The sequence below is a fragment of the Bradyrhizobium sp. JYMT SZCCT0428 genome (assembly GCF_018131075.1).
Lineage (GTDB): Bacteria > Pseudomonadota > Alphaproteobacteria > Rhizobiales > Xanthobacteraceae > Bradyrhizobium.
Genome location: NZ_JAFCLS010000056.1, coordinates 1 through 48,646, shown reverse-complemented (window position 1 = coordinate 48,646; position 48,646 = coordinate 1). Strand labels below are relative to the sequence as shown.

50 protein-coding genes and 2 pseudogenes are annotated in these 48,646 nt (G+C 62.8%); 26 read left to right on the top strand and 26 right to left on the bottom strand.

The window, feature by feature from the left end; genetic code table 11:
- The first annotated feature begins 394 nt into the window (after positions 1–394).
- Together JQ575_RS37040 and JQ575_RS37035 are read left to right on the top strand one after the other, a co-directional pair.
- The gene (locus JQ575_RS37040) at positions 395–2,476 is read left to right on the top strand and encodes a methyl-accepting chemotaxis protein (protein WP_212038137.1); all 2,082 of its coding nucleotides are present in this window, start codon (positions 395–397) and stop codon (positions 2,474–2,476) included.
- A 119-nt stretch (positions 2,477–2,595) separates the two neighbouring features.
- A complete protein-coding gene (locus JQ575_RS37035) occupies positions 2,596–3,240 on the top strand; it encodes a DapH/DapD/GlmU-related protein (RefSeq protein ID WP_212038136.1) in 645 nt (214 codons plus the stop codon).
- Here the strand turns inward: JQ575_RS37035 and JQ575_RS37030 are convergent.
- Positions 3,237–3,620 carry a cupin gene (locus tag JQ575_RS37030; protein ID WP_212038135.1) on the bottom strand — a complete coding sequence of 128 codons (384 nt, stop codon included), beginning with the start codon at positions 3,618–3,620 and terminating at the stop codon, positions 3,237–3,239. The two genes, JQ575_RS37035 and JQ575_RS37030, sit on opposite strands and share 4 nt — an antisense overlap.
- A 156-nt stretch (positions 3,621–3,776) precedes the next feature.
- On the opposite strand from JQ575_RS37030, the gene JQ575_RS37025 reads away from it, so the two are divergent.
- On the top strand, positions 3,777–4,922 hold the full coding sequence (locus JQ575_RS37025; RefSeq protein WP_312016086.1) for an FAD-dependent oxidoreductase: 1,146 nt from the start codon (positions 3,777–3,779) through the stop codon (positions 4,920–4,922).
- A 46-nt stretch (positions 4,923–4,968) separates the two neighbouring features.
- On the opposite strand, the gene JQ575_RS37020 is transcribed toward JQ575_RS37025, so the two are convergent.
- Complete coding sequence (locus JQ575_RS37020) at positions 4,969–5,844, bottom strand: MBL fold metallo-hydrolase (RefSeq protein WP_212038133.1); 876 nt, start codon at positions 5,842–5,844, stop codon at positions 4,969–4,971.
- 161 nt (positions 5,845–6,005) lie between these two features.
- On the opposite strand from JQ575_RS37020, the gene JQ575_RS37015 reads away from it, so the two are divergent.
- Entirely contained in the window at positions 6,006–6,983 is a 978-nt protein-coding gene (locus tag JQ575_RS37015; RefSeq protein ID WP_212038132.1) for a glycerophosphodiester phosphodiesterase family protein, read from the top strand.
- Between the two features lie 4 nt (positions 6,984–6,987).
- Here JQ575_RS37015 and JQ575_RS37010 read toward each other — a convergent pair whose 3' ends face one another.
- Positions 6,988–8,610, bottom strand: coding sequence for an ABC-F family ATP-binding cassette domain-containing protein (locus JQ575_RS37010; RefSeq protein WP_192733335.1), 1,623 nt, complete (start codon positions 8,608–8,610; stop codon positions 6,988–6,990).
- A gap of 82 nt (positions 8,611–8,692) precedes the next feature.
- Positions 8,693–9,397: a hypothetical protein gene (locus tag JQ575_RS37005; protein WP_212038131.1), complete on the bottom strand. Its 705-nt coding sequence runs from the start codon at positions 9,395–9,397 to the stop codon at positions 8,693–8,695.
- A 177-nt stretch (positions 9,398–9,574) separates the two neighbouring features.
- Here JQ575_RS37005 and JQ575_RS37000 point away from each other — a divergent pair, with 177 nt between their 5' ends.
- The gene (locus JQ575_RS37000; RefSeq protein WP_212038130.1) at positions 9,575–10,024 is read left to right on the top strand and encodes a hypothetical protein; all 450 of its coding nucleotides are present in this window, start codon (positions 9,575–9,577) and stop codon (positions 10,022–10,024) included.
- Positions 10,025–10,051: 27 nt separating this feature from the next.
- On the opposite strand, the gene JQ575_RS36995 is transcribed toward JQ575_RS37000, so the two are convergent.
- The 4 genes and pseudogenes from JQ575_RS36995 to JQ575_RS36980 all read right to left on the bottom strand — a co-directional run bounded on the left by JQ575_RS36995 (position 10,052) and on the right by JQ575_RS36980 (position 13,557).
- A complete protein-coding gene (locus tag JQ575_RS36995; protein ID WP_212038129.1) occupies positions 10,052–10,879 on the bottom strand; it encodes a tetratricopeptide repeat protein in 828 nt (275 codons plus the stop codon).
- Positions 10,880–10,927: 48 nt separating this feature from the next.
- Positions 10,928–11,613 (bottom strand): annotated as a pseudogene (locus JQ575_RS36990) (substrate-binding domain-containing protein).
- A gap of 4 nt (positions 11,614–11,617) precedes the next feature.
- On the bottom strand, positions 11,618–12,325 hold the full coding sequence (locus JQ575_RS36985; RefSeq protein WP_212038128.1) for a GrlR family regulatory protein: 708 nt from the start codon (positions 12,323–12,325) through the stop codon (positions 11,618–11,620).
- A 194-nt stretch (positions 12,326–12,519) separates the two neighbouring features.
- Positions 12,520–13,557 (bottom strand): glutamine synthetase beta-grasp domain-containing protein, encoded by a 1,038-nt coding sequence (locus tag JQ575_RS36980; protein WP_212038127.1) that lies wholly within the window; start codon positions 13,555–13,557, stop codon positions 12,520–12,522.
- A 558-nt stretch (positions 13,558–14,115) separates the two neighbouring features.
- Between JQ575_RS36980 and JQ575_RS36975 the strand changes: the two genes are divergently transcribed.
- Positions 14,116–14,313 (top strand): DUF2735 domain-containing protein, encoded by a 198-nt coding sequence (locus JQ575_RS36975; protein ID WP_212038126.1) that lies wholly within the window; start codon positions 14,116–14,118, stop codon positions 14,311–14,313.
- Between the two features lie 110 nt (positions 14,314–14,423).
- On the opposite strand, the gene JQ575_RS36970 is transcribed toward JQ575_RS36975, so the two are convergent.
- Positions 14,424–14,750: an MliC family protein gene (locus tag JQ575_RS36970; protein WP_212038125.1), complete on the bottom strand. Its 327-nt coding sequence runs from the start codon at positions 14,748–14,750 to the stop codon at positions 14,424–14,426.
- 120 nt (positions 14,751–14,870) lie between these two features.
- Here JQ575_RS36970 and JQ575_RS36965 point away from each other — a divergent pair, with 120 nt between their 5' ends.
- The gene (locus tag JQ575_RS36965) at positions 14,871–15,617 is read left to right on the top strand and encodes a tyrosine-protein phosphatase (RefSeq protein ID WP_212038124.1); all 747 of its coding nucleotides are present in this window, start codon (positions 14,871–14,873) and stop codon (positions 15,615–15,617) included.
- Positions 15,618–15,792: 175 nt separating this feature from the next.
- Here the strand turns inward: JQ575_RS36965 and JQ575_RS36960 are convergent, their stop codons facing one another.
- Positions 15,793–15,936, bottom strand: a complete 144-nt coding sequence (locus tag JQ575_RS36960; protein WP_249167150.1) for a hypothetical protein — start codon at positions 15,934–15,936, stop codon at positions 15,793–15,795.
- A gap of 163 nt (positions 15,937–16,099) precedes the next feature.
- Entirely contained in the window at positions 16,100–16,846 is a 747-nt protein-coding gene (locus tag JQ575_RS36955; RefSeq protein WP_212038123.1) for an SGNH/GDSL hydrolase family protein, read from the bottom strand.
- Between the two features lie 62 nt (positions 16,847–16,908).
- On the opposite strand from JQ575_RS36955, the gene fabG reads away from it, so the two are divergent.
- The 4 genes from fabG (at position 16,909) to JQ575_RS36935 (ending at position 19,130) form a co-directional block, all read left to right on the top strand.
- Positions 16,909–17,589: a 3-oxoacyl-ACP reductase FabG gene (gene fabG / locus JQ575_RS36950; RefSeq protein ID WP_212038122.1), complete on the top strand. Its 681-nt coding sequence runs from the start codon at positions 16,909–16,911 to the stop codon at positions 17,587–17,589.
- Positions 17,590–17,734: 145 nt separating this feature from the next.
- The gene (locus JQ575_RS36945; protein WP_212038121.1) at positions 17,735–18,409 is read left to right on the top strand and encodes a DUF2161 domain-containing phosphodiesterase; all 675 of its coding nucleotides are present in this window, start codon (positions 17,735–17,737) and stop codon (positions 18,407–18,409) included.
- A gap of 32 nt (positions 18,410–18,441) precedes the next feature.
- Positions 18,442–18,741, top strand: a complete 300-nt coding sequence (locus tag JQ575_RS36940; RefSeq protein ID WP_212038120.1) for a putative quinol monooxygenase — start codon at positions 18,442–18,444, stop codon at positions 18,739–18,741.
- 86 nt (positions 18,742–18,827) lie between these two features.
- A complete protein-coding gene (locus tag JQ575_RS36935) occupies positions 18,828–19,130 on the top strand; it encodes a hypothetical protein (protein WP_212038119.1) in 303 nt (100 codons plus the stop codon).
- Positions 19,131–19,296: 166 nt separating this feature from the next.
- On the opposite strand, the gene JQ575_RS36930 is transcribed toward JQ575_RS36935, so the two are convergent.
- The gene (locus JQ575_RS36930; protein ID WP_212038118.1) at positions 19,297–19,917 is read right to left on the bottom strand and encodes a GNAT family N-acetyltransferase; all 621 of its coding nucleotides are present in this window, start codon (positions 19,915–19,917) and stop codon (positions 19,297–19,299) included.
- A gap of 232 nt (positions 19,918–20,149) precedes the next feature.
- Here JQ575_RS36930 and JQ575_RS36925 point away from each other — a divergent pair, with 232 nt between their 5' ends.
- The 3 genes from JQ575_RS36925 (at position 20,150) to JQ575_RS36915 (ending at position 23,401) form a co-directional block, all read left to right on the top strand.
- Positions 20,150–21,103, top strand: a complete 954-nt coding sequence (locus JQ575_RS36925) for a helix-turn-helix domain-containing protein (RefSeq protein WP_312016085.1) — start codon at positions 20,150–20,152, stop codon at positions 21,101–21,103.
- Positions 21,104–21,303: 200 nt separating this feature from the next.
- Positions 21,304–22,317 carry a carbon-nitrogen hydrolase family protein gene (locus JQ575_RS36920; protein ID WP_212038117.1) on the top strand — a complete coding sequence of 338 codons (1,014 nt, stop codon included), beginning with the start codon at positions 21,304–21,306 and terminating at the stop codon, positions 22,315–22,317.
- A gap of 40 nt (positions 22,318–22,357) precedes the next feature.
- Positions 22,358–23,401 (top strand): phenylacetaldoxime dehydratase family protein, encoded by a 1,044-nt coding sequence (locus JQ575_RS36915; protein ID WP_212038116.1) that lies wholly within the window; start codon positions 22,358–22,360, stop codon positions 23,399–23,401.
- Positions 23,402–23,423: 22 nt separating this feature from the next.
- On the opposite strand, the gene JQ575_RS36910 is transcribed toward JQ575_RS36915, so the two are convergent.
- A complete protein-coding gene (locus tag JQ575_RS36910; protein ID WP_192733353.1) occupies positions 23,424–23,822 on the bottom strand; it encodes a PaaI family thioesterase in 399 nt (132 codons plus the stop codon).
- Positions 23,823–23,953: 131 nt separating this feature from the next.
- Here JQ575_RS36910 and JQ575_RS36905 point away from each other — a divergent pair.
- Both JQ575_RS36905 and JQ575_RS36900 read left to right on the top strand, forming a co-directional pair.
- A pseudogene (locus JQ575_RS36905) lies at positions 23,954–24,738 on the top strand (cobalamin-binding protein).
- 121 nt (positions 24,739–24,859) lie between these two features.
- Entirely contained in the window at positions 24,860–25,783 is a 924-nt protein-coding gene (locus tag JQ575_RS36900; protein WP_212038115.1) for a hypothetical protein, read from the top strand.
- Here JQ575_RS36900 and JQ575_RS36895 read toward each other — a convergent pair whose 3' ends face one another.
- Both JQ575_RS36895 and JQ575_RS36890 read right to left on the bottom strand, forming a co-directional pair.
- Positions 25,784–27,061: an ArgE/DapE family deacylase gene (locus JQ575_RS36895; RefSeq protein ID WP_212038114.1), complete on the bottom strand. Its 1,278-nt coding sequence runs from the start codon at positions 27,059–27,061 to the stop codon at positions 25,784–25,786.
- 51 nt (positions 27,062–27,112) lie between these two features.
- Positions 27,113–27,838 carry a pyridoxamine 5'-phosphate oxidase family protein gene (locus JQ575_RS36890; RefSeq protein ID WP_212038113.1) on the bottom strand — a complete coding sequence of 242 codons (726 nt, stop codon included), beginning with the start codon at positions 27,836–27,838 and terminating at the stop codon, positions 27,113–27,115.
- A gap of 75 nt (positions 27,839–27,913) precedes the next feature.
- On the opposite strand from JQ575_RS36890, the gene JQ575_RS36885 reads away from it, so the two are divergent.
- The 3 genes from JQ575_RS36885 to JQ575_RS36875 all read left to right on the top strand — a co-directional run bounded on the left by JQ575_RS36885 (position 27,914) and on the right by JQ575_RS36875 (position 29,939).
- Positions 27,914–29,434, top strand: a complete 1,521-nt coding sequence (locus JQ575_RS36885; protein ID WP_212038139.1) for a PLP-dependent aminotransferase family protein — start codon at positions 27,914–27,916, stop codon at positions 29,432–29,434.
- A 71-nt stretch (positions 29,435–29,505) separates the two neighbouring features.
- Positions 29,506–29,658: a hypothetical protein gene (locus tag JQ575_RS36880; RefSeq protein WP_212038112.1), complete on the top strand. Its 153-nt coding sequence runs from the start codon at positions 29,506–29,508 to the stop codon at positions 29,656–29,658.
- Between the two features lie 11 nt (positions 29,659–29,669).
- On the top strand, positions 29,670–29,939 hold the full coding sequence (locus JQ575_RS36875; protein ID WP_212038111.1) for a DUF6719 family protein: 270 nt from the start codon (positions 29,670–29,672) through the stop codon (positions 29,937–29,939).
- A 137-nt stretch (positions 29,940–30,076) separates the two neighbouring features.
- Here JQ575_RS36875 and JQ575_RS36870 read toward each other — a convergent pair whose 3' ends face one another.
- From JQ575_RS36870 to JQ575_RS36840, 7 genes are all read right to left on the bottom strand, one after another.
- Positions 30,077–31,042 (bottom strand): tetratricopeptide repeat protein, encoded by a 966-nt coding sequence (locus JQ575_RS36870; RefSeq protein WP_212038110.1) that lies wholly within the window; start codon positions 31,040–31,042, stop codon positions 30,077–30,079.
- Between the two features lie 216 nt (positions 31,043–31,258).
- Positions 31,259–31,504 carry a hypothetical protein gene (locus JQ575_RS36865; protein ID WP_212038109.1) on the bottom strand — a complete coding sequence of 82 codons (246 nt, stop codon included), beginning with the start codon at positions 31,502–31,504 and terminating at the stop codon, positions 31,259–31,261.
- The gene (locus JQ575_RS36860) at positions 31,505–31,687 is read right to left on the bottom strand and encodes a hypothetical protein (protein WP_212038108.1); all 183 of its coding nucleotides are present in this window, start codon (positions 31,685–31,687) and stop codon (positions 31,505–31,507) included.
- 110 nt (positions 31,688–31,797) lie between these two features.
- Complete coding sequence (locus JQ575_RS36855; protein WP_212038107.1) at positions 31,798–33,033, bottom strand: serine hydrolase; 1,236 nt, start codon at positions 33,031–33,033, stop codon at positions 31,798–31,800.
- Positions 33,034–33,179: 146 nt separating this feature from the next.
- On the bottom strand, positions 33,180–33,584 hold the full coding sequence (locus JQ575_RS36850; RefSeq protein WP_212038106.1) for a hypothetical protein: 405 nt from the start codon (positions 33,582–33,584) through the stop codon (positions 33,180–33,182).
- Between the two features lie 45 nt (positions 33,585–33,629).
- Positions 33,630–33,794 carry a hypothetical protein gene (locus tag JQ575_RS36845; protein ID WP_212038105.1) on the bottom strand — a complete coding sequence of 55 codons (165 nt, stop codon included), beginning with the start codon at positions 33,792–33,794 and terminating at the stop codon, positions 33,630–33,632.
- A 257-nt stretch (positions 33,795–34,051) separates the two neighbouring features.
- Positions 34,052–34,213 carry a hypothetical protein gene (locus tag JQ575_RS36840; RefSeq protein ID WP_212038104.1) on the bottom strand — a complete coding sequence of 54 codons (162 nt, stop codon included), beginning with the start codon at positions 34,211–34,213 and terminating at the stop codon, positions 34,052–34,054.
- Positions 34,214–34,447: 234 nt separating this feature from the next.
- On the opposite strand from JQ575_RS36840, the gene JQ575_RS36835 reads away from it, so the two are divergent.
- Positions 34,448–34,660: a hypothetical protein gene (locus tag JQ575_RS36835; protein WP_312016084.1), complete on the top strand. Its 213-nt coding sequence runs from the start codon at positions 34,448–34,450 to the stop codon at positions 34,658–34,660.
- Between the two features lie 29 nt (positions 34,661–34,689).
- Here JQ575_RS36835 and JQ575_RS36830 read toward each other — a convergent pair whose 3' ends face one another.
- The gene (locus JQ575_RS36830) at positions 34,690–35,193 is read right to left on the bottom strand and encodes a CreA family protein (RefSeq protein WP_249167151.1); all 504 of its coding nucleotides are present in this window, start codon (positions 35,191–35,193) and stop codon (positions 34,690–34,692) included.
- Positions 35,194–35,506: 313 nt separating this feature from the next.
- On the opposite strand from JQ575_RS36830, the gene JQ575_RS36825 reads away from it, so the two are divergent.
- From JQ575_RS36825 to JQ575_RS36810, 4 genes are all read left to right on the top strand, one after another.
- Positions 35,507–37,255, top strand: coding sequence for a L,D-transpeptidase family protein (locus JQ575_RS36825; protein WP_212038102.1), 1,749 nt, complete (start codon positions 35,507–35,509; stop codon positions 37,253–37,255).
- Between the two features lie 84 nt (positions 37,256–37,339).
- Positions 37,340–37,918 carry a glutathione peroxidase gene (locus JQ575_RS36820; protein WP_212038101.1) on the top strand — a complete coding sequence of 193 codons (579 nt, stop codon included), beginning with the start codon at positions 37,340–37,342 and terminating at the stop codon, positions 37,916–37,918.
- 210 nt (positions 37,919–38,128) lie between these two features.
- Complete coding sequence (locus tag JQ575_RS36815) at positions 38,129–39,100, top strand: polysaccharide deacetylase family protein (RefSeq protein WP_212038100.1); 972 nt, start codon at positions 38,129–38,131, stop codon at positions 39,098–39,100.
- A 25-nt stretch (positions 39,101–39,125) separates the two neighbouring features.
- Positions 39,126–39,680 carry a dihydrofolate reductase gene (locus JQ575_RS36810; RefSeq protein WP_212038099.1) on the top strand — a complete coding sequence of 185 codons (555 nt, stop codon included), beginning with the start codon at positions 39,126–39,128 and terminating at the stop codon, positions 39,678–39,680.
- A 12-nt stretch (positions 39,681–39,692) separates the two neighbouring features.
- Here JQ575_RS36810 and JQ575_RS36805 read toward each other — a convergent pair whose 3' ends face one another.
- Both JQ575_RS36805 and JQ575_RS36800 read right to left on the bottom strand, forming a co-directional pair.
- Positions 39,693–40,142, bottom strand: coding sequence for a DoxX family protein (locus JQ575_RS36805; RefSeq protein ID WP_192733371.1), 450 nt, complete (start codon positions 40,140–40,142; stop codon positions 39,693–39,695).
- A 125-nt stretch (positions 40,143–40,267) separates the two neighbouring features.
- Positions 40,268–42,577, bottom strand: a complete 2,310-nt coding sequence (locus JQ575_RS36800; protein WP_212038098.1) for an NADP-dependent malic enzyme — start codon at positions 42,575–42,577, stop codon at positions 40,268–40,270.
- Positions 42,578–42,839: 262 nt separating this feature from the next.
- Between JQ575_RS36800 and JQ575_RS36795 the strand changes: the two genes are divergently transcribed.
- Positions 42,840–44,819 (top strand): hypothetical protein, encoded by a 1,980-nt coding sequence (locus tag JQ575_RS36795; RefSeq protein ID WP_212038097.1) that lies wholly within the window; start codon positions 42,840–42,842, stop codon positions 44,817–44,819.
- Between the two features lie 7 nt (positions 44,820–44,826).
- On the opposite strand, the gene aspS is transcribed toward JQ575_RS36795, so the two are convergent.
- Positions 44,827–46,602, bottom strand: a complete 1,776-nt coding sequence (aspS, locus tag JQ575_RS36790; RefSeq protein ID WP_212038096.1) for an aspartate--tRNA ligase — start codon at positions 46,600–46,602, stop codon at positions 44,827–44,829.
- 219 nt (positions 46,603–46,821) lie between these two features.
- Between aspS and JQ575_RS36785 the strand changes: the two genes are divergently transcribed.
- Positions 46,822–48,297, top strand: a complete 1,476-nt coding sequence (locus JQ575_RS36785; protein WP_212038138.1) for a YdiU family protein — start codon at positions 46,822–46,824, stop codon at positions 48,295–48,297.
- The last annotated feature ends 349 nt before the right edge of the window (positions 48,298–48,646 follow it).

Here is a 48,646-nt window from a genome sequence, read left to right as displayed (position 1 = left end):
ATAAGCCGTAAAGCCATTGCGCAGGGAATGTCGGATGCTCTCCGCTGCCCTGTATGCTCGTGTGCACCATCTTGTTGCACAATCGCACACGAGACCGCGGGTGCAGCGCGCATCCGGCATTCCCTGCGCCCTCTGATTTTTCTGGGGGCGGCGAGATTTGAACAACTCGGGCGAAATGAGCCGCGGGAATGCGCAAGTGTGTTTTCCCGCCGCGCGATGCCGGAACCGCTGCTCTTAAACGCGCTGGTTGCAGGCGTCGGGTAGTTCGCGCTGCGGATCGGCCACGACGGCTGGTGGATCGGCGGCCAACTGCCCGCACCGTAACCCAAGATTAATGCGCACCACTTAGGATGGAGATCCGGACTCCCATACCATCGTGAATGGCCCAAATCCCATGAAAATCGGTACCCTCCTGACCGCCGCCATCGTCTCGCTTTCCGCCGTGGGCGGTGGCCTCGCCGTCTATGTGGCGCTCACGAAATACCAGACCATGGAGAAGGTGTCCGTCGCCCAGAGCCGGCTTGAAGTGGTGCGCGCCGTCGGCGACATCCCGCGTTACATGAACCCTGAACGCGGCTTCTCCACCAACATCCTGTATGGGCCGGCGGTGGTGGAGCCGAAGATGCTCTCCGACCTCGACAAATACCGCAAGGATACCAACGGCGCGCTGGCGAAGATGAATGCGATCCGCAAGGCGCTGCCCGGCTCGCTCGACGATGGCGCGTCCGTCGGCAGCGGCATCGATGCGCTGAACGCGAAGTTCAATGGCCTGCGCGAATCCATCGACAAGGCGATCGCCGGCCCCGCCGATGCCCGCAAGGACGCCGCCAGGAAGATCGTCGCCGACAACGCGATCTTCAACGCCGCCATCACCGCGTTGCTCGAAGAACAGGTCCGTCGCATGGCGCTGCTCGACGGCGACGCCTACCGCCAGGCGACCTACGCGAACATCACCTGGGCGCTGCGCGATGTCGGCGGCTACAACGCCAGCCTGCACAAGAACCTGGTCGGTGCCAACCGCGTCGCGACCGACGCCGAGAAAATGGAACTGAGCCGCGCGCAAGGCCGCGCCGACCAGATCCTGATGTCGCTGCAGGATTTGCGCGGCAATCCCGCAACGCCGGCCAACGTGGCAGTCGCCCTCGGCAAGATGAACGAGGCCTATGTCGATCGGTTCGGCAAGGAGCTGAAGCTCGTCAAGGACGGCGCGATCAGCGGCAAATACGAGCACGACGTCGATGTGTTCTTCGCGGAATCGCAAAAGGGCCTCGGCGCGGTCATCACGCTGCGCGACGCGTTCTATGACAATGCCGAGGAGGTTCTGGGCGCCGCCTACGCCTCGGCGCGCCTCAGCTTCATCATCGCGCTCGCAGGCCTGATCGCCGTTATCGGCGCTAGCGCCGGCCTGATCCTGATGGTCTATCGCCGCGTCTGCAAACCGATCGTCGAGCTTACCGCCACCATGACGCGCCTTGCCAGCGGCAACGTTTCCGACGAAATCTCGGGCGCCGAGCGCGGCGACGAGATCGGCGCGATGGCGGCCGCCGTGCGCGTCTTCAAGGACAACATGATCGAGGCCGAACGCCTGTCGGCGGAAAAGGCCGCCGAGAACGACGTCAAGATGCGGCGCGTCCAGGTGCTCGACGAACTCACCCGCGGGTTTGAAGCCAAGGTGACCGAACTCGTCGGCGGGCTGTCGGCGGCGTCATCTGTCATGGAAGACACCGCGCAGTCGATGTCCTCGACCGCGGAAGCCACCAACCGTCAGGCCGGTATTGTGGCCGCCGCCTCCGAACAGACCTCGACCAACGTCCAGACCGTTGCGAGCGCCACGGAAGAACTCACCTCCTCGATCTCCGAGATCGGCCGCCAGGTTGCGCAGTCCACCGAGATCGCGGCCCGTGCCGTCGACAACGCCCGCCGCACCGGCGACACCGCCCGTTCGCTGGCCGAAGGCGCGCAGAAGATCGGCGACGTCGTGACGCTGATCCAGAGCATCGCGGCCCAGACCAACCTGCTCGCCCTCAACGCCACCATCGAGGCCGCACGTGCCGGCGATGCCGGCCGCGGCTTTGCCGTCGTCGCTTCCGAGGTCAAATCGCTGGCCGGCCAGACCGCGAAAGCGACCACCGAAATCTCCGAACAGATTGCCGCCATCCAGGCCGCGAGCGACGAGACGGTGACGGCCATCCAGAACGTCGCCAACGTCATTGCCGAGATCGACCAGATCGGCATTGCGATTGCCTCGGCTATCGAGGAACAGGGTTCGGCGACGCAGGAGATATCCCGCAGCGTCCAGGAAGCCGCGCGCGGCACCCAGGAAGTCAACGCCAACATCTCCGGCGCGCAGCGGGCGGCCGACGATACCGGTTCAGCCGCCACCCAGGTGCTGGGTGCTGCCGAGCAATTGTCGTCGCAGTCCAAGGACCTTGCCGGCCAGGTCAACCGCTTCCTCAGCGAGGTTCGCGCCGCCTAGGTCAGGCGCCTGCAGCCAGTACATGCTTGCCAGTCCTAACCTTCACGCGCGGTCATCTGCCAGCTGTGGTAGATGACCCTCGCGGCGGCAGGCCGCGTGATTCAGGACGAGCACTCGACATGCACCAACCGGCACCGCCAAAACTTGCCGAAACCTTCGTTGAACCATCCGTCAAATTGCGCGAAGTAACCATCGGTGTTTGCTGCGAAATTCTCGGCGACACCGCCATCGAATACACCGACCTCGGCGATTACTCCTATCTCGGCCCGGGCTGCATGGTCGCGGATGCAGAGATCGGGAAATTTTGTGCAATCGCGGCACAAGTGCGCATCGGGGCGCCGAACCATCCTCTCGACCGCCCGTCACAGCACCGCTTCACCTATTGCCCCGAATATTACACGGCGGACGCGCAGCGCGACCACGGCTTCTTCCGGCAACGCCGCGCCGACCGCGTCGTGATCGGGAACGATGTCTGGATCGGTCACGCCGTCATCGTGATGCCGGGCGTCACAGTCGGCGACGGTGCCGTGCTGGCCGCCGGCGCCGTGGTTACCCGTGATGTGGCGCCCTACACCATTGTGGGCGGTGTTCCCGCCAAACAGATCCGGGAGCGTTTCAACCGCGATATCGCTGCGCAACTCTCACGTATTGCGTGGTGGAATTGGCCGGCGGAAACCATTTTTCAGCGCCTGCCGGAATTTCAATCCGGCGACGTCGAGGGATTCTGCGCGCGCTGGAGCAATCGCGCACCGGTAATACCCTAATAGAAAAACGATGTTTCAAGCAGCAAACAGCCTTCCGGACCTGCCTTGAAGGGGCCGTGTTTGGCATGCGGAGGGCGGCAGGCGAAAGCCGGAGCGTGGAACGCCTCGAAACGATGTGGCGGCTCCTGCGAGGCCACAAGGAGGGTTCCCCTGATAACCACGACCTCCTCGTAAAACTCGTGCTCGCGCACGGCATCGATCTCGGCATTCGGCGCCCAGCGAGCGAGGCGATTGAGATGCCCCTTGCCGGCAGCTTCATCGAGCGATCCAGCTAGCGTCTTCGCCTCGATACCCGGCGCGATCGTTTCCCAGCCTGAGGAAAGATCGATGTTGAAGAACTCCCGGTGCTCCTTACCGGTCCTTGGGTCGCGCTGATCCATGATGCTGTCCTGTGTTGGGTAACGTCGACTATACTGGCTGTTGTCATTATTAAAAATGATACTTGTCGATTGTGATGGATCGAGAAAGGTTGTGCATGATCGACTTGCGTACGGGCCAATTGCCCGTCTTAAGGTGGCAAAGCGCGGGAGTTAATCGTGAGCGCGAATAAAGCGATCAAACTTGCGGTGATCGGGCGTGGCATGATCGGGTCGGCGGCGGCGCGGCATCTGTCCAAAATGGGCCATGATGTTGCACTGATCGGGCCCGACGAGCCGGCGGATTTTTCACGCCATGACGGCGTCTTCGGCAGCCACTACGATGAGGGCCGTATCACGCGGAGTTACGATCCGCAGCCCTTTTGGCGGCAAATGAATCGCGCCGCGATTTCTCGCTACGGCGAGATTGCAGCGGAGAGCGGGGTCGAGTTCTACCGGGAAGTCGGTGCGCTTTACGTTGGCGATAGCGAAACTACAAACATCGCTTCGGTTGGCAAGATCTGCGCCGAAGACGGGATCCTGTGCGAGGCGTATCATGATGCGGGGCTCGCGGAGCGATTTCCGTTTCTGAGATCGACGGCGGGAATGCAGGGGTATTTCCAGCCGCGTAATGCCGGATATATCAGCCCGCGCCGCCTGGTCCGCGCACAGACGATCGCGGCGGAGCGCGCCGGGGCCCGGATCATCAATGAACCGGCGCTAGCGGTTTCGGAAAGCGGCTCTGGTGTGACGATCCGGACGAGATCGGGCAGTGTCGAGGCCGAGCGTGTTCTCGTGGCAGCAGGCGGGCATACCCAGTCACTGCTCGGTCGATCACTGGGTGTTACGGTCTATGGGCGTACCGTGGCGATGTTTCGGCTTGGTGCAGCGGAGGCTCAACGCCTGGCTGGAATGCCGTCGATGCTTTGTTTGGGTCCCAAGGGCGACAACCCCTATATTCTGCCGCCGATCCCCTATCCGGACGGCCAAACCTGGTTGAAGCTCGGCGGTGATCCCGTCGATCTTCCGCTCGAAAGCGAAGCGGATATCAAGGACTGGTTCCGATCAGGCGGATCGATTGAGGTTGCTGATCGGCTGCAAACGCAGATCCTTGAGCGTATTCGCGACCTCCATTTCGAAGAACGCCGCGTGGTGCCGTGCATGACCAGCTTTGGCGACACCGGCCTGCCCTGCCTCGGACCGCTTTCGGAGCGCGTAGTGGTTGCATTCGGCTGCTACGGCAAGAGCGCGAAATGTTCAGACGAATTGGGCCGGTTGGGTGGCATGGCGCTGCTCGGCGAGACCAAAGCCGAACTCGCACCCTGATGGCCACGAGTTTACCTTCGTCCCTGTTACGCCGCAGTCGATAGCGCTAATCCCGTTTAAAACGATAGTCGAAGCGATCGCCATCGGCCGTGATCAGGCCGACCGTCGGATTCGGGAAATGAACCGGCAGGATCAGCGTATCGGTGCCGGCGACGGAAGCAAAGAACGTGCGGCGCGACACCGCCGACTGCTTTGGGTCCCAGTCGACGCCCGGCGACCAGTCGGGCTCGCGGCACTGAATCGCATGGTGCATGAGGTCGCCCGCCACCACCGCGCGCTGGCCTTTCGAGACGATGTTGACGCAGCAATGGCAGGGCGAATGCCCCGGCGTCGGCGTCAGCGTGACAGTATCGTCCAATGCGTAGTCGTCATCGACCAATAGCGCCTGCCCGGCCTCGACAATGGGCAGGCAGTTGTCGCGGAACACTTTGCCGGGCGGCTCGGCGCCTTTGGCGTATTCGGCTTCCCACACCGCATATTCCTTTTTGTGGAATATGTACTTCGCATTCGGGAATGTCGGCACCCAGCGTCCGTCGCGCAGCGTGGTGTTCCAGCCGGTATGGTCGATGTGCAGATGGGTGCAGAATACGTAATCGACCTGCTCGAAGCTGACGCCGAGTGCGAACAACTCGTTGCGCCAGCGCTCCTTGCCGGGGAAATCGAACGGCGGCGGATGCCCCTTGTCCTCGCCGGTGCAGGTGTCGACCAGAATGGTATGGCGCGGCGTGCGGACCACAAACGTCTGGTAGGTGATGAACATCTTGCCGGACGCCGCGTCGAAGAATTCCGGCTCCATATCAGGCAGATGCTGCCTGAAGACCACCTCGTCATAGGCCGGGAAGAAATCCTGCGGCCGCCGCCACGGCCCCTCGCGCTCGATCACCGCATCGATGGTGATGTCGCCGATCCTGATCTGCCGCATCGTTGCCCCCGATTTTTGCAAGAAGCGTATCGGGCAGACACTGACGGTTCAACCCAGCGTGCACGCGTGCCTCCAATGCGTTTGGCTGGTCCTGTCGCTTTCCGCCGCCGCAAATCGAACAGAAATACTGCCTAGCAGCACATCTCAAAAGAGGTGTGATATTGGGCAGGAAGATAAAGTACGTCGCCGCAGCAATCGCTGCAATCGCCGCTTGCATCACCATCAACAACACCAATCTCCTGACCGCGCATCGCGAAGGCTCTCCCGTCCTTCTCGCCCATCGGGGCGTGGCGCAGCGCTTCGACGAACGCGATTTGAAGAACGACACCTGCACGGCGGCACGGATGTTGCCGCCGACGCATGACTATCTGGAAAATACCATTCGTTCGATGCGATCAGGGTTTGCGGCCGGCGCCGATATCGTCGAGATCGATGTCCATCCGACAACCGATGGCGAGTTTGCGGTATTTCACGATTGGACGCTCGACTGCCGCACGGATGGACGCGGGGTTACCCGCGAGCATGCGATGGCCGAGCTGAAATTGCGCGACATCGGTTACGGATATACCGCCGACAACGGCAAGACCTTTCCATTCCGCGGCAAGGGCATCGGCCAGATGCCAACGCTGGCCGAGACGCTCGCGACCTTCCCGGACAAGCGGTTGCTGATCAACGTCAAGAGCCGCGATCGGTCCGAAGGCGAGAAGCTGGCAGGCGTCCTGAGAGCCCTCCCCGCCGAGCGCCGCCGCCTCATCATGGTCTATGGCGGCGACGAGCCGATCGAAGCGGTCCGGCGGTTGGTGCCGGACATCAGGACGATTTCGCGCGCGGCCATCAAGAGCTGTCTTGTCAGCTATATCGGCTACGGCTGGACCGGCATGGTGCCGCAGGCGTGCGCACACGCGATAGTGCTGGTGCCGATCAACGTCGCGCCGTGGCTGTGGGGCTGGCCCGACCGGTTCCTGAACCGCATGGACGCGGCGAACAGCGCGGTCTTCGTGCTGGGCCCCTACAGCGGCGGCGAGTTTTCGTCCGGCGTCGACACGCCGGAACTCCTGCAACGGCTGCCCGAACAATACTCCGGCGGCATCTGGACCAACGAAATCGAAACAATCGCCCCGCTGGCGCGACGGAGATAGTGCATCAACTCCGCAAGCCCGGCGCCTCGTGGCCGGTGCGCGCGACGTATTCCGTATAGCCGCCGCCGAACTGGTGGATGCCTTCGGGCGTCAATTCCAGCACGCGGTTGGAGAGCGCCGCCAGGAAGTGGCGATCATGCGAGACGAACAGCATGGTCCCCTCGAATTCGGAGAGCGCGTTGATCAGCATTTCCTTGGTCGCGAGATCCAGATGGTTGGTCGGCTCGTCCAGCACCAGAAAATTCGGCGGGTCGAACAGCATCTGCGCCATCACCAGACGCGCCTTCTCGCCGCCCGACAGCACCCGGCATTTTTTCTCGACATCGTCGCCCGAGAACCCGAAGCAGCCGGCCAGCGCGCGCAATGAGCCCTGGCCTGCCTGCGGGAAGCAATCTTCCAGCCACTGGAACACGGTGCGTTCGCCGTCGAGCAAATCCATCGCGTGCTGTGCGAAATAGCCCATCTTGACACTGCCGCCGACCACGACGGTGCCGTCATCAGGCTCGGTCGAGCCCGCCACCAGCTTCAGCAACGTCGACTTGCCGGCGCCGTTGATGCCCATCACGCACCAGCGCTCGCGGCGGCGGATCATGAAGTCGAGGCCTTCATAGATGCTGCGGCTGCCATAACCCTTGTGGACGTTCTTCAGGCTGACGACGTCCTCGCCGGAACGCGGCGCCGGCAGGAAATCGAACGCCACCGTCTGGCGCCGCTTCGGCGGCTCGACGCGCTCGATCTTGTCGAGTTTCTTCACGCGGCTCTGCACCTGCGCCGCATGCGAGGCGCGCGCCTTGAAGCGCTCGATGAACTTGATTTCCTTGGCCAGCATCGCCTGCTGACGCTCGAACTGCGCCTGCTGCTGCTTCTCGTTCAGCGCACGCTGCTGTTCGTAGAATTCGTAATTGCCGGAAAAAGTCGTCAGCGTGCCGCCGTCGATCTCGACCACCTTGTTGATGATGCGGTTGATGAACTCGCGGTCATGCGAGGTCATCAGCAGCGCGCCTTCATAGCCGCGCAAAAACTGCTCCAGCCAGATCAGGCTTTCCAGATCGAGATGGTTGCTCGGTTCGTCCAGCAGCATCACATCCGGGCGCATCAGCAGGATGCGCGCCAGCGCCACGCGCATCTTCCAGCCGCCCGACAGCGCGCCGACGTCGCCATCCATCATTTCCTGGCTGAACCCGAGGCCCGAAAGCGCCTCGCGCGCCCGGCCGTCCAGCGCATAGCCGTCGAGTTCCTCAAAGCGGTGCTGCACCTCGCCATAGCGGGCGATGATGTCTTCCATCTCATCCGCCTGGTCCGGATCGGCCATCGCGGCTTCGAGCGCCCGAAGTTCAGCCGCCACGACGCTGACGGGGCCGGCGCCATCCATCACCTCGGCAACCGCGCTGCGGCCTGCCATCTCGCCGACATCCTGGCTGAAATAGCCGATGGTAATGCCGCGATCGAGCGACACCTGCCCCTCGTCCGGCAGTTCCTGACCTGAGATCATCCGGAAAAGTGTGGTCTTTCCAGCCCCGTTCGGGCCGACAAGGCCGATCTTCTCGCCCTTCTGCAGGGCTGCCGAAGCTTCGATGAAGAGGATCTGGTGGCCGACTTGCTTAGAGACGTTATCGAGACGGATCATTTGTGCCTGAACATGGAAATTGTTGGCCGCTCTTATTCCATGTAGGGCGCTGGGGAAAGCCTATTCCGGGGCAATAATACCGCTAGGCCGCCCGCATCAGCTTCAAGGTGGCGGCCAGGCGCAGGCTGCGCTTTCCAGCGAGCGCGGTGGCTTCCAGTTCCGCGCCCTCTCCGTCACAGGTGCCAGCAAAGCCGATTCCGACCTCATGGCCGCCAAATACCGGATTTTCACCCTTTGCCGGCGTGTGCTCCTGGTTGAGGATCTCGCCTTTCCAGCGACCATCGGCGGAGCTGTAGGAACCGAGATAATAGAAGAACGCATCGCCGCCGAGGATGCGGCCGTTCATCAGCAGCATGACGCCGGACAGGCCAGCATCGACGCCATCGAGCGCGCGGATGTGAACCGAATAGAGCCCGTTCACAATGCCGCCAGGTCCGACTTCCCCGACAGGCGGCAGCCCCTCATCGTCGAGTTTGGTTAGATTGGCCCAGAACAGCGCTCCCGGCCGGGGCGCGGCGCTGCCTTCGAAGCGGATCTTGTTGCCGTCCGTCGTGCCCCGCACACTGATCGCGGCGACGTCGGTGTCCATCAACGGCTTGTAATGCGGGTCTTCATTGTGACGCTGGGTGATGACCTCGCCGATAATCTCCGCGCCCTTTTCCTGGTAGGTCCCCAGATGCGCGAAGGCGGAATTGCCACCCAGCAGCTTGCCCTCATGCATGCACATGATGCTGCGACCGAACGCGTCGTTCACGCCGTACTCAGCCTTGTAAAGCCCGTCCAGCAAAGCAGATTTCCAGCTTTATTGAATCATCTCGCGGGGGCATAGCACCGGGGAGGAAGCGGCACCAGCGGTCGTTTTAGCGCAGCCTTCCGTGTCATACCTCACGCAGTCGGCACCGCCGCCGTGAACCGGCTGGCCGCTGCAGCCGACCAATGGGCGATTTCCATTGCGGTGATACCGATGACCGAAGATGAAGAGACCATTGCCCGAACCATCGCCGAGGCCAGTGAGCTGCCGTTGAAGGACGCGGCCTATCTGCTGTGGCGGGAGTGCTCCAAGCTCGACTTGCTCGCGTGGCGTGCGATGCCGCCAAACGTGCGCGACGTGTTCCGGTCGCGAGCGGCAGAGAATTCGATCGAGGTCAAATTCGAGCACGATCATCCCGAAGACGGCCTGACCTTCGACCGCTTGCAACTTACCCATCCCGATATGGATGAAGCGGAACTGAAGCAGGCCATCATCGCCGCGGTGAGATTCGACGATGCCTGTTTTGGTTACTTCGACAAGATCAAGGGCGAGTTCGGCGCACGCTACAAGCGCGCGGTCGAACTGGCGGCAAGAGATTATCCCGGATATCTGGAACTGACCTATCAGCGGGCGCGGTACTACATCAGCTATTACATGAAGTGATGGCGGCCTGAACGACGCGCCCTCATCTCAGAAGCACAGATTGGTCACCACGTTGCCGCGCTTGTCCTTGATTGTGTAAGGGCATCGCAGCCGCTCCAATGCCTTCTTGGCGTCTTCATCGCCGAGTGCGGCGGCACGCTCGTAGTAGGCTTTGGCGGCGCCTGAATCCTTGGCGCCGCCGCGGCCTTGCTGCGCGAACGCGCCCATGCGTTCCAGCGCACCGGGATGATTTTGCGCCGCCGCCTTTTCAAACAACACCCGCGCGGCAACATCGTCCTTGGCGCCGCCATCGCCTTCCGCCAGCATCATGCCGAGCTGATATTGCGCCTCCGCATTGGTCTCGGCGCCCTTCGACAGCAATTCGCGCGCCCGCGCCGGGTCGGCCGGTCCGCCCGCGACGCCGCCAAGGGCCGCGAGATTGCTGATGCCACGCGGATTGCCGGCCTGGGCAGCGCGCTCGAACAGCTTGCGCGCCTGCGCCTCGTCCCGCGCAACGCCGGCTCCGGTTCCGTAGAGCACACCGAGTTCGACCATGGCCGAGGTCGAGCCTTTATCGGCCGCCTTGCGCCAGGCCGCGACCGCCTCTTGTGTTTGCCGGTTGGCCGCGTAGGCGCGTCCGAGCTGGTACGTCGCCCGCCGCGATGAGCTCGCGGCGATCTTGCAGTATTTGATTGCGGTGGCGATATCGGAGGCAGCAATCTCCGGCGTGCCCTTCACGTCGGCCGGCTTGTCGGGATCGGACGGATCGGCAGCGACGCGGTCGCAGAGCACGAGATCGGCCGATTGCGCGCGCGCCAGAACGGGCAACACCAACACACCTATCGCAACCGCGACCCCGTGAAACAGCGTCCTCATGGGGCGACAGGTTGCGTCGACCGGCAGGCAAATTCAAGGCTCGCTAATTCAAGGCTCAAGCCCGCTCTCGCGCAGCACCGGCGCAACCTCGCGCGAGGCGAGAAACCGCAACAGCCGGTCCGCTTGAGCAGCCTTGCCGGAGGCCGCCACGCGGCCGGCGGAAAACACCGCGGGCGTTTGCAACTCGCGAGGAATCGGGCCAATAACCTCGATACCCCGACCTGCTTCAACTCGCTGATCTGTTGCACGGCCAGATCGGCCTCTCCGGTGACCAGCCGTTCGGCGGTGAAGCCTGACGGGATGATGCACGCTCTCGCATTGATCTCGGATGCGATACCCAAGCGCTCGATCAACTGCGCGAACAAAATGCCGCTGGCGCCGATCCGCGAATAGGCCACCGAACGGGCGGCAAGCAGCGCCGCGCGCAGCGTGGGCTCGGTTGCGATGTCGGGATGGGCAAAGCCCGCTTTCACCGCCAGGCCGACATAGGACCGTGCGAGATCCACGCAGCTATCCGCCACCACGCGCCCCTCGCGAGCCATGTCGTCGAGACCCTCTCGGGTCAGGATGACGACGTCGGCACCCTCGCCGCCGCGCAGGCGATCCAGCAGCGCCAATGTCGGCGCGAAGTCGGCATCGATGCGCACACCGCCGGCTGCCTCATACTGCCCGGCCAGATTGTGAACCGCGCCCTTCAGGGCCAGTGTCGAGAGCACGCGCACGGCATTGTCCATGGCGTTACGCCCGATGCATCAGCTTGAGCACGGCTGTCAGCCGCAGGCTGCGCTTGCCCGCCAGCGCGGTGGCCTCCAGCAGCGCCCCCTGCTCGTCGCAGGTGCCGGCAAAGCCGATGCCGACCTCATGGCCGCCGAACACCGGGTTCTCGCCCTTTGCCGGCGTGTGCTCCTGATTGAGGATCTGGCCCTTCCAGCGGCCATTCTCCGAGGTGTAGCTGCCGATGTAGTAGAATGACGCGTCGCCGCCGAGGATGCGGCCGTCATTGAGCAGCATCACGCCGCTCAGGCCGCCGTCGACGCCGTCGAGCATCCGGATGTGAATGGAATAGAGGCCATTGACGATACCATCCTGGCCGACGCCTCCGGCGATCGGGATCTCCTCCTCCCCGATCGGCGTCATGACCGAGCTGAATTTCGCACCCGGCAATTCCTTGAGGCCGCCTTCAAACCGGTAAAGCTTGCCATCCGGCTTGCCCCGCGCCAGCAGGGTGGCGTCGTCGGTGCCGGCCATCGCGCGGTAATTCGGGTCGGGATTATGGCGAACGGTCTTGATCTCGATGGCAAGCTCGCCATCGGCCTCTTCCTGATAAGTGCCTATATGTGCAAAGGCGGAATTGCCGCCGAGCATCTTGCCGGCGCGCACATACATCACGCTGCGGCCGACCGCGTCGTTGAGTTGAAACCTGATCTTGTAGAAACCCTCGAGCAATGGCCGTGTCCCCGGCAAGCGCATCCGCTATCTAGCGCGGTTCATAACGCAGGGGAACGGCTTGAATCGGGCAAACGGCTTGAATCGATGCATTTAAGGCAACGTCGTCACAACGCAATGATCCGCCAAAGCGGGCACGCTTTGGCGGATCAGGGCAGCAATCCGGACGCCCCCGTCCGGGTATGCGGTGTGGCTTAGGCCGCGGCCGACTTGGCGGCGGTCGGAACCTCGGCGATCGTCTTCAGGATCTGCGAAGCGATGGCGTAGGGGTCGCCTTGCGAGTTCGGGCGGCGGTCTTCGAGATAGCCCTTGTAGTCGTTCTTCATGAACGAGTGCGGCACGCGGATCGAGGCGCCGCGGTCAGCCACGCCGTAGCTGAACTTGTTCCAGGGAGCGGTCTCGTGCTTGCCGGTCAGACGCTTGTCGTTATCGGGCCCGTAGACGGCGATGTGCTCCATGAGATTCTTCTCAAAGGCCGCCATCAGCGCTTCGAAGTAGGCCTTGCCGCCGGTCTCGCGCATATAGGCGGTCGAGAAGTTGGCGTGCATGCCCGAGCCGTTCCAGTCGGTGTCGCCGAGCGGCTTGCAGTGATACTCGATGTCGATGCCGTAGGTTTCGGTCAGGCGCTGCAGCAGGTAGCGAGCCATCCACATTTCGTCGGCGGCCTTTTTGGAGCCCTTGCCGAAGATCTGGAATTCCCACTGGCCCTTCGCCACTTCGGCGTTGATGCCCTCGTGGTTGATGCCGGCAGCCAGGCAGAGCTCGAGATGCTTCTCGACGATTTCGCGCGCGACTGCGCCGACGTTGCTGTAGCCGACGCCGGTGTAGTACGGGCCCTGCGGCGCGGGATAACCCGAGGTCGGGAAACCGAGCGGCCGGCCGTCCTTGTACATGAAGTATTCCTGCTCGAAGCCGAACCACGCGCCTTCGTCGTCAAGAATGGTGGCGCGCCGGTTGGTCGCGTGCGGGGTGACGCCATCCGGCATCATGACTTCGCACATCACCAGGACGCCGTCCTTGCGCGCGCCGTCGGGATAAACCGCAACCGGCTTGAGCACGCAATCCGAGCTTCTGCCTTCGGCTTGCATGGTCGATGAACCATCGAAGCCCCACAGCGGGAGCTGCTCGAGCGTCGGGAACGAAGCGAATTCCTTGATCTGTGTTTTGCCGCGCAGATTCGGTGTCGGCGTATACCCGTCGAGCCAGATATACTCGAGCTTGTACTTGGTCATTGAGCCTCTCTTGAGTTTAATGCTGCTAGGTGCGGAAACCCCGGTCCTTGGAGGTTAGAAGCCCTGCAGTCCCCGCACACGTGTACCCGGCCACGTCAGGCCGCTACTTACCAAGCAATTAAAGTGCCAATCGCTGCAGCGCGGCATCGGACGGCGCTGGGGATGTCCACCCTCGCGCGTGCATTTTTTGATGCGACATAGAAGCGCGCCTGACATGCGCGGTGGACGGCCAAAAGGCGCTTTCGAGCCCGCCTGACGCCCGATTCTACGGCAGTTTCGGCCCGTAGCTCCGGGCCCGATTAAAGCTGCAGCAGCCTTTTGCGCCTTTCGGCTGATGGTTCGGTCGCGGCCGGCAACCTTCTCCCCGGCTCAAGCGTTAGTCACCTGCCCATTGCCTCACACGAAGCAAAACAGGAAATGCCTACAAAATGCACACCTGGTGACTTTTTTTGAGCAATTTGCATTCCGGGAGGGCGCGAACGATATCGCAGTCTCGGTAACTAACGGAGAACGAGTCGGGCGCACCATGGTGGTTCGCTCGATCCAGGAGAGACCAGGATGATCAATACAGGTGTGAATGAGGGATCTGCCAAGATCTATCAATTCCCAGCCGGGGGCCGGTCGGCCCTGGCGGGGCGTCGCTATGGCGAGACCAAGCCCGACTTTGCCGCGCCGGCGGTCGATGTCGCGGACTGCAGCGGCAGCTGGTACCACGCAGCAGCCATCGAGGAATCCAAGCCTGGGCGTGACCACTGATGCCAGCCCAATGTTCGGCAAATCCGCGTCAACGAGTTCAGGCGCGGTCGGTGAAGTAGAAAAGGGTCGGAACGAAATCGTTTCGGCCCTTTTTCATGCAAACCTTGTTTTTACGTCTGCTCGCACGCCGTTACCGGCCGTTTGGCGTGCTTGAGCGTGGTGAGCCCGGCCTTCGTGACTTTGAGGGTAATCCCGCGCCCCGTATAGCGCGCCCCCGACAGCGCCACTCCCTTTTTCAGCGTCACCGCCTTGCCATCAAGCTGCAGATGGGCGCGTGAATCGTACCGGAAAAACCCGGCAATGAATTGCGTGCCGTCGGCGCAACGATAGTTTTTGAAGGTCGCCTGTGCCAACGCGGCCGACGAGCCGACCGTTCCCAGAAACATCGTTCCCAGAAGCAACGCCGCCGCGAAACCAGCGATCTTGCGATTATTCATATTCTCCTCCTGACGGCCCGAGTATAGACCAGAGGGCAAGACGCGATACACCCCGGCTCGATCGCCGCACAAGAATTGCATCTCCAAGAATTCTATCAGGAATTCCGTAAGGCAGCCCCGATGTCAGATTCCCCTGCCCGTCATCTCAATCTTGCTGGCGCCAGCAATTTCCGCGATCTCGGCGGTTATCTCACCCGGGACGGCCGCACGGTACGCTGGCGGCAGATGTTCCGGTCCAACCATCTCGGCCATCTCACCAATGATGACGCTGCGGTCTTGCGCTCGCTCGGCGTCAGGAGCGCGTTCGATTTTCGAGGCACGACGGAGCGCGCCGAGGCAGTGTGCGGTCTGGCCGATATCACCGTGCATTCGCTGCCGGTCGAGCCAACGGTGGTCGCCGCACTTCGTGCCATCGCCGCCAGCGGCACGGCGCTGTCGACCGACCATGCCGTCGAGGTGATGCGCGATTCCTACCGCAGCTATGTGCAGCAAAATACGCCGCGCTTCCGCGCGCTGTTTGCGCATCTGCTGGAAGACCGCGCCCCACTGGTGATCCACTGCACCGCCGGCAAGGATCGCACCGGCTTCGCCTGCGCGCTGATCCTGCATACGCTCGGGGTTCCTGACGAGGTGATTGCGGAAGATTATCTGCTGACCAACCAATTCTACCGCAGGGATCCCACCACCAGCAGCGACCTGCCTGATCACGTCAAGCAGGTGCTGGGTTCGGTGCAGCCCGCGTTCCTCAGCGCTGCGTTCGAAGCCATTGACGCCGACTATGGCAGTCTCGAAGCTTATCTCCGCGACGGCATCGGTCTTGGCGAAAAGGAGCGCGCGGCGCTCGCGGCGCTCTATCTGCAATCCTGACGGTTTTTATTTTGACGCGTTTTCTACCGCAGATAAGTCTACGCAATCTGCGTAAACTTGATTGCTATGCGAACCGGGGCCCACTTCGCTCGAAAACGCTCTGCTCGTGTTTCACCCGTCGCATCGAAACGATCCGCGCGGGCCGACGTTCGGCGCGAGTGCGTCTCGCGATCGCTCAGGCCGCGGCTTCCATTTCCATTTCAGCATCGAGATCGGCGATGACGTCCTCGAACGCCTGGATCGCCTGCTGGATCGCCGCAATCTGCATCAGCTCCCAGTCCTTGATCGGACCGTTGCGGTTTTGCAGCGCGACCACCAAGTCCCGCCGCTGCTCCTTAAGCTGAACAAGCGGTAAACCGTGATCGGGTAGAGATCCCATGGTGATGCCCCTGCCTGGATTGGACTCCCCTTGTAGTGAATGGAACCTGCAATCGACTTGCGCAACTCCGGCAAATTTTAGCAATCGGCCTTGATCCGTATTCTTACGTAGTACCCGCCGCCTTCACGGCCTGCTCGATCGCATCGCTCAGGGCTTCTGCCAAGCAACCGGTCGCCCACTCACTGACGTGAAGATGATTGTCGGCACCGTCTTCCAGGGCACTGATCGGGATATTGTCATCGACCCAGCGTCGCATCAGGGCGAAGCGTTGAAAGACGTTGACCTTCGCGATCTCAGCGGCTGCGGCGATGAACGCCACCATTTCTTCCGATGCCTTGAGCTTGTCGGTCATCGCCCTGGTGTATTGCAGGTCCATCAGGATCACATCCGCCGACAAGTCGGCGAGTTGCCTTAATCCGCTGTCGATGGCTCTGGCGACCTCCCTGCGATCCATGTCATGAAAGATTGCGTTGGTACCCACCTGCCAGATTACCAGAGCTGGCGCCTCATCGAACACGTCGGATCGAAACCGCTCTAACTCTTTCGGCGCCTCCTCGCCGCTGATACCGCGGTTGAGCACATCGATCGTTCGCCGCGCAAGTTTCTGCCGCAACAGCATTTCCAGACGAGGCGGATAAGGTGCGACCGGCGCAACGCCCGCCGTCGAAGACGATCCGATCGCCACGATTTTGATCTTTTCCGGACGCTGGAGCGCCGCCGTCAGATGCGGCAATTTGTATTTGAAGTTGGCGATGTCCAGATCGCCGGTACGTGACACGTCGTTCATTTCATCACCCTCAGCGGGAATATCTTCTTGGACACCCGCATTTGGATGCGAAATTCGCCGCATTGCAAATGAAAAACTGCCGGCGCTAGTGTGTGCTCCCTTTTATCGGCCCGTGGAGGCCCATTATGGATGGAAAAGTCATTGTCGTGACCGGCGCCCTCGGCGCGCTCGGCAGCATCGTCGTTGACCAGGCGCTGGCGGCCGGCGCCAGGGTCGCAAGCGTAGACCACGCGCCGACGCAGGTACCGGCGACATCAAACCAGTTCGAACTCGGCGGTGTCGACCTGACCGATGCGGCGGCGGCGAAAAAGGCCATCGACGCCGCGGTGTCGCATTTCGGCAAGCTCGACGCGCTGATCAACATCGCCGGCGGTTTTGCGTTCGAGACGGTCATCGAGGGCGATCCGAAGACGTGGCAGCGCATGTACGCGCTCAACGTCACGACCGCGCTCAACGCCTCGCGCGCGGCGATCCCGTACCTGACCGCGTCCGGTGCCGGGCGGATCGTCAATGTCGGCGCGCTTGGCGCGCTGCAGGCGGGCGCCGGCATGGGCGCCTATGCCGCGTCCAAGGCCGGCGTACATCGCCTGACCGAAGCGCTTGCCGCAGAATACAAGGGCAGGATCACGGTGAACGCCGTGCTGCCGTCGATCATCGACACCGCGGCCAATCGCGCCAGCATGCCGAAAGCGGATTTCAGCAAATGGGTAAGGCCAACGGAGCTGGCCGACGTGATCCTGTTCCTCGCCAGCGATGCTGCCTCCGCCGTCACCGGCGCACTGCTGCCGGTGAGCGGGCGGGTTTAAATCCTCAGTCTGCGAGCCTGCGCAGCATTGGATCGCGCCCGTTTGTCTGTCCCGTCGGCACGATAGCCGCTGGCGCGCGATTTGGCCAAATCCGGGCTAAACTCGTGATACTGAGTCGCGGCCGCTTTGCCGCCGGAGCCTGTCGTTGGAAACCGCGCTTTACCTGCCCGTCAAACGCTTCCTTGAAAAGCTCGGCTTCACGGTCAAGGGCGAGATCGGTGGCTGCGACCTGGTGGCGCTCAGCGGCGACGATCCGCCGGTGGTGGTGATCGGGGAATTGAAGCTCACCTTCAATCTCGAACTGATCCTGCAGGCGGTCGATCGCGCCGGCGCCTGTGACGAGGTGTGGCTCGCGGCCAAATTGTCGGCACGCGGCAAGGGCCGCGAAAGTGACGCCCGCTATCGCAACCTCTGTCGCCGGCTAGGCTTTGGCATGCTCGCGGTCACCAACACCGGCGACGTCGAGGTGATCGTCAAACCCGCCACGACAGCCCCTCGCCGCAATCCGAAGAAGCGCTCGCGGCTGATCAGGGAGCATGAGCGGCGCAAGGGCGATCCGGCGATGGGCGGCTCGACGCGCGCGCCGATCATGACGGCCTATCGCCAGCAGGCGCTGGCCTGTGCTGCGGCACTTTCGGGTGGCCCGCGGCGCGTGAAGGATTTGCGGATCGAGATGCCGGACGCCGGCAAGATTTTGCTGCACAATGTCTATGGCTGGTTCGATCGCGCCGAGCGCGGCATTTACCTCCTGACCGATGCCGGACACGCCGCGCTGAAGCGCTGGCCGCAACAAGCGCTGGATCTGACCGCCGCCGAATAGTCCGACAAGGACGGTGAAACCGGGAGGACAACATGATCGTGGTTACCGGCAGTGTGACGGCGCGCCAGGACAGTTTCGACGAGGTCCGCCGCCTGAGCCTCGAGCACGTCCATCGTTCGCGCGGCGAGCCCGGATGCATCTCGCACGCCGTGCATGTCGACTGCGAAAACCCGCTGCGGTTGGTGTTTTTCGAGCAATGGGCCGACCGCGCGGCGCTGCTTAACCATTTCGCGGTCCCCGCCTCGCGCGATTTCGTCAAATCGCTGCAATCGCTGGCCGCGGCCGCCACGTCCATCGAACTGTACGACGCTACCAGACTAGAGAAATTGTAGGTGCATGGCTGTAATGCCACGCCAAATTCATATTGCAATGCAACATAAGGGCACTTAGGTATCTCCGCATCAGATGCGAGGCCCCGATGAGCGAAGACTGGAATACGAAATATGGCACCCGGCGCGTACGGCGCGATCCGCCGACGCTGGAGGAAGCGATCTTCGCGGCCGTCGGCATTACCGACGATCAGCAGCAGCAGGCGGAAATCGCCGCGGCGCTGATGGGGCTGCCGTACGAAGAAGTGCTGGCTGAGGTCAAGAAGACCGGCCGCGCCGTTGCGCGGACCGCCACCCGCGTCATCACGGGCGAGCAAGGCGCCCAGCGCTCGGTTGTGGTCGAACGCAAGATCGTCAGGCGCTTCGGTAACGACAAGCGCACCGGTACCTGAAAGGCCCCCGGGCAATTCGCGCGATCCAGGAGATCCGCGAATTACCGCTAAAGCATTTTTCAAGCGAAGTGACACCGGTTCGCGTCAAGAAAACGCGTCAAATCGAAAAATACAGAGCCCCGTTCCGATGCAAGCGGAACGGGGCTCTGGTCGATGGACCTTCCGGTCAGGCCGTCCGGCCCCAGCCGGACATTCTCAGCATCATGGCCCAATAAGCGCGATTGAAGTTCGTGATCGCCCGTGCGGCCTCGAGCGTCGTCGCCATTGCGGACGGCGCCCCTTCCGGCTGGTTCTGCTTGGCCAGATCGATGCTGCCGGTGGATTCGCCGTAGCGGAACGTCAGGTGTGCGCCAAACTTGTTGGCGAGCGCCCGCATCGCTTCATTCTGCGCGCCGGTGGTGATCCGCAGGCTTTTATATCCCTTGGCCCGCGCCTCCGCGATCAGCTTCCTGAACAGGATGCTGCCGACGCCCTTGCGCCGTACCGAGCTCTCCACGCTGAAGGCGATCTCCGGCAGTGCGTCAGGCGATTGCTCCGGCGGATGCAGTTCGGCGGCACCGCGCACCACGCCATCCTCGAAATAGCCGATGATGACAGTGCCATCGTTGGCGCATTTTTCGGCGTAACGTTCGATGAAGCTGTCGTCCATGAAGCCATGAAAGCGATCATGGCGGCTGGTGCGGTCGAGCCGCAAAAGGTGATCGCGCAGAAGCGGCAATTCCTCTTGCTGGCTTAGAATCCGAACGGTGCCCTTGGCGCGGCTCGGAGCGGTAGTCTGGTAGTTCATAGTCATAACTCCTCGTGGTAGCCCTCGAGGAGGCGTCGAATCCCTAGACCACCTATATTGTGCATCGCAATATAAAGTTCAACCCCTTCAAATGCCTAATAAAAAGCCATTCCCCGCTTAACAATTCGGTAACCAAATCGACGCCAGTCGCGGCGCCCGGCAAGCTATTTGCAGACACTGGATTTGAGCCGGGCTTTGGCTCACACTTACCCCGGTTCCCGGAGGTCCCATCGTGGCTGTCGTGCTCGACACGAGTTCTTCGGTTCCGGATCGACGCCTTGCGGTCTGGCAGGACATCGTCTGCGATACCTTTGTCGGCCTCGATTGCCACTCCGATATGCGGGAGGGGTTTTGGGGCGCGGTCTCGCAATCCGCGATCGGCCGCGCGACGTTTACCCGCGTCGATTCCTGCGCCCAGCGGGTGTTCCGCACGCCATCCCGGATCGCACGCGCCAGCGAGGATTACGTGCTGCTGGCGCTGGGCAACCACGGCGTCAACGGCGTGTATCAGGACGGCCGCGATGCCGTCGTGTCCGCGGGACGGTTCGTCATTTACGACACCACCCGCCCCTACGAGCTGCGCTTCGATGACAGTTTTTCACAGACGATCCTGCAGATGCCGCGAAAACTTCTGCAGCAACGCATCGGCGCGTTCGACGCGCTGACCGCGACCACCTTCTGCAGCAGTCGTCCCCTGGAGGGCCTGGCCTACGAGTTTCTGGTCAGCACCAGCAAGGTCGTCGACCACGTCGATCCCGCCACAGCATCCCGCCTGCTGGATCAGGGACTGGATCTCATTGCCATGGCCTTCGCCGACCGGATGCATGCGCGTTCTTCGGATCAGTCGTTTCACCGCTCTGCGCTGCTTTATCGGCTCAAGAATTACATCCTCACGCACCTGAGCGATCCCGACCTGGCGATCTCGCAGGTTGCCGCGGCCACCGGAATCTCGCCGCGCTATGCCAGCGATCTGATGGCCGACGAGCAGCACTCGTTCCGCAGCTACGTCCAGATGCAGCGCCTGGAGCGATGCAAGCGCGACCTGTCAGACCCGGCGCATGCGGCCCGGCACATCAGCGACATCGCATTCGCGTGGGGCTTCAACGACCTCGCCCATTTCAGCCGGATCTTCAAGCAGAGGTACGGCGCCTCGCCGCGCGAATGGCGCGACCACCCGACGCAATAAATTCTCCTCCGATTGGTCTGCCCTCCCGTGGCGGCACGACGCCCGCCTGCGGCGGTGTGTCTGGCTCGACGCCGTCGCGGCTGACAATTGCAAGTTAAGACAAGTTTTCGTTCTGCCACGGACAAGTGCCACGGCCGGGCGCGGCGGTAGGCTTTCGACCCAGCGATTGCCTTATCTCCCAGCGCAGAAGGATGATTTCGATGGGTCTCGTGCACCAGAAGTACAAGGTAGCGGTGGTTCAGGCGGCGCCGGTCTTCCTCGATCTCGATGCGACCGTGGACAAGACGATCACCCTGATCGAACAGGCCGCCAGCCAGGGTGCAAAGCTGATCGCGTTTCCCGAGACCTTCATTCCCGGATATCCGTGGCAGATCTGGCTCGGTGCGCCAGCCTGGGCGATCGGCCGCGGTTTCGTGCAGCGCTATTTCGACAACTCGCTGGCCTATGACAGCCCCCAGGCGGACAAGATACGTAGCGCCGTGAAGCGTGCGAAGCTCACCGCGGTCCTCGGCCTCTCCGAACGGGCCGGCGGCAGCCTCTACATCGCGCAATGGCTGATCGGACCGGACGGCGAGACCATCGCCAGGCGCCGCAAGCTGCGGCCGACCCATGCCGAACGCACCGTATTCGGCGAAGGCGACGGTAGCGACCTTGCCGTGCATGACCGCGCCGATGTGGGGCGGCTCGGGGCGTTGTGCTGCTGGGAACATCTGCAGCCGCTGTCGAAATACGCGATGTACGCCCAGAACGAGCAGGTTCACGTCGGCGCCTGGCCGAGCTTCTCGCTGTACGATCCGTTCGCGCACGCGCTCGGCCATGAGGTCAACAACGCCGCGAGCAAGATCTACGCGGTCGAGGGCTCATGTTTCGTCCTCGCTCCCTGCGCCGTGGTCTCGCAGGCCATGATCGACGAGCTCTGCGACTCCCCCGAGAAGCACGCGTTCCTGCATGCTGGCGGCGGTCACGCTGTCATCTACGGGCCGGACGGCAGTTCGCTGGCCGAAAAACTGCCGCCCGATCAGGAAGGCATTCTCTATGCCGATATCGATCTCGGCATGATCGGCGTGGCGAAGAACGCCGCCGATCCCGCCGGACATTATTCCCGGCCTGATGTCACCCGGCTGTTGCTCAACACGTCCCGCGCCAACCGCGTCGAGCATTTTACCTTACCGGTCGACGCCGAGGTTATGAGCGAAATCAGGCTTCAGGCCTGAGCGTTTCAGAAGGTTCTGACAGCTGACGAGGAGCGAGCCCATGGAATCCGCGATCCCGGAGCATCTGCGAACCGCGCGCACACGCCACCGTCGCGTCCCGGACGATTATGCGCCGCCCTACCCGTCGTTCGTCGCGCGCCACAAGCCCGCCGTGGTGCGGGTGGTGATGGCCTATTTCGGCGTCCAGACCCGCGGCGAGCCGTCGGACGCCGCCGAGCAGGCGCTGGCGTGGATCGTCGCCGCTTTCGGGCAGAATGGCGGCCCAACGCATTGGGACCGCGCCCGCTACATCGACGAAGCCGGTTTCACCAATATCGTCACGGTGGCGTACTGGGACGATCGCGCCAGGTTCGACGGCTGGTTCCCGGCGGCGCGCGAGGGCTGGACCGGCGAGCGTCGAAACGCCAGCGGTGTGGGCACCTTCATCGAGGTGCTGCATCCCGGCGTGGAAGGCTACGAGACCCTGTTCTCGTCCCTCGGAAGACCCGAAGGCGTCGCGGTTCTCGCCGACGGCATGAGCGGCGAGATTCAGGAGCACGCCTATTGGGGCGGCATGCGTGATCGCATTCCCAAATCGCAAACCAGCGAGATGGCGCCATCAGGAAACATCACCGCTGTCCGTGATGGCGCCCGCATCAGGGTCATCCCGTCAGACAATGTCTGCCTGATCCGGTCGGGCCAGGATTGGGGCGATACCGAAGCCTCCGAACGCAAGATGTACCTGGAGGATGTCGAGCCGGTGCTGCGGGAAGGCATGGACTTCCTGCGCGACGACGGCCGCGCGATCGGCTGTTACGCCAACCGCTATATGACGGTGATCGCGCCCGACGGCACACGCACCGAAAAATCCTACGGCATGAGCTGGTGGAAGAGTCTCGCCGCCCTTGAGCGATGGGCGGAATCGCATCCGACCCATGTCCGGATTTTTGGCGCCGCGATGAAATATCTGTCGACCTTGGGCCCTGCCGCGAAGCTGCGGCTCTATCACGAGGTCACGGTGGCGCGGGCCGACGAAGCCTTCTTTGAATATCTGGATTGTCACCCGCAAACCGGGATGCTGAACGCCGTGCCGAAGGCCGCGTAGATCGCGACCGGCACTGTCTGCGCTACAACACCATCTGGGTCTGGGTGACGATCGCGACCAGCTTGCCGTCCTCGGTCTCGAGCCGGGTCTGCCAGACCTGGGTGCGTCGGCCCCGGTGCACCGGGGTCGCGGTCGCGATCACCGTGCTGCCCTCCTTGGCGCCGCCAATGAAATTGGTCTTGCTCTCGATCGTGGTGGTGCCCTTGGCATCTTCAGGCAGATTGATCACCGTCGCGGCTGCCCCAACCGAGTCCGCAAATGCCATGACCGCGCCACCGTGAATGGTGTTGCGCAGCGTACAGAGCTCCGGCCGCACCAGCATCCGCGCCACTACGCGATCCTTGTCGGCTTCGACAAAGGTTACGCCCTTCAATTCCGCGAACGGCATCTTCATCGATTGGATTTTTTCCAGCAGCGTCATGATTCCTCCCGTTTTGTTCCGCTTGTCATACGCGGGCTTGACCCGCGTATCCATCATCTTCCAAACAGATATTTCTGAAATGATGGATTGCCGGGTCAAGCCCGCCAATGACGTCTGTGGTAATTGCAAGCATGCGCCAGTTCCCGCCCCGCCGGATCGTCTGCCTCACCGAAGAAACCGTGGAGACGCTGTACTTGCTCGGAGAGCAGGACCGCATCGTCGGCGTCTCCGGCTATGCGGTGCGGCCGCCGCAGGTGCGCCGCGAGAAGCCGCGGGTTTCGGCCTTCATCTCCGCGGACATTCCGAAGGTCCTGGCGCTGCAACCGGATCTGGTGCTCGCCTTCTCCGACCTGCAGGCCGACATCGTCGCCGATCTCGTGCGCGCCGGCGTCGCCATCCATGTTTTCAACCAGCGCGACGTCGCCGGCATTTTGGCGATGATCCGCACATTAGGCGCACTGGTCGGTGCCGCCGATCGCGCCGAGCAGCTTGCCACCGGCTTTGAGCAGCGCCTCGCAACGATCGCCGCGACACCCCGCCCCTCACCCAAAAAGTCTATTTCGAGGAGTGGGACGATCCCATCATCAGCGGCATCGGCTGGGTGTCCGAACTGATCGAGATTGCCGGCGGCGAAGACGTGCTGCCAAAACTGCGGTTTCAGCAGGCCGCCAAGGACCGCATCATTTCGGCGGATACGGTGCGCGACACCGCCCCCGACGTGATCCTGGCCTCCTGGTGCGGCAAGAAGGTCGTGCCTGACCGCATCCGGCAACGGCCGGGCTGGAGCGACATCCCGGCGGTGCGCAACAACCGCATCGTCGAGATCAAATCGCCGCTGATCCTGCAGCCGGGCCCCGCCGCGCTGACCGACGGGCTGGATGCGATCGTGCAGGCGCTCTGGCAGCAGCGAGACTGACAGCCGACATTGAACCGGCGCGGTCACTTCTGGAACAAACGATCTCCGGATCATCGAATGAAACGTGACATAGGGTTGTGCAAGCATGTGGCGACGATTGATAGCGATACGGCATCTTGCTGTGGGCCTGACTCTCGCCAGCGGCCTCTTCGCCGGTCTCGCGAACGCTGCCGATCCGATCACGCCACCGGGCAGTCGCATCAGTCTCGCACCGCCGAAGGGTTTTGTTGTCGCCACTACATTCACAGGCTTTCAGGATCAGGCGCACCATGCATCGATCTTGATGGCGGAATTCCCTCCCGTCGCGTTCACCCAGTTCCGCACCGGTCTCACAGCGGAAGCGATGGCCAAGCGCGGCATGCGCCTGCTGTCGACCGAGACGATCGAGGGGGTGCCCTACGAGCAGATCACCGTGCGTGCCGAGCAACGCGCCGGCAATCAGGTTTTTGACAAATGGCTGATGGTCATCAACGGCCCCGACATGACCGGAATGTTGACCGTCTCGATCGCCAAGCCTGCACCGCCGCAGCTATCGGACGCCGTGATCCGAGCCGCACTTGCCAGCGTCCGGATCCATGCGACGGCCTCGGGCGATCCGATCGCCGCCCTGCCTTTCTCGATCGAGCCGACAGCGCGTTTTGCGTATCGCAAGCCCCTGGCCGGCCGGGGCCTGTTGCTGAAGGAATCGCCGCCTCCGCCGGAGGGGAAGCCGGACGACATCGGCTTCATCGTCAGTCTCGCCACCGAAGCCACCATTGCGCCCTCTGATCAGCAGCGCTTCGGAGAGCAGCAATTTCTCAACTCGAAAACAATCAGCGACCAGAAAATCCTGAGCACCAGACCGCTCGCGACGTCGACCATGGCCGGCTTCGAATATCTTGGAGAAGGCAAAGGGGCCGGTGGCCGCCCGCTCCGCTACCTCGTCGTTGCGCTCTATCCGTCGGGACGCTCCTTTGTCCTGCTGGGCATGGCGCCGCCAGAGCGATTTGACGAGGCCTTGCCGGAATTTCGAGCGATGGTCGAAAGCTTCAAAGCGAAGCCGTAGTTACACCTTCTCCACCCCGCACCATTCCGCGATGAAGAGCGCGGTCGCCTTGGTCGATTTCCGCAGCGAATCCAGATCGACATATTCATTAAAGCCGTGAATCGCCGCGCCGCTGGCGCCGAAGCACAGGCTCGGGATGTTGTAGTTCAGGCCGTAGAACCGGGTATCGGTCAGCGCCGTGAAGACGAGGTCCTCGACCTGGCCGCCATAGACGGCGCCAAACGCCTCGCCGAAGGCGGCTTCCGGTGCGGCGGCATCCTTCAGTTCATAGCCTTCCGACAGGAAGCCCGACCATTGCACCTCGGGCGGATTGTTGGAAAGGAAGCGGTGGTCGCGCGAGGCGGCAGAGACGCAAGCCAGAATCTCCTTCTGGCAATCGGCGATCGACCAGCCCGGCAGCACGGCAATACGGCAATCGACGTCGCACCACGCCGGTACGCTGGAAGCCCAGTCGCCGCCCTTGATGATGCCGGGGTTGAAGTTGATCGGATGCGTCAGCGTCTTGAAATGCGGATCGGCCTTGGCGCGCTCGTTCCATTCGGCCTCGAGCTTGCCGATCGCGTGAACGAGATGATAGGCCGCCATGATCGCATTCGAGCCGGAGCCCGCATATGCCACGTGCACGGGAACGCCGCGCACCCTCAACCGAAACCAGATCACGCCGACCTGCGAGCGCACCATCTTGCCGCCCGTCGGCTCCGGAATGAAGCACGCGTCGGCGCGGTAGCCGCGCTGCAGAGTCGAGAGCGCGCCGACGCCGGTACTCTCCTCCTCGATCACGGACTGAAAGTGAATCCGCGCGGTCGGCCGCAGGCCGGCGGCCTTGATCGCATCCAGCGCGTAGAGCGCGCCGATGGTGCCCGACTTCATGTCGCAGGCGCCGCGGCCATACATCTTGCCGTCCTTGATCACGGGCGAGAACGGCGGCGTCTCCCACATGTCGAGCGGACCAGCCGGCACTACGTCGCAGTGCCCCTGCAGGATCAGCGATTTGCCGCCATTGCTCGGCGGCCGGTAGGTGCCGACCACGGTGCGCGCCTTGGAAAAATCATGCTCGATCGGCCCGAAGCCGCGCAGATCCTTCAAATCCTCGACGTCGATATGCCAGTCATCGACCTCGTAGCCACGGGCGCGCAGGAGATCGCCGATCATGTCCTGGCACGGCCCCTCGGCGCCGCGGGTCGATGGGATCGCGACAAAATCCGCGGTCGTCGCAAGCTGCGCATCAAAGCCGGCATCGACGGCGTCGAGGATTCTTTGTTGCATATCGGTGGTCATGCGGCCGGCTCCGGTTCACAGGTTCGAACGAGCGGGCACCCTAACCCGATCTCAGCCGACGGGGTAATGCAGAAGATGGGTCTCCCGCAAGGCGTCATCGAGCAGACGACCTTCCGAATAGGCGCGCAGCGATTGCGGCCGTTTGACACCGTCCAACAACCGCGGGCAAGGTTCCGGCGCACCGATCACGGTGCGCACCGGAATGCGCTCGGCGTAAATCGGCAGCGCATAATCCTCGTCATCGTCGGCGACGCCCTTGGTGCGGACCTTGGCCGACGCCTGCTCGATCTCCATCGCGATCACAGCGCTTGCCTTGATTTCCTGCTTCGTGCTCTGCCGCAAGGAAGCGGTACGATCGGGAAAGAACCGGTCGACCATCGCAACCAGCGCACGCGCTTTCTCTTCCGGGTCGGTGACGATGTAGGCGGTGCCGAAGGCCATCACGGCGCGGTAATCGGCCGAATGGTTGAAGCCGCACCGTGCCAGCACCAGGCTGTCGAGATGCGCGACCGTCAGACACACCTTCTGCCCGTCCGACTGGTTCTCCAGCATGCGGCTGGCACTGCTGCCGTGCCAGTACAGCCTGCTCCCTTCCCGCCAGAAGAACGTCGGCGTGCAATAGGGCTGGCCGTCGATCACGTAGGAGACGTGGCACAGCATCGAAGCGTCCAGCAGGCTGTGGACTGTCGCGTGGTCGTAGCGGCCGCGCTCATGGAGGCGCTTCACCCGGTTGCGTGGCGACACGGGATAGGAATTGGCGACTTCGCTTACGGTCACGACGACTCCTGTCAGGATCAGTGAATGATGACAGCAGTTGTACCGGCGAATTTGGTCTGCGATAGTGCCAATTCCATGCGAAAAATTCCGACCAATTCTCCTGTGCCGCCGCGCAAGACCGAGCTGCCGCTCGACCTTTCCGGGCCGCATGTGACGCCGCGGGCCTCTTCGCCGCACCGGCTCTATCAGGCGCTGTGCCACGCCATCGTCAGCGGCATCGTGAAGCCCGGCGAACCGCTGCCGCCTTCGCGCACCCTGGCAAGCCAGACCGGTTTTCGCCGCAACGCGGTGACGACGGCCTATGAGCGGCTGATCGCAGACGGCTTTGCGGTCGCCGTGGTCGGCTCGGGCACCTTCGTCGCCGCGCGCATCCCCGCGCAGGTGAGCGGCGCCGGCAAGGCCAGGATCGTCATCGAGACGCCGCCGCAAGGGACCCTGTCGCTCGGCTGCACGCATATCGACGACCGGGCCTTGCAACGCTTCCGGTCCTTTGTCGGGCGGCGGATGCGCGCCTTCGGCACCGACCACCTGCACTATGGCGATCCCAGAGGCAGCCGCGAACTTCGCACCGCCATCGCCGATCATCTGCTGTCGGCACGTGGGCTGCGCTGCGATCCCGACCAGATCATGCTGGCGTCTGGAACCCAGCACGCCCTGCGGATCGTGCTCAGCGCCATTCTCAAGCCGGCCGATCAGGTCTGGTGCGAGGACCCCGGCTATCCCGCCGCGCGGCGCGCCATCGAGCATTGCGGCTACCGCCCGGCCCCGGTTCCAGTCGACGCATCAGGCTTGATCGTCGCCAAGGGCCGCTCACTCGCGCCATCGGCGCGCGCAGCCTATGTGACGCCCTCGCACCAGTTTCCGCTTGGCGTGCAGATGTCGATGAACCGCCGGCTCGAACTGCTCGATTGGGCCCGGGACGCCGACGCCTTCGTGCTGGAAGACGATTACGACAGCGAGTTCCGGTATGACGGCGCGCCATTGCTGTCGCTCGCCGGCATCGATCATTTGCGGCGCGTGATCTACATGGGCACGTTTTCAAAGACGCTGTTTCCCGGCCTGCGTATCGGCTATTGCGCGCTGCCCGAGAAGCTGATCGGACCGGTGACGACGGCGCGCGCCGCGCTCGACCGCTTTCCCGGCACGCTGCTGGAAGGCGCGGTCGCTGATATGCTGAATTCCGGCGCGTTCGCTGCCAATCTGCGCAGGGTGCGCGGGCTCTACCGCGAGGCCCGCGACGTGCTGGCCTCTACACTGTCGTCGGCTTCGGAAGGCCGCCTCTCCGTTCCGGTGCCGTCGCAAGGCCTGCATCTGGTGGCGCGGTTCGATCCGTCGGTCGACGCGCAGGTTGCAGCCCACGCCAAATCCGCGGCCGGCGTCGAAGGCTGGCTGCTGGCGGACACCTATGCTCGCGCCCGGCCGCTGCCGGGATTTGTGCTGGGATTTGCCGGCCACCCGCTTCCGCAATTGAAGGCGTCGGCTGAAAAACTGGCCAAGGCATCGCTGGCGGCGATGCGGGCTAACCGGAAGCCGGACACCCGCGGAACCGGCAAATCGCGAAGGCCGGCGTCGGCGCCATCCCGATCGGCGCGCTAACTTAGCACGCTAGGAGAATCGCCACCCCATCCGCTAAATGCATTGCATAGTCATCGCGATGGAGACACCGGATGCCAGCCAATCGCAACGTCGTGTATCTGATCATCGGTGTGCTGGTCGTTGCCGTCGGCGTGCTCAGCTACAATCTCTATCAGGCCAAGAAACAGCCCGAGGGCGTGCAGATCAATCTCGGTCCCGACGGGCTGAAGATCCAGAGCAAGTGAGGGAGGTCAATTTGGCAATCACGAAGGCCGTGACGGCCCCGGCTCTTGCACTTGCCGCCGGCCTTGCCTTGTGCCTGCTCGCTTCACCTGCCGGCGCGCAGCAGGTCGTTCCCAACGAGCGGAATATCGTCGATCTGCGGCTCGGTCAGCGCATCCTCGTCGACGACGGAACGTGTGCTGCCGGACAAATCAAGGAAGTGCTGGGCTCGCAGATGACGACATCGGGCGTGCTGCGTACCCGCAAATGCATTCCGCGCCTGGGGACGAAGCAGAAGCGCTGAGAGCGTTTTCCAGCGAAGTGGACACCGGTTCGCGTGAAGAAAACGCGTCAAAACAAGAATCTAGAGCCCCGTTCCGATTCCATCGGAACGGAAAAGGCTCTAGGGCGTGCACGCGTTAAACCGCGATCGTCGCTATCTCAGGTAGGCGAGCCTGCCTTCGCGCGAATGGCCATCGACCGCTTGAAAAGCGCGTTGGCATCGGCGTAGCGGCTCTGGTCCTTGTAGAGACGGGCCAGGTTTTCCAGGACATCCGCGAGGTCCGGATGGTTCGGACCGAACGTCTTTTCGAAGGTGGCCACCGCCCGCTTGTAAAGCCGCTCGGCGTCGGCGTTACGGCCCTGCCGCCCATAAACAGCGGCCAGATTGTTCAGCGCGTGCGCAACATCAGGATGGTCGCGACCGAAAGCTTTCTCGGTCACGGCCATCGACCGCTTAAGCAGCCGCTCGGCATCGGCATAACGATGCCGGTAGGTGTAGACATAGGCCAGGTTATTCATCAAAACCGTGACGTTCGGATCGCTCGGACCGTGCGCCTTCGCGAGAACGGACAGCCCGCGCTTGAACAGCCGCTCGGCCTGGTCGTACCGCCCCTGATTGCTGTAGAGAGCGGCAAGGTTGCTCAGCGCCAGCACGATTTCCGGATCGTCAGGACCGACCGTTTTCTCACGAATGGCGATCGACCGCTTGAGGAGCGGCTCCGCCTCGGCAAAACGCTCTGTCGTGCGGTAGAGTTCGCCGAGATTATTCAGCACGCTTGCGACTTCGGCATGGTCCGGACCGAGTGTCTTCTCCCTGATTGCCAATGAGCGCTTGTACAGTGGCTCGGCAACGGCGTATTGACCCAGATTGTAGTGGATCGTGCCCAGGTCATTCAGCGGCATCGCGACCATTGCATCGTCGGCACCAAACGCCTTCTCGCGGATGGCCAGCAACTGCTGGGCCAGCGGAAGCGCTGCCGAGTACTTTCCGACCCGATAAAGCTCCTTGGATTCCTGGTTGAGACGGCTTGCCTCATCCTGCTCGGCGTAGGATGGCACGATGACTGACAGGCTCAGGGCCAGCGCGGTGACCGCAATGCGGATAGATGCTTTCATGGCCTTCATCACACTTGCCTCCGTCGCGATTCTTCCGCGACATACGCGCTCTTTGTGTCTTCAGAGATCAGAGAGGTTCATACTGACGGATCACCGCGCAGTTGTCGCCATACTGAAACCGGCGATGCAACAGGAGTATGGGCCTGCTTTCAGGCTGTTGCGCTTGCACGCCCTGGCCGTCCAGTGAAGCTTGAATCAGGAAGTTGTATGCAGCAAGCGGCTTGCTTACATGGCTGCGGCTCGGTTGAAAGACTTGAGAATGAAGAAGGCGCCCGCGCCGTAGACGACTGCATTCACAACCCACGCTACAGCGACGCCCCAGAGAGACTCCCCTACTATTCCCCAGAAAACGATCGCTGCGGCCAAGCCTGGAAGTTTTAAGCCTGACCAGCCGCTTGCGCTTGGTATAGCCAGAAGTACCAACGAGATAACCGCGCCGATCGCCATTGCGATGATAAGTTTTTTCTTCATTCAGACGCCCAGCAATCCGGAAACAATTGCAACGAAGAAAATTGATGCAAGCCCGAGTACCATGCCTATGGCGACCTTCACCGTAGGCCCGTCGATTTTCTTATCGAGCCAGGCGCCCACCTTCATGAACACGGAATGTGCCCCCGCCCACAGGAGGTCTTTTATGAATTCGGACAGCAACATGTCACTTGGTCGCGCCAACCCTGCCGGGGTTCAACTGCCGCCGTCTTAAGCATTCCTGTTGCAAGTGCCCAAACGCGGCGACATCGATTCGCGCCGTCTCGCCAGCCCGTTTACCAGCTGCCGTATTTGCTGACGATTCCGCGCCAAACGGCGCCGCGCTCGAAAGCGAACGACTCCTTTCCGACATTGGCGTTCTTGGCTGCGGCCGTGACCACCATGACAAGCTTGAGTTCGGGATCGACGAAGATCGACTGGCCGTAAACGCCGAGCAAGGCAAACCTTCGCTTCTCGCCGGGGTAGAGCCAGAACTGATAGCCGTATCCGAAATAAGGCGTGGCCTTCCCCGGCCCGAACGCCGCGGGCTGTCGGCGCCAGTCGGTCGCATCCAGCAAATAGTCTTTCGGCACAACCTGCTTGCCACCGACGGCGCCATCATTGGCCAGCAGCATTCCCAGACGTCCGTAATCGCGCAGCGTCGCATTGAAGTTTCCCAACGCTACTTCCGAGCCGTCCGCCGTCGTGGTCCAGGTCGCGTCGGCTTCGGCGCCCATCGGCTGCCAGAGCCGCGTGGTCAGATATTGGCTGAGCGTGGTGCCGGTGACCTCGCGGAGCAGCACGGCCAGCAGAACGGTCTCGCTGGAGGCATAGTGGAACCGCGTGCCCTGCTCGGCTTCGCGGGCCTCGAATTGGCGCAGCGCTGATATTGATCCGTCGCGGCCGCGGGCAATCACGAACCGCGTCAGATCGTCCTTGCCGTCGTAGATTTCACTGAACTGCACGCCGGACGACATGCGCAAGGCACTGCGTATCGTGGTCTCGCCATAGGCACTGCCGGCAAGCTTGGGCACGTATTTCGAAATCAAATCATCCAGCGAGGTGATGCGGCCCTCGGCGAGCGCCATCCCGACCGCCAGGCTGACGATGGACTTCGCCATCGAATGCGAGATGAAGCGGTCGGACGGCTTGCGATCGTACTGGTAGCGCTCCAACAGGACCGCGCCGTCCTTGATCACCAACAGCCCGGTAACGCGCTGGTGGCTGAGAAAATCGTCGATTGTCCATTTCTGGTTTTCGAACCGGTATTCCAGCTTTGTTTCGCCGCCGGCCGGCGCAAGCGGCAACGGAGATTCGGCTTTGCTCAGCCTGTTGTGTGGAAATATCTGGTCGATATGGCTGAACGATCCAACCCGCACGGTCTCGTCGAAAAACCAGTTGGCGCGGGTGCCGACCGGATAGCCCTTGTCCTTGCCGAGCAGCTCCTCGTCGGGTGCGGCAAAGGCCGGGACCGTCAGGGCACCAAGAAAGCATACAAGGAGATAAGTGGAAAAATTTCGTCGCTGCTGCATCGGCTGACTCCCGCGCTCGGGGCGAACGCCATCGCGTACTCCCCGGAGATCATCGAACAACATTGCACATCATGCGGTGACGGCTTGTCGAGCCCGTCATGGCATCGAAACCGCCGTTAGCCAGTGGATGTGGGATTTTGGGAGAACTAGTTCGACGGCTCGAACATGCATTGCAGCGTCGGCTTGGCGATCTTGGTGAAGGTCGGGCCGATTTCGGACTGCTTCGACGCTGGCACCCAGGCGGTCTCGATCGTGGGCACGCCGGTCTCGCTGATGCCGCGCAGCAAGGCTTCGCGCAAGTCGTTGTCCTCGACGGTCGCGGCGGCGTGATCGTGCAGGCAACTGCAAACGGTTTCGGGATGCGCCCAGCGTCCTACCATGTGGGGCGCGCACAGCCGCACAAACTCACCGCGGGGATCGGGGAGCTTGAACATGGAGCCGATCGGCCCCTGCTGGAACCGCATCTGCGCCGTCAGCTGGGTCTGGGCCTGGGCGGAAGTGCCCAGCAGGCAGGAAACCAAAATCGCAGCGGAAAAAAAACGTACAAACATACTGGGCCTTTACCGCCAAATTCTCGTGCGAGCTGTTAGCTGCGATCAGTTGACAGCTGCGACAACGATCGGCTGCGGAGCCGAGGGCGCCACCGGCGCGCCGTTGTAGGAGAAGGTGCCGATGCCGGGCAAGCCCTGGTCCGAGGAGCCAGCGACCGAGGGACCAGCCAGGATGAAGGCGAAGGCGAGGATGAAGCTGATGGTCCGCATTTGACTGTCTCCGGTTTCGGTGCCGGCGTCCCCGCCGTTTCGTTGGCAGAGTGATAACCAACGGCTGTTTCCGGATATCTGCGCCAGAAGCGGAAAATGGTTTCATCGCAGGGGTGAATTGTTTCGTCGGTCCCGCCGGGACGAAACATTGGCGAGAAAAACCCAATAGTTTCAGTGGAATGGCCTCTAGAAGCAGAGGCCAAATGTTGGCCGAGGGTGCGTGCCCGCGACTTCGTCACGGACGAGCCGTCAACTATTCACTCGCCATCGATGGCGCTCAGATCGGGTTCAGGCGTCACTACCGGAGATCCGCAATAGGTGAACGTCCCTACCCCCGGCATGTCGCGGTCAGCGCTGCCGGCCAGCGACGGGCCGGTCAGGACGAAAACAAGAGCAATTATGCAGCTGAGGGCGCGCATCTGACGTCTCCATTCACCATCTGGAGATAAGACGCCCCTTGCGGGCAGCCGGTTCGACGCCATCGCAAGTTCCTAATCCAAGTTCTTAATCATTGTCTGCTGAATAGGCCGCAGCGCAGCAAACTCAGTTGTGAACCGAAGCGTCGGTCCGGCCGACTCAAGCGAACACCTCGTGCAACTTTTCCTGTTGGTTCGGCGTTGTTCTCTTTCATCATCCAACAAAGGATAGCCGTCGTGGGCAATGGCAACATCAGTGTTGGCAATCAATCCTCGCCCCGCAAATCCGGCCAGCAACAGATGGCTGGCGCGATGTCGCAGCAGGGCGCACCGGTCATGGGCGACAATCAGTGCTCGCCGCAGAAGTTCGTGCGCCTGGTCGGCTGCCACGAGCCTAAGGCAAAGCCCGGCTCAGAGGTCCGCCCACATCCCGATCCGGTGAAACGGTAAGCCCCGGGACGGCCGTCTCGCCCGGACCATTATTGGACGAACTCGCCACATTTCTGCACCGCGGCGTCGGCGGCTCCCCAAGGCATGACCGGCACAGAGGATGTCGAGTTCTTGGGTGACCCCTCGATCAGCCGGTCCGAATACACCATGTAAACGAGCACGTTCCGCTTCGGGTCGCAGCCGCGGACAATCTGCATTTTCTTGAAGAACAGCGAACGGCGCTGGCGAAACATGTCGTCGCCCTGGGACATCTTGCCCTTGAACCGGATCGGCCCGATCTGGCGGCAGGCCAGTGAAATATCTGAAACTTCCTCGGCAAGCCCGAGCCAGCCCTTGTAGCCGCCCTTCTCCGGTACCGTAAAATGGCAGGCCACGCCGTCGACCTCGGGGTCGTCGACGCCGTAGGTCGCAAGCTTGTCATTTGGGCTCAGCCATTTGAACACGGTGGAGCGGCGAAAAATCAGGTCCGGCTCGTCGGCGGCAAAGGCCGGGCCGGCCTGCCCCACCACCGCGGCCAACACCGCCAACGACATGCTCAAGGCCAGACTTCTCCATGACTTGTCACACTTACCGATGGCCTTGAATGTCATTTCTATCTCCGCTGAAGGACCCACCGGTTATGTAATGTGCAAATGCTGCACAGGAAGGCTGGGGAACGGTGCGCAGGAGCTCGCGTTTAACGGAATGTGAGGCTTTTTTGCTACGCTTGCGGCGAAAAGCGCGGGTTTAGAGGGCTTAAGCTGGTGAACGCTTTTCGCGTCTGCAACAACAAATGATCATCGGAACATTGGATTCGACGATCTGGACTCAGGGAATTTGGGCGTGAGCGGGCATCGGCTTTTTGGGTTGAATAGTACGAGCGTAAGCAGTGCGAACCAGCGATTTTGGCAAATAGCTGTTCTGGTTGCCGCAGGCACCATCGCCGCCTCCTCCCACGCCGACGCCGCCCTGTATTACTGGCAGGATTCCGACCCCAGCTTCTACCGGCCGGCACCATCAGCCCAGCCGCGCAAGCAGCGCGCTCGCAAGCCCCCGAAGGCCATGGTGGCCGCCGAAAAGGAAATCAGCGCCAAGCCGCAAGGCCCCCTGATCATCGCGATCTCGATCAACCAGCAAAAGGTCAGGGTCTACGACGCCAACGGAATCTTCGCGGAAAGCCCGGTGTCGACGGGCACGAAGAGCCATCCGACGCCGATGGGTGTGTTCAGCATCATCCAGAAGCACAAGATGCACCACTCCAACATCTACAGCGGCGCACCGATGCCGTTTATGCAGCGCATCACCTGGTCGGGTGTCGCGATGCATGCCGGCGCCCTGCCCGGCTATCCGGCGTCGCACGGCTGCATCCGTTTGCCGATGGCCTTTGCCGCGAAGATGTGGAACTGGACCAAGATGGGCGCCCGGGTCATCGTCACGCCCGGCGAGATGACGCCTTCGAGTTTCTCGCACCCGCTGTTGGTGGCGCAGAAGGTCGTACCGCAACCTGTGGCCGCCGACGAGCCGATGTCGGACGCGCCGGCGGTTAAATCCGACAAGGGCGCGGATGCTGGATCGGCAATCAAGCCCGCGCAGTCCGAAGCGAGCCTGGAATTGCGATCGACCGTCGGTCACGGCAGCCCCGATCGGACACCGTTGCGCGAACGAACCCACACTGCGGATGCCAGCGGAGCCATGCCGGCGACCAATGCCGCGGCCACGATGTCCGATGCGTCACCCTCGGCGAGCAGGCTGCCGGCGTCGGGAGATGCTGCGGCCGAAGTGACATCCGCTGAGTCCAAACCGTCGGAAGCTGCAACGGCCGAGGTCAAATCGATTGAGACCGGCGACGACATGAAGGCCGCCGAGGCGAGAGTCGAAACCAAACCCGAAGACGCCAAGCCCGAGGTGGCCAAATCCGAAACGGCCGAGGTTGAGGCCAAATCGGCCGACGTGAAACCGGACGAGGTGAGAACCGGGACGCTCAAGGCGGACGCGCCCAAAGTCGAAGCACCTAAAGCTGAAGCGCCGAAGGCCGCCGAAAAACCGGCTGAGCCCGTCAAAGCGATCGCCGATACGCCTGCCGTTGCGCCCGATGCGAAAAAGGATCCGTCGCGCCTGCCAGGCGTCGAGAAGGCCGCGGCGAAGCCGGAACCGAAGCGCACCGGGCAGATCGCGGTGTTCGTCAGCCGCAAGGATGGCAAACTTTACGTACGGCAGAATTTCACGCCGCTGTTCGATGTGCCCGTGACGATCGCGCCGAGCGAGCGGATGTTGGGCACACATGTGTTCACGGCGGAAGTCGACAAGAAGGATCCCAATCTCCTGCGCTGGTCGGTGGTGTCACTGCCGGTGAGCGCCCGCAACGCAGCCCTCAACGAAGAGGACGAGCGCGCCGCGCGCCGGCGCAAGGTCGCCGGCGGAGCCCCGGCCGAGGCCAAGCCGGTACCGGCGCCGAACAGCCCGGCCGAAGCACTGGACCGCATCACCGTGCCACCGGAAGCAATGGCGCGTATCGCCGAGGCCCTGACGACGGGCGGCTCGATCGTGGTGTCCGATCACGGCATCAACACCGGCGAAACCGGCGAAGGCACCGACTTCATCGTTCCGCTGCGCTAGCTCGCGCCATAACAGCTTGTTGAGCGGCGCCGATTCATCGGCTCTGTTATGCTTTGCGCCGATGAATCTCGCGCGAGGCCGGCCATGATCGACCGCAGAACCATGATGACGGCAACGCTGGCCGCCATTGCGGGCATCGGCTCGGTCCGGATCGCCAACGCGCAGGCCGGCATGAGCCGGATCACTGCCTACGCGTTTTCGTTTGGCGGATTGGCCGGCGGAGATATCAGGCTTTCGGAATATGCCGGCCGTCCCCTCCTGATCGTCAACACCGCCTCGCTTTGTGGCTTCACGCCGCAATATAAGGGGCTGCAGGAATTGTGGACGCAGTTCAGCGACCGCGGCCTGATGATCGTCGGCGTTCCCTCCAACGATTTCGGCGGTCAGGAACCAGGTGGCGCGACCGAAATCGCAGCGACCGCACAGCACCATTACGGCGTGACCTTCCCGATATCGGCCAAGGCCATCGTCAAAGGGCCGAATGCGCATCCGTTCTACAAATGGGCAGCCGAAGCACGGCCAAAGGATGTTCCGCGGTGGAACTTCCACAAATATCTAATCGGCCGCGACGGCTATATCGCCGAAGTCTTCCCGGAATCCGTCGACCCCTCGGATACGCGGGTGAAGACCGCGATTGCGCGGTCGCTCGCACAAGGTGTTTGAACGAAGCGGCTAACGGGTCGCTTGCGGGCAATACGTGGAAACAGCGGGAATAATCCCCTGAATTAACCGGTTCGGCGACAAATCGGCTGCCCTGTGTGACAGCCGTTGCCTTGGCGAGGCCGCTGCAACTAGGCTATTGTGCGTTGGGGCGGGAAGCGGCCGGACGACGGCAAAGCCATACCGGACGCGGGATCATTTAAGGAAAACAAGATGCGTATTGCGGCAGGGTTGATCTTTGCAGGCGCGGTTTCGTTGTTGACCTCGAGCGCGACCTGGTCGCAAACGCCGCCAGCCAAGGGTGCGGCTGCGCCCCCGGCCGCCGCTCCAGCGCCCGCTGCCGCGGCGCCTCAGGCAGCACCTGCCCCGAAAGCCGCGGCCGCTCCGACCCGGCCTCCTTGCACCAACCCGAACGCACTCGGCGTCGGCCGCACCGTCGAGATCGACACGACGGGCGGTCCCGGCTTCGGCTTCGAACATTTCAAGGATCTGGACTTTCTGCGCGACAAGGAAGTCGTGCTGACATTCGACGACGGCCCGTGGCCGGTCAACACGCCATCGGTATTGAAGACGCTCGCCGAAGAATGCACCACGGGCATCTTCTTCCCGATCGGCAAGCATGCCACCTACTATCCGGAAATTCTCAAGCAGGTCTATGCAGCCGGCCACGCGGTCGGTTCGCACACCTGGTCGCACGCCGCCCTGGTCAACAAGAAGCTAAGCGAGGATCAGCGCAAGGAAGAGATTGAGAAAGGTTTTAGCGCCGTCAAGTGGGCATTGGGCGGCACCTCGCCGGCGCCGTTCTTCCGCTTCCCGGCGCTGCAGCACCCGCCGGAAATCGTCACCTATCTCGGCACGCGCAACATCGCGATTTTCTCCTGCGATCTCGACTCCTTTGATTTCAAGGCAAGCAAGCCGGAGAAAATCATCGAGACGGTGATGCGCAAGGTCGACAAGCTCGGCAAGGGCATCATCCTGATGCACGACTTCCAGAAGCACACCGCGGAAGCCCTGCCCGAGCTCCTGAAGAAGCTGAAGGCTGGCGGCTACAAGGTGGTCGCGATGCGCGCCAAGGCGCCGATACAGACCCTCCCGCAGTTCGATGAGAGTCTGCTGAAGGAAGCCAAGCTGCCGACCGTAAGCTCGCGCCCGGTTTCCAGCGTCGTGCAGACGATCTCGGAATAATCGGCTTCGACTCGGCGACAAGTCCATGCCGGCGCTGCGCATCGAAGGCTACGTTATCGTCTCGGCGGACGGCATGCTGGCGAACGCCAGCAATGTCATGCCTGACGAATTGCGGTTCGAGGGCGACAAGCAGTTCTTCACGGCCGCCCTCGACCGCGCCGACCTGATCCTGCACGGCCGCAATTCCTTCGAGGACCAGCCGAACTCGCCGCGGCGCAAGCGCCTCATCCTGACGCGAAAGGTTCGCGCGATTGCGCCCGATCCGTCCAATCCCAACGCCACGCTGTGGAATCCGGCGGGCGCCTCCTTTGAGGCCGCCTGCGAGCAGACCGGAATACGCGCCGGCACGGTCGCCGTGATCGGCGGCCCCTACGTGTTCGGCATGTTCATGGACCGCTACGACGTGTTCTGGCTGTCACAGGCCCCGCACGTGCGGCTGCCGGACGGCGAGCCCTGCTTCCCCGGGGTGCCCGCGCGCTCGCCGCAGCAGGAGTTGGCGTCGCACGGATTGCGCGCCGGGCAACCGCAAATGCTCGACCCGGCGGCTGACGTCACCGTCACGCCGTGGCGACGGGCGTAGCGCGCGTCCGCTCTAGACGTCGTAGGCAGGTTCCGACGATCGCGGCCCGCGGCCGTAGCCCGCGATCATGAACAGGGCGCCGACGATCGAGAGATTCTTCAACGCATCGATCAGCGTCTTGGCGTTCTCGGGTGAGGCTTGATTCCAGAAATCGTGGAAATAGAAGGTGGCTGTCAGCACGAAGAAGATCAAAAGGATCGCAAAGAACCGTGCGCCGAAATTAACCGCGATCATCAGCCCGGCGATGATCTCGAACCCGCCAATCGAAAGTGCCAGCAATTGCGGCATCGGCATGCCCGTCATGGTTTCGAGCTGCGAGGTATAGGGCGCGATCAGCGTGGGAATGGTCACCTTGGACGCGATGAAATCCGCCGTCTGCTGGATGCCGAAGAGCTTGGTCGCTCCCGTGTAGATGAAGAGCACGGCGAACAAAACTCGCCCGAAAGTAAAGAACGCTGGCATGGGTCGGCCTCACTGGATGGCAATGCAATGGCACAAGCGGTCGCGCAAGGCGATTATGAGCGTTTCGCCTCTGCTTTTCAAACGGTCAAATCGAAACCATCCGCGTTAGAACCTGTCGATATCAACTAGCCGAACAGGGTCGGTTGCGAACGGCCTGCGCGCTCCTGGGCCTCGACGGCGGCAACCGCCGTCATGTTGAGAATGCCGCGCGCGGTCACCCCCGGGGTAAGGATATGCGCCGGACGCGCCGGGCCGATCAGGATCGGGCCTACCGGCAATGCATCCGCCAGCGTCTTGATCATCTGGTAGGCGACATTGGCGGTATCGAGGTTCGGCATGATCAGGATGTTGGCATCGCCTTCCAGCTTCGAATGCGGCAGCACGAGCTTGCGCGCAGCCGCCGATAGCGCGGTATCGCCCTGCATTTCGCCGTCGGCCTCGATCTCCGGATGCTTTTCCTTCAATAGCGCGGTGGCGAGACGCATCTTGCGCGAGCTGTCGGTATCATAGTTGCCGAAGTCGGAATGTGACACGAAGGCAACGCGCGGCTTCATGTTGAAGCGCTGGACATGGATCGCCGCCAGCGACGCCACCTCGGCCAATTCCTCGGCGCTCGGATTGGGCCTGACCTGCGTGTCGGCGATGAAGTAAGAGCCCTTGCTGGTGATCATCATCGACAATGCTGCAAAATCGCTGACGCCCGGCAGGAAGCCGACGATTTCCCGGACATGGCGCAGATGGCTCATATAGCGGCCCTCGACGCCGCAGATCATGGCGTCGGCCTCGCCGCGAACCACCGCCAGTGCTGCGATCACGGTGGCGTTGGTGCGAACCACGGTGCGCGCGGCCTCGGGCGTGACACCGCGCCTTCCGGCGACGTCGATATAGGTCTGGACGTAGGAGCGGTAGCGCGGATCGTCCTCGGGATTGACGAGGTCGAAATCCTGTCCGGCCTTGATCGAAAGCCCGAACCGCTTGATCCGGGCTTCGACCACTGAAGGCCGCCCGACCAGGATCGGCCGCGCCAGTTTCTCCTCGAGCACCACCTGGGTGGCGCGAAGCACGCGTTCGTCCTCGCCCTCGGCGTAGATCACGCGCACCGGCTGGGATTTCGCCTTGGCGAATACCGGCTTCATGACGAGGCCGGAGCGGAACGCAAAGCGTTCCAGCAACGTGGTGTATTCGTCGAAATTCTTGATCGGCCGCGTCGCCACGCCGGAATCCATCGCCGCCTTGGCGACAGCCGGCGCGATGCGCAGGATCAGGCGGGGGTCGAACGGGCTCGGGATCAGCGAGCCCGGTCCAAAGCCCTGGGTTTCGCTGCTGTCAAAGCCCTGCGCCACCGCGTCCGACGGCGGATCACGCGCGAGCTGCGCGATTGCCCCCACCGCGGCATGCTTCATTTCCTCGTTGATCCCGGTGGCGCCGACATCGAGCGCGCCGCGGAAGATGAACGGGAAACACAGGACGTTGTTGACCTGGTTCGGGAAGTCGCTTCGCCCGGTGCAGATCATCGCGTCGGGGCGCGCTTTTCGCGCCTCGTCCGGCATGATTTCCGGATTCGGATTGGCCAGCGCCATGACCAGCGGCTGATCCGCCATCGCCTTGACCATTTCCGGTTTCAGCACGTTGGGCGCGGATAGCCCCAGGAAGATATCGGCGCCGCCGATCACGTCGGCGAGCACGCGCGCGCTGGTCTTCTGCGCATAGACCGCCTTCCAGCGGTCCATCAGCGTGTTGCGGCCCTCGTGCACGACGCCGTCGATATCGCAGACCCAGATGTTCTTGTGTTGCGCGCCGAGCGACACCAGGAGATTGAGGCAGGCGATCGCGGCTGCACCTGCGCCGGAGCAGACGATCTTGACGTCGGCGAGCTTCTTGCCGTTTAGCAGCAGCGCATTGGTGATCGCCGCAGCGACGATGATGGCGGTGCCGTGCTGGTCGTCGTGAAACACCGGGATCTTCATGCGCGCCTTGAGCTGCGCCTCGATCTCAAAGCACTCCGGCCCCTTGATGTCTTCCAGATTGATGCCGCCGAAGGTCGGCTCCAGCGCCGCCACCGTCTCGACCACGCGCTCGATGGTATCGGCGGCAATCTCGATGTCGAAGACGTCGATCCCGGCGAATTTCTTGAACAGGACCGCCTTGCCTTCCATGACCGGCTTCGACGCCAGCGGGCCGATATTGCCGAGGCCGAGCACGGCCGTCCCGTTGGAGACCACGGCGACCAGGTTGGCGCGGGCGGTCAGGGTCGCCGCTTCAGCCGGATTGTTGGCGATTTCGGTACAGGCGGCCGCAACGCCCGGCGAATAGGCCAATGCCAGGTCGCGCTGGTTGGCGAGCGGCTTGGTGGCCTGGATTTCGAGCTTACCGGGCCGCGGCAGCCGATGGTACGCCAGTGCTGCGGAATGGAGATCTTCAGAATAAGACGACATGCATACTCCCGCGTTCCCGGTCCCGATCTTTTGTTTCTTCGCCACGTTCGGACGAGGTCAGTTTTGCCGGCAGATTGAGCCGGATGTGAAGCACGCGCAACCGCTTGGATGCAACAGCTGATGGCGCCCCCATCAACAGGGCCTGACGGCTGGCGGATCGACGCAAACGGCCGAACCCGTTACCATGGCCCTTCCCGTCCCCGGTCATTCGACCGACAACGGCAAATTGCCCTCCTCCCAACCGGCAACCGGAGCTGCCCGAATGGTAAAGGTTCTGAGCGGCCTGGTTGCCGCAATCGTGATCGCGGTGGGAGGGTTCTTCGGCTTTCAGTTCTATACCCAGCATCGGATAGCCAGCGAGCTCGACGCCGCGCTTGAACAGATTCGCGCGGCAGGCGGCAAGGCGAGCCGCGGCAAGGTGTCGTTCGACCTCTTGAGCCGCACAGTCACGATCGTCGACCTTTCCGCGCAATCGGCGGCGCACCCCCCGGCCAGCGTCAAGATCGGCAGCCTCACGGCTTCCGGCGTCAGCCAGCCGGACGCGGCGCGCTTTTCCGCCGAGAACATCGAGATCGCCGATGCCGAGATCGGCGCGACGATGGGCACCATGAGCCTCAGCTACAAGCTGTCGCGCATCACCGTGAAGGACTATTCCGGCCCGGCTAGCCTGCAGCAGCCGCCGGCTTCGTCGTCCTTTGTCGATGTTTACCGATCTGTACTCGAGCAGTTCACAGGCGTCACCGCGACATCGATCACCGCCCCGAGCCTCACCGCAACGATGAACCAGGGCGTTGCGACACCGGGCGGCGGCGAGGTTGCTTATACCGGCCTTGCGATCCAGGGCATCAAGGACGGCAAGATCGCCAGCACCAAGATCGACGCTGTGATCTTCACCGCCAACACCCAGCCACCCACCGGCAAGCCGGACAAGCTCACCGGCAATCTCGCAAATGTCGCGGGCTTCGATATCGATATCAACGCGGTGGCCGCTATCTTCGATCCGCAGAAGGCTGGCGACGACCAGTATTACCGCGTCTACCGCCAGATCACGGCCGGTCCCTATGTCATCACCTCCGGCCAAGGCCCAGTCATGCGGATCGACAGCATTATCGCCGATGACGTGGGCTTGCGGCCGTCGCGGATCCAATTGCAGGATCTGCTGGCGCTGATACCGCCGCCTGGCGCTGCTCCTCCGACACCCGCGCAGACCCGCGCGCTGATCGAGAAGGTTGCCAAGGTGTATGAGGGCATCCGGATCGGAAATGCCGAGATGCGGGGCTCGTCGGTGGAGATGCCGGACGGCCAGTTGAAGTTCGCAGCGATGCGCTTCAATCTCGATAGCGGCAAGGTCAACGAATTCGCGATCGAAGGTGTCGATGGCCGCACGCCACAAGGTCCCTTCAAGCTCGGTCGCTTCGCGCTCAAATCGCTCGATGTCGCCAACCTGATGCGGATGTCGGCGCTGTTCTCCAACCCGTCGCAACAGCCACCGCCCGACCAGGCCCTCGGAATGCTGGCGCTGATCGAGGGTGTCGAACTCAAGGCGCTCGCGGCACCCTTCAAGGACACCGGCCGTCCGGTCAACATCGACGCCTTCAATCTCGATTGGGGCAATTTCATCGGGCCGATCCCGAGCAAGTTGCGGCTGGCCCTCAAGATGGCAGCGCCGCTGGATGCGCGCGATCCCGGCCAGAAGGTGCTGGTCACGGCCGGCCTCGACAAGGCGGCCATCGATTTTGATCTCGGCGCGGCCTGGACGGAGGCGTCACGCGCATTCGCCCTCGAACCGGTGACGCTCGACATCGGCGGCATCGCCAAGGCGTCGCTGCGGGTGGCGCTCGCCAACGTGCCGCGCGGGGTATTCTCCCCCAATGCGGTGCAGGCAGCTACCATGGCAGGGCAGATCGAGGCCGGCACGATCGACCTCACGCTGCGTGATACCGGCGGCATCGACCTTGCGGTCGCGCAATATGCCCGCCTTCAGAACGTCAGCCGCGAGGCGGCGCGGAGCGCCATCGTCGAGGGCATCAGATCCGGCAGCGAACAAGCCGCGGCCACCAATCCCGATGCCGTCGCCGCGGTGGAAGCGGTCGCTCGCTTTGTCGAGAGCCCGGGCCAGACGCTCAACATCAAGCTGACCCCTCTCGGCAAGGTGCCGGCGATGCAGCTCATGCAGCTGTTGAAGACCGACCCGATGGTTGCGCTGGCGCAATTCCGGATCGAGGCTTCGACGGGGCTCTAACCCTAGGCTAGCCCTTTTCCGGCAGATTGAGCCGGATGTGCAGTTCGCGCAGCTGCTTGATCGCGACATCGGACGGCGCGCCCATCAGCAGGTCGACGGCCTGCTGGTTCATCGGGAACAGCGAGATTTCGCGCAGGTTCGTGGTGCCGCAGAGCAGCATGACAATGCGATCGACGCCGGCCGCCATGCCGCCATGCGGCGGCGCGCCGTACTGGAACGCGCGGTACATGCCGCCGAACCGCTCGACGACGTCCTTCTCGCCATAGCCGGCGATCTCGAACGCCTTCACCATCGCCTCGGGCTTGTGGTTGCGGATGCCGCCGGAGGCGATCTCGTAGCCGTTGCAGACGATGTCGTACTGGAACGCCTTGATGGTCAGCGGGTCCTGCCCGTTAAGCGCATCGAGACCGCCTTGCGGCATCGAGAACGGGTTGTGCGAGAAGTCGACCTTTTTCTCAGTCTCGTCATACTCGTACATCGGGAAGTCGACGATCCAGGCGAGCTCGAACCGGTCCTTGTCGATCAGGTTCAACTCCTCGCCGACCTTCGTGCGCGCCAGGCCCGAGAACTTCCAGAACTTGTCGGGGTCGCCGGCAACGAAGAATGCGGCGTCGCCTTCCTTCAGCCCGAGTTGGCCGCGGATTGCCGCCGTCCGTTCCGGTCCGATGTTGTTGGCGAGCGGTCCCGCGCCCTCACCGCCCTCGCGCCACATGATGTAGCCGAGGCCGGGCTGGCCTTCGCCCTGCGCCCAGGAGTTCATGCGGTCGCAGAACGCGCGTGACCCGCCGCCGGGTCCGGGGATCGCCCAGACCTGGTTCTTCGGGTCTTCCAGCATCCGCGCGAACACCTTGAAGCCGGAGCCGCGGAAATGCTCTGACACGTCCTGCATCTCGAGCGGGTTGCGCAGGTCCGGTTTGTCGCTGCCGTATTTCTTCAAGGCTTCGGCGAACGGAATTTTGCGCCAGCCTTTTGTCACCGGCTTGCCCTTGGCGAACTCCTCGAACACGCCGGTAATCACCGGCTCCATCGACGCGAACACGTCTTCCTGCTCGACGAAGCTCATCTCGACGTCGAGCTGGTAGAATTCGCCCGGCAGGCGGTCGGCGCGCGGGTCCTCGTCGCGGAAACACGGCGCGATCTGGAAGTAGCGGTCGAAGCCCGACATCATCAGGAGCTGCTTGTACTGCTGCGGCGCCTGCGGCAGCGCGTAGAATTTTCCGGGATGAATCCGCGATGGCACCAGGAAGTCGCGCGCGCCTTCCGGCGAGGACGCCGTCAGGATCGGGGTCTGGAACTCGAAGAAGCCCTGCTCCTTCATCCGCTTGCGCATGGAATCGACGATCGCGCCGCGAGTCATGATGTTCTGGTGCAGTTTCTCGCGACGCAGGTCGAGGAAACGGTACTTAAGCCTTATGTCTTCGGGATATTCTTGCTCGCCAGCGACCGGAAGCGGCAGCTCGCCGGCAGGCCCCAGCACTTCGACCGCGCTGACATAGATCTCAATCTTGCCGGTCGGCAGTTCGGCATTGACGGTCCCTTCGGGACGATGGCGCACCTTGCCGTCGATCCGCACCACCCACTCCGAGCGGAACTTTTCCACTTCCGCAAACGCCGGCGAGTCCTTGTCGGCCACGCACTGGGTGATGCCGTAATGGTCGCGCAGGTCGATGAACAGCACACCGCCATGGTCGCGGATGACGTGGCACCAGCCCGAGAGGCGAACGGTTTCGCCGATGTGGCTGTCGCGGAGCGCGCCGCATGTATGTGACCGGTAGCGATGCATGGAAATCCCAAAAACTGATATCGGAGGGGTCAAATCGAGGGCCAAGAATCCAGAACAAGAATCGGGGAACATGGCCTGCCCGAACTGCGGGAGGGTTTACCCGACGAGGCCGGGTGCGGCAACCAGCGGCGGGCCCCGTTTTGGCCCAAAAAGCGGCATTTCGAACCTATCGGACGTGAGCCCTTTGCCTATCCCCCGGGCGCGCCTATCTTTGTGGCCATGACCGTCCATTTCCCGTTCCAGAACACCTATACGGCGCTGCCGGCGAACTTTTTCGCCCGGGTGGCACCAACCCCCGTAGCCGCCCCCCGGCTGATCAAGCTGAACCGGGCGCTCGCCGTCCATCTCGGCCTCGATCCGGAGGTGCTCTCCAGCCCTGAGGGTGCCGAGATCCTGGCCGGCAAACGCGTCCCCGACGGCGCCGATCCGATCGCGATGGCCTATGCCGGCCACCAGTTCGGGCATTTCGTCCCGCAGCTCGGCGACGGAAGAGCCATCCTGCTCGGCGAAGTCATCGACGCCGACGGCATCAGGCGCGACATCCAGCTCAAGGGGAGCGGCCCGACGCCGTTCTCCCGCCGGGGCGACGGTCGCGCCGCGCTCGGGCCGGTGCTGCGCGAATACATCGTCAGCGAGGCCATGTTCGCACTCGGTATTCCCACGACGCGCTCGCTCGCGGCCGTCATCACCGGCGAGCGCGTGCAGCGCGAGACCATGCTGCCCGGCGCGGTGCTGACCCGCGTGGCCGCGAGCCATATCCGGGTCGGCACCTTCCAGTTCTTCGCCGCGCGGGGCGACACCGACGGCGTGCGCCAGCTCGCCGACCACGCGATTGCGCGCCACTATCCGGAGGCCGCCAAGGCTGAGCGCCCCTATCACGCGCTGCTGGAAGGTGTGGTGGCGCGGCAGGCCGATCTCGTGGCGCGCTGGCTTCTGGTCGGATTCATTCATGGCGTCATGAACACCGACAATTCCTCGATCTCGGGCGAGACCATCGATTACGGCCCGTGCGCGTTCATGGACCATTACGACCCCGCGCAGGTGTTTTCGTCGATCGACGAGATGGGCCGCTACGCCTACGCCAACCAGCCGCAGATCGCGCTGTGGAATTTGACGCGGCTGGCCGAATGCCTGCTGCCGCTGTTTTCCGACGACAAGGACAAGGCGATCGAACAGGCGCAATTCATCCTCGGCGAATACGCCGAGCAATTCACCACCGCCTATCAGGCCGGACTGCGCGCCAAGATCGGCCTGTTCAGTCAGCGTGACGGCGACGAGGCGCTGGTGCAGGATCTGCTCGACGCCATGGCCAGGAACCAGGCCGACTTCACCCTCACCTTCCGCCGCCTCGCCGATGTCGCGCTGGACACGAACGACGACAGCGCCAGAGCCCAGTTCCTCGATCCCGCGGCGTTCGACGAATGGGCGGCGCGCTGGCGGAAACGTATTTCCGACGAACCGCAATCGGCGGCCGAGCGACACGCCGCGATGCGCAAGGTCAATCCCGCCTTCATCCCGCGCAATCACCGCGTCGAAGCGGTGATCCAGGCCGCGATGAACAATGACGATTACGCGCCGTTCGAGGAATTGCTGAGCGTGCTGGCAAAGCCGTTCGAGGACCAGCGTGAGTTTGCTGAATACGCCAATCCGCCATTGCCGGAACAGCGCGTGCTGCAGACGTTCTGCGGGACGTGAAACTTGTCGTCCCTGCGAACGCAGGGACCCATACCGCGTGATGGTCATTGTTTTGGAAGGCATCTAACGTCAGCGTTCATACCGATGGGCCGCGGCGTATGGGTCCCGGATCGCGCTTCGCTTGTCCGGGACGACAAGGATATGAGTTTGCATTCTCGCGACGCACTGCGCCCGAGTTTTGCCAGAAGTTCCTTGCCCCCGAAATGAGGGCGCAGGGAAGACCGGGTGCGCGCTGCACCCGCGGTCTCGTGTGCGGTTTGCACAAAACAAAGTGCACACGAGCATACAGGGCAGCGGAGAACACCCGGCCTTCCCTGCGCAATGGCTTTACGGCTTATGCCGTGATCTC

Excerpts from the sequence above, each read along its gene's own strand:
- JQ575_RS36830 (WP_249167151.1), bottom strand. The coding sequence starts at position 35,193 with ATGTCGTTGGCGGTGTTGGCCGCGGTGGTGGGGCAGGCCGGCCCGGCC.
- JQ575_RS36980 (WP_212038127.1), bottom strand. The coding sequence starts at position 13,557 with ATGACCAAGTACAAGCTCGAGTATATCTGGCTCGACGGGTATACGCCG.
- JQ575_RS36815 (WP_212038100.1), top strand. The coding sequence starts at position 38,129 with ATGCGTATTGCGGCAGGGTTGATCTTTGCAGGCGCGGTTTCGTTGTTG.
- fabG (WP_212038122.1), top strand. The coding sequence starts at position 16,909 with ATGGATGGAAAAGTCATTGTCGTGACCGGCGCCCTCGGCGCGCTCGGC.
- JQ575_RS36935 (WP_212038119.1), top strand. The coding sequence starts at position 18,828 with ATGAGCGAAGACTGGAATACGAAATATGGCACCCGGCGCGTACGGCGC.
- JQ575_RS36915 (WP_212038116.1), top strand. The coding sequence starts at position 22,358 with ATGGAATCCGCGATCCCGGAGCATCTGCGAACCGCGCGCACACGCCAC.
- JQ575_RS36920 (WP_212038117.1), top strand. The coding sequence starts at position 21,304 with ATGGGTCTCGTGCACCAGAAGTACAAGGTAGCGGTGGTTCAGGCGGCG.
- JQ575_RS36840 (WP_212038104.1), bottom strand. The coding sequence starts at position 34,213 with ATGCGCGCCCTCAGCTGCATAATTGCTCTTGTTTTCGTCCTGACCGGC.
- JQ575_RS36870 (WP_212038110.1), bottom strand. The coding sequence starts at position 31,042 with ATGAAGGCCATGAAAGCATCTATCCGCATTGCGGTCACCGCGCTGGCC.
- JQ575_RS37000 (WP_212038130.1), top strand. The coding sequence starts at position 9,575 with ATGACCGAAGATGAAGAGACCATTGCCCGAACCATCGCCGAGGCCAGT.
- JQ575_RS36865 (WP_212038109.1), bottom strand. The coding sequence starts at position 31,504 with ATGAAGAAAAAACTTATCATCGCAATGGCGATCGGCGCGGTTATCTCG.
- JQ575_RS36855 (WP_212038107.1), bottom strand. The coding sequence starts at position 33,033 with ATGCAGCAGCGACGAAATTTTTCCACTTATCTCCTTGTATGCTTTCTT.
- JQ575_RS37035 (WP_212038136.1), top strand. The coding sequence starts at position 2,596 with ATGCACCAACCGGCACCGCCAAAACTTGCCGAAACCTTCGTTGAACCA.
- JQ575_RS36930 (WP_212038118.1), bottom strand. The coding sequence starts at position 19,917 with ATGAACTACCAGACTACCGCTCCGAGCCGCGCCAAGGGCACCGTTCGG.
- JQ575_RS36895 (WP_212038114.1), bottom strand. The coding sequence starts at position 27,061 with ATGACCACCGATATGCAACAAAGAATCCTCGACGCCGTCGATGCCGGC.
- JQ575_RS37020 (WP_212038133.1), bottom strand. The coding sequence starts at position 5,844 with ATGCGGCAGATCAGGATCGGCGACATCACCATCGATGCGGTGATCGAG.
- JQ575_RS36845 (WP_212038105.1), bottom strand. The coding sequence starts at position 33,794 with ATGCGGACCATCAGCTTCATCCTCGCCTTCGCCTTCATCCTGGCTGGT.
- JQ575_RS36805 (WP_192733371.1), bottom strand. The coding sequence starts at position 40,142 with ATGCCAGCGTTCTTTACTTTCGGGCGAGTTTTGTTCGCCGTGCTCTTC.
- aspS (WP_212038096.1), bottom strand. The coding sequence starts at position 46,602 with ATGCATCGCTACCGGTCACATACATGCGGCGCGCTCCGCGACAGCCAC.
- JQ575_RS36975 (WP_212038126.1), top strand. The coding sequence starts at position 14,116 with ATGATCAATACAGGTGTGAATGAGGGATCTGCCAAGATCTATCAATTC.
- JQ575_RS36860 (WP_212038108.1), bottom strand. The coding sequence starts at position 31,687 with ATGTTGCTGTCCGAATTCATAAAAGACCTCCTGTGGGCGGGGGCACAT.
- JQ575_RS36940 (WP_212038120.1), top strand. The coding sequence starts at position 18,442 with ATGATCGTGGTTACCGGCAGTGTGACGGCGCGCCAGGACAGTTTCGAC.
- JQ575_RS36995 (WP_212038129.1), bottom strand. The coding sequence starts at position 10,879 with ATGAGGACGCTGTTTCACGGGGTCGCGGTTGCGATAGGTGTGTTGGTG.
- JQ575_RS36910 (WP_192733353.1), bottom strand. The coding sequence starts at position 23,822 with ATGACGCTGCTGGAAAAAATCCAATCGATGAAGATGCCGTTCGCGGAA.
- JQ575_RS37040 (WP_212038137.1), top strand. The coding sequence starts at position 395 with ATGAAAATCGGTACCCTCCTGACCGCCGCCATCGTCTCGCTTTCCGCC.
- JQ575_RS37010 (WP_192733335.1), bottom strand. The coding sequence starts at position 8,610 with ATGATCCGTCTCGATAACGTCTCTAAGCAAGTCGGCCACCAGATCCTC.
- JQ575_RS36810 (WP_212038099.1), top strand. The coding sequence starts at position 39,126 with ATGCCGGCGCTGCGCATCGAAGGCTACGTTATCGTCTCGGCGGACGGC.
- JQ575_RS36965 (WP_212038124.1), top strand. The coding sequence starts at position 14,871 with ATGTCAGATTCCCCTGCCCGTCATCTCAATCTTGCTGGCGCCAGCAAT.
- JQ575_RS36785 (WP_212038138.1), top strand. The coding sequence starts at position 46,822 with ATGACCGTCCATTTCCCGTTCCAGAACACCTATACGGCGCTGCCGGCG.
- JQ575_RS36955 (WP_212038123.1), bottom strand. The coding sequence starts at position 16,846 with ATGCGGCGAATTTCGCATCCAAATGCGGGTGTCCAAGAAGATATTCCC.
- JQ575_RS36970 (WP_212038125.1), bottom strand. The coding sequence starts at position 14,750 with ATGAATAATCGCAAGATCGCTGGTTTCGCGGCGGCGTTGCTTCTGGGA.
- JQ575_RS36880 (WP_212038112.1), top strand. The coding sequence starts at position 29,506 with ATGCCAGCCAATCGCAACGTCGTGTATCTGATCATCGGTGTGCTGGTC.
- JQ575_RS37030 (WP_212038135.1), bottom strand. The coding sequence starts at position 3,620 with ATGGATCAGCGCGACCCAAGGACCGGTAAGGAGCACCGGGAGTTCTTC.
- JQ575_RS36820 (WP_212038101.1), top strand. The coding sequence starts at position 37,340 with ATGATCGACCGCAGAACCATGATGACGGCAACGCTGGCCGCCATTGCG.
- JQ575_RS36800 (WP_212038098.1), bottom strand. The coding sequence starts at position 42,577 with ATGTCGTCTTATTCTGAAGATCTCCATTCCGCAGCACTGGCGTACCAT.
- JQ575_RS36885 (WP_212038139.1), top strand. The coding sequence starts at position 27,914 with ATGCGAAAAATTCCGACCAATTCTCCTGTGCCGCCGCGCAAGACCGAG.
- JQ575_RS36850 (WP_212038106.1), bottom strand. The coding sequence starts at position 33,584 with ATGTTTGTACGTTTTTTTTCCGCTGCGATTTTGGTTTCCTGCCTGCTG.
- JQ575_RS36795 (WP_212038097.1), top strand. The coding sequence starts at position 42,840 with ATGGTAAAGGTTCTGAGCGGCCTGGTTGCCGCAATCGTGATCGCGGTG.